The following is a 56,455-nucleotide window of genomic DNA, read 5'->3' on the forward strand; positions in this document are numbered from 1 at the left end:
TCGCCCCCAGCGCCGGCATGAACCGGGACGTCACGTAAACGAAGGCCGCGAGGCCGAAGGCCGATCCGGCGATGCTGGTCAGGCTCATCAGCGTGCTGCCGACACCGCCGGCCAGGGTCCCGATAATCGCCGACAGGACGCTGACCACCAGCGTCGCGGCGATCAGGACGCCGATCATGGCCCCAAGAGACATCAGCGCGATCAGCACATAGGCCGACAGATACCGCACCTCCGCGCCGCCCAGGGACAGCAGCGGAAACCGCCCGTCTTCCGGCGGGCCAAAGACGGTGAGGCGGATCCAGATGGTTATCGCAGGGACCAGCAGGACGAGTCTCACGATTTCATAGGCGAGAACTTCCAGCAGTCCGCCCGGCGCCGTCATGTACTCGATCAACTGCGCCAGATCGTTGCCTTCCGGCGGGGCGGGCGGCAGCGGCAGAATCGACGTCACTACCAGGCTGGCGGCGACGAAAGCGACCAGCGACAACCAGGCGGAGCGCAGATAAAGCCCGAAATGCGAGAACGGCAGCATGAAGCTGCCCAGCACGATATCCTTCGACGGGAAGGCCCCCGGCCCGGCCTCATCGGGTTTGCTCACGATACCCCCTGCGCGCGATCAACAAGTCGCGTTGGATATAGGGACTTCGGAAAGGTTTGACCACCATTCCGGGGGCAAAGCGCCTAGACTGATTGAGATCTCCTCAGGCCGGGTGACGGTCGCGCAGTGCCAACAGCCGCTCCCGCAGGCGTCCGTAGACCCCCGATTGGAAACAGCAATAGACCGCCAGCGATGGCAGGATGACGATGAATGCCAGAACGGCGTCCAATACCAACCGCCCGATGGTTTCGCCGAACGCACCAAACAGCGATGAGAAGATCACGATCACAAATCCGCCCCCCATGCCGGCGATGAAACCGATCAGGGCAAAGAGGAGCGCACTGCTGATAACTAGGACCAGGACACTGAAGAAAATGCGCCACCCCTGCCCCTGCGTGATCTGCCAGGACTCGGACACGGATACTTCGTCGCCGACCGCCGCCCCGACCAGCAGGGGGATCATGCGCCCGATGCAATAGACATACGCCACGATCGCGGAGAACCCCACGATGAACGCCAGCGCGCCGGTCGCGACGGTCGATAGAACGGCAAACAGAACTGCCACGAAGATCACGCAGCACAGGAACAGGAACAGCGACGCCATCAGCAACCGACGTTCCCGCGTGCCATATGGCCATTTCGACCCGCCCAACGCGAACTCCGGGCCCATCGCGGCCTGACGATACCAAACTGCGTAGAGCGGGATCACCAGAAGAACCTGAAGGACGGTTGCAAGGAGGAGGGCGACGATGAACTCGCTGGAGAAAAACTGCGAGAATGTATCGGCGACCTGATCCTGCGCCCCATCGTTCGAGAGCAAATGGGGCATCACATAGCTTGGCAATGTCATCACGGCCGCCGCGACGACCGCGGGCAGCCATGCGACCTTCAGATAGGTCGCGTATTTACCGATACCCTCGCGGTAGGCGAAACCGACGGACCCGAAAACCGGGACCTTTGACGGCACCGTCGTTTCATTCACATCACTCATCGCACTCCCCCACCGCAACCACCAAGACAGGTTTCCCAACGAGGGAACTATGCGGGGTTGCGCAGGGCAAGAAAACGAAAATATCCGCCGGGCGGTTTGCAGCGCCGGCTAGCCCTCAAACTGTGCGGCGGCCTTGACCCATTTTCGAATGCCAAGTTCGGCAGGGCGCCCTTAGGGGCGCCCTGCCGTGCTGACTTCGGCGCCCCCGAAGGTGCGGGCTAAAGAATGTTATGCTCCGGACCGAAGGGGTAACCGGTGATGTTCTCCGCGCCGTCTTCCGTGACGATCAAGATATCGTGCTCGCGATAACCGCCTGCGCCGGGCAGGCCTTCGGGCAGCATGATCATCGGTTCCATGGACACGACCATGCCGGGCAGCAGGGTGGTGTCGATATCCTCGCGCAGTTCGACGCCCGCCTCGCGGCCGTAATAGTGGCTCAGCACGCCGAAGCTGTGACCGTAGCCGAAGGATCGGTACTGCAGCAGATCCCATTCGCGATACATGTCGTTCAGTTCGGCCGCGATATCGCAGCACCGCGCGCCGGGTTTGATCAGGTCCAGCCCGCGCCGGTGAACGGCGACGTTCTTTTCCCACAGATCGAGATGCGCGTCGGAAGCATGTTCGCAGAACAGGGTGCGTTCCAAAGCCGTGTAATAGCCGAAGATCATCGGGAAGGTGTTCAGCGACAGGATGTCCCCCGCCTGCACGACCCGGTTCGTGACCGGATTATGGGCCCCGTCCGTGTTGATGCCCGACTGGAACCATGTCCAGGTATCCATCAACTCGACATAGGGATAGGACGTCGCGATCTCGCGGATCATCGCATTGGTGCCGGCGATGGCGACCTCATGCTCCGGCACGCCGGCCGCCACGGCCTCGGCCACTGCGGCCCCGCCGATATCCGCGACCTGGGCCCCTTTGCGGATCAGGACATGCTCCTCCGCCGATTTGATCGTGCGCATCCACATGGACGGCTGACCGACATCGACCAGTTCCACGCCGGGCAGCGCGTCTTGAAGCTGGCGTTGCGTGTCCAGCGTGATGTGGTCGAATTCCACACCCAGCCGCTTCACCCCCTTGGTCAGGGTTTGGACGGCGTGGAAGTAATTGTCCTTGCGCCAGTCGGTATAGGTGACGTTGTCCCCAAAGGTGCGCCGCCAGGGCTGCCCGCCGTCGATCCCGGCGGAGATGGAGGTGGCGCCGTCCCGGTCAATGACGAAACCGTATTTCCGCCCGAAATAGCAGTAAACGAAGCCCGCGTAATAGTTGATGCAGTGATAGGAGGTGAACAGGCAGGCATCGACATCGTTCTGCCCCATCCAGTCGCGCACGGCGTTCTGCCGCCGCGCCATTTCCGCTTCCGAGAAGGGGGAGAAGGATTTTTCGCCATTATGCCAGGTCACCAGACGCGCGAGATCGTCGGCCATATCTACTCTCCTGAATTTCAGGCGGCGTCTCAGGCGCCGCGAAGGATGGGGAAATCCGGGCCCGACAGCGGCGCGCCGCTGGTCAGGGTCACATTCGGGAAGGGCGGCGAGGTCACGCGGCCTTCGGGCCGAATGAAGGTCGCCGGCCCGCCGACCAGGCGCAGCGAGAAGGCGCGGCGGCTCTGATCGGGGCTGTTGTTGGCGGGCGCGCCATGGATCGTGCGGTAGTCGAAGGCGACCGCATCGCCCGGTTCCAGCGCCCAGCCGAGAATGTCGTAATCCTCGCGGTGGTCGTTGATGTTCGGAATGTCCTCCAGCCCGTCGCCGGGGTTCAGGGCCGATCCGTCGAACCGCTGCGGCCGAAAGAACTTGCCCCATTTATGCGACCCGCCGACGAATTCCAGCGTTCGGTCGCGCGGCACCGGGTCCAACGGCACCCAGATGCTGACCGTGCGCGGCGCCTGGACGCTGTAATAGGGCTGGTCCTGGTGCCAGGGCGTCGGGATACCGGTATTGGGCAGTTTGACGATGACATGCTCGTGAAAAAGCTGAACCCGATCACAACCCATCAGTTCGGCGCCGACATCGGCGGCGGGGGAATCGAAGATGAAGTCCCGGTACTGCGGGATACGCTGCCAGTTGCAATAGTCGCTGAGGAAGGTGCCGCCCTTTTCCTCGTCATGATAGATGCGGGCTTCCGGGGCGGGATCTTCGATGTTCCGGTCGACCCCGGCGCGCAGCGTGTCCATCCAGTCGCGGAAGACGCCGCGCAGCACGGTCGCGCCGTCGCGGTCGAACGCATCGATGGTGTCCTGGTCGAGATAGGCGGTCATGGTTTCGATCCTCCGGAAAGCGTGGGAGACCCCTTCGCTTTACACCCCCAGCGCCCATCCGTAGAAATAATACTTATGGATATACTTCATAAGAAAATCCGATCGCTTACCTTGAAGCAGATCGCCTATGCCGTGGCGACGGCGGATGCGGGGAACGTGTCGATGGCGGCGCGGCGGCTCAATGTCTCGCAGCCGGCGATCTCTGCCGCGATCCAGGCGCTGGAGGATCTGTTCGGGCATCGGATTTTCACCCGCCATCCCGGACAGGGGGTGGCGCCGACCTCTTTTGGGCTGACAGTGCTGGCCGAGGCACGGACCCTCTTGGCACAGGTGGAAAGTTTCTCCTCGCTGGGCGATCCGACCGCCGCACCGCGGGGTCAGGTCGTCCTATGCTGCTATCGCGGGCTTGCCCCCCATATCCTGCCTGGCCTGCTGCGCCATATGGAACGGCGGATCCCCGGCGTCGTCGTCCGCTTCCTGGAGGTCGACCTGGACGAGGTCCCGGCCCGCCTGCAACAGGACAATGCGGATATGGCGATCACCTATAATCTTGGCCTGGATGACGGCCTGGAAACGCAGACGCTTTATGCGGCGACGCCTTACCTCCTCTGTGCGGCGGATCATGATTTGGCCTTGCGCGGGGCGGCGTCCTTGCAGGACCTGCAGGACCAGCCGCTGATCCTCCTGGACCAGCCGACCAGTGCCCAGCATATGATCGGGCTGTTAAAGGGTCATGGCGTGGAACCCCGCATCGCCGCGCGGGTCAGTGATTACGAGTTGCAGCGGTCATTGGTCGCCCATGGGTTCGGCCTGGCATTGACCTATACCGTGCCGAATACGGGCACGTCCTATAACGGCCTGCCCTTGGTGGCGCTGCCGATCGACAATCCGCTGCCGTCGGAACGCGTGCTGCTGGTCCGCACCGTTCAGTCCCGCTATCACCCGGCGGTCGCCGCCGCCCATGACGCCGTTCTGGACTGGGCACGCACGGAGCGCCGGACGCAGGTCTGATTGCAGGGCCCTTGATCGCCGCCGCCCGGCGGTTTAACGCTATCGCCCGAACAGAGTTCCAAGCATTCGAGAGGGAGGCCGTTCCATGGCCCGCGGTTCGTTTTCCGGCGTGTTGTCGCCGGTCCTGTCGCCCAACAGTGCCGATGGCGGCGTCGACGCCGAACGCTTTCAGGCGATGTGCAAATGGCAATTGTCGGCGGGGATCGATGGACTGGCCATTTTCGGTACCACCAGCGAGGCGAACAGCATTTCCGTCTCGGAGCGTTTGAAGCAGACCGAAGCCCTCGTCGAGTCCGGCGTTCCCGGCGAGAAGCTGATGCCGGGCACTGGCACCTGCTCGCTTGCCGATACGGCGGCGCTGACCAAACAGGCGGTGGAGCTGGGGGCCGGCGGCGTCCTGCTGCTGCCGCCCTTCTACGATAAGGGCGTCAGCGAGGATGGGCTGTTCGCCTATGTCGCGGAATTGATCCGCATCGTCGCGGACGACCGGCTGCGTATCTACCTCTATCACATCCCGCCGCAGGCCGTGATCGGCTGGTCCCTGCCATTGATCCAGCGCTTGGTCGCGGCCTTCCCGGAGACGATTGTCGGCCTGAAGGACAGTACCGGCGACTGGGACAATACCAAGGCGATCCTGGACAATGTCCCGGATTTCGACGTCTTCCCCGGATCTGAACTGCTGCTACTCGACGGCCTCAAGAATGGGGGCGCCGGATGCATCAGTGCGACTGCCAACGTGAACCCGCCCGGTATCCGCGCCGTTCTGGATGCCTATGCCGCGGGCGATATGGACGCGGCAGAAAAAGCGAACGAAGCGATGAAGGCGGTTCGTCTGGTCTTCCAGGGCTACGCACCAATCCCCGCCTTGAAAGCGGCCGTTGCCAATTTCTGCGGCGACGACGGATGGGCGGCGGTCCGACCGCCGCTGCTGGGCCTGACTGCCGACAAGACCGCAACCCTGATGGAGCAGTTGCGGCAGTTGGAATTCTCCATCGATTTTGGCGGAAAGCTGGGCTGAGACCATGAGCGAAGATCGTTATCGCGAAGTCGTGCAACGCATCACCGCCCTGGCCGAGGGCGAGACGGACGCCATCGCGCTGATGGCAACGACCGTCTGCGAGCTGTACCAGGAGGACGAACGCTTCGACTGGGTCGGCTTCTACCGCAACATCGGCAACGACACGTTGAAGATCGGGCCCTATCAAGGCGGACATGGCTGCCTGACTATCCCGTTCTCGCGCGGCGTCTGCGGCGCCTGCGCCACGACGGGCGAGGTGCAATTGGTCCCCGATGTCGACGCCTTCCCGGATCACATCGCCTGCGCGTCCAGCACGCGATCCGAATTGGTCCTGCCGGTCCGGGATGCGAAAGGCAAACTGCTGGCGGTCCTGGATATCGACAGCGATCAGCCCGACGCCTTCGACCAGGAAGACGTCACCGCCCTGGAAAGCCTGATGCGGGACCTCTTCGCCAAGGCGCAGTGAGCGAGGCTATAGGTCCCCGTCCTCCAGGGCGCGCGCGTCATAGCGCATCCGCGCCTCGATGATATTGGCCTGGTGCGTCTCGGTCCAATCGACCAGCGCCTGCACCGTCATCAGCAATGAACAGCCCAGCGGCGTCAGCGCGTATTCGACCTTTGGCGGGACGGTCGGATAGACCGTCCGTTCGATAATCCCGTCCCGCTCCAAATGGCGCACGGTCGTGGTCAGCATCCGCTTGCTGATCCCGTCGATATTCCGGCGCAACTCCGAAAACCGCAGCGTCCGCTTCTCCAACAGGGCAATGACCAGCAGCGACCATTTGTCGGCGATCCGGTCCAGGATCTGCCGTACCTCGCACCCTTCCCGGCTGTCCCACTGCAACACATCGTAGTCGCAGGTGAGTTTGCAGTTACCCGGTGAATTTGAAGTGCCTTCTTCCATAGCGGCAGACCATGCCTTACCTAGGCTTTGGTTACAAGTTGGAACCGGGTGCGGATAAGTAACCGCCCACATCCGGTCCCGTTCAATCGCCCAAAGGAATCCACCCAATGACTGCGACCGCAACCGAGCCGGCGGACGGCCGGACCGTGCGAATGAGCGCCCGTGCAAAGGGCGCCCTGCTTGTTCTATGCAGCGCGATCTTTCTGGAAGGCATCGACATTGCGATGTTGAACGTCGCCCTGCCATCCATCCGGGCCGAGCTTGGCCTGTCGACGACCATGCTCAGCGCCGTCGTCAGCGCCTATGTCATCGGCTATGCCGGTTTTATGCTGTTGGGCGGGCGGATCGCCGATCTGTTCGGGCGCCGACGGGTCTTTCTAGCGGCACTCAGCGTCTTTCTCGTTTTCTCAGGTCTCGGCGGTTTCGCGACGGAGGGTTGGATGCTGCTCACCGCACGCTTCGTAACCGGCCTTGCCGCCGCCTTCATGACGCCGGCGGGCCTGTCGCTGATCACCACGAATTTCCCGGAGGGGCCGCTGCGGAACAAGGCGATCCTGATCTATGCCGGAACGGCCGCCGCTGGCTTCTCGCTGGGCCTGGTCGCGGGCGGGTTCCTGACGGCGATTAGCTGGCGCTGGGTCTTCTTCGCACCGGTCATCCTGACCGCCCTTATTCTGTGCCTCGCGCCCCGGCTGATCATCGATCGGGCACCAGCGCCGGAACGCCGAAAGTTCGACTTCCTGGGCGCCATCCTGATGACAAGTGCAATGTTGAGCGCAACCTTCGGCGTCACCCAGCTGGAACGCCCTGACGAAATCACCGTCGCCCTGTGGTCCTTCGCACTCAGCCTGGTGCTGTGGGCGGCCTTTCTGATCGTTGAGCGAAACACGGCAGTCCCTCTGCTTCGTCTGGGAATCTTCCGGTCGCCGGCACTGGTCCGGACAAACACTGCCACCCTGCTGTTCGCCGGTTCCTTTTTCGGCTTTCAGTTCCTGGTGACGCTGTACCTCCAGGAAGTGATGAACTGGACCCCGGTTGAGACCAGCTTTGCCCTGTTGCTGATGGGCGTCGACGCCATCCTGGCCCCGACCCTGACACCATGGTTGGTCAGCAAATGGGGCAATGTGAAAGTGATCTTCGGCGGCCTTGTCCTGGCGGTGGTCGGCTATGCGTTGTTCCTGGGCATGGGACTGGACTGGACCTATGCCGCGATGTTCCCGTCCATGCTGGCGCTGGGCATGGCGTTTGCCTTGGCCTATGGGCCGCTGACCATCGCCGCGACGGACGGCATTGAAGCGGAGGAACAGGGGCTTGCCAGCAGCTTGGTCAATACGGCGTTCCAGTTCGGTGCCGCACTGGGTCTGTCCGCGGTGAGTGCGCTGGTGGTCTACAATCTCGGGCTTGAGGACCATCCCGAAGCACGGATCGAGGCCCTGCGGACCGCATTGCTGATCCCGGTTGCCGCCGCCACGTTGGCCGCCTTGATCATGATGACCGGCTTCGGCCGCCGCGCCGCCTGAATCGGAGGCCCAAAAACGAAAACGCCGGCCACACGCTTGGGGCCGGCGTTTTCACATTCAGACTTCGGAACGGTCAGCCGTTCTTCTGCGCCTTGGCCCAGCTGTCACGCAGCCCGGTTGTGCGGTTGAAGACCATCTTGTCCGCGGTGCCGTCCGGATCGACGCAGTAATAGCCCTGCCGTTCGAACTGCACCGTCTCGCCGACCGGGATCTCGGACAGGCTCGGCTCCAGTTTCGCGTCGGCAATCACCGACAGCGAATCCGGGTTCAGATCGTCGATCGGATCGCCGTCCGCCCCCGGATCCGGGCGGGTATAGAGGTGGTCGTAGACACGCACCTCTGCCGAGACCGCGTGTTCCGCCGATACCCAGTGCAGCGTGCCCTTCACCTTGCGGCCGTCCGGCGCATCGCCGCCCTTGGTCGCCGGATCATAGGTGCACAGCAGCTCCACAACCTCGCCGGCATCATTCTTCACCACATCCTGGCAGGTGATGAAATAGGCCCAGCGCAGACGCACCTCCCGGCCCGGGGCCAGACGGAAGAACTTCTTCGGCGGGTCTTCCATGAAGTCCGCCTGTTCGATGTAGAGCGTGCGCGAGAACGGAACCTGCCGCGTCCCGCCATCCGGATCTTCCGGATTGTTCACGGCATCCAAGGTTTCCGATTGCCCTTCCGGATAGTTGGTGATTGTAACCTTAAGCGGCTCAAGAACGGCCATGCGGCGTTGGGCGGTCTTGTTCAATTCTTCCCGGATGCAATGTTCCAGCATCGGGTACTCGATGGTGTTGTCCGATTTCGTCAGGCCGATCCGCCCGCAGAAATCGCGCAGCGCCGCCGCCGGCACACCGCGCCGCCGCAACCCGCGCAGGGTTGGCATGCGGGGGTCGTCCCAGCCGCGCACATGGCCGTCCTTCACAAGCTGGATCAGCTTGCGCTTCGACAGTGCCAGATAGGTCATGTTCAGGCGCGAGAATTCCGTCTGGCGCGGCCTCGACGGCACCGGCAGGTTCTCGATGAACCAGTCATAGAGCGGCCGGTGATCCTCGAATTCCAGGGTGCACAGGGAATGGGTCACGCCTTCGATCGCGTCGCCCTGGCCATGCGCGAAATCATAGGTCGGATAGATGCACCAGGTGTCGCCCGTGCGCGGGTGGTGCGCATGCAGGATGCGGTACAGTACCGGGTCGCGCAGATTGATGTTGCCCGATGCCATGTCGATCTTGGCCCGCAGGCACTTTTCGCCGGCTTTGAACTCGCCGTTCCGCATCCGCGCCAGCAGGTCCAGATTCTCTGCCACCGTTCGGTTTCGGTATGGGCTTTCCCGGCCGGGCTGCGTCAGCGTTCCACGATATTCACGGATTTCGTCAGGCGACAGATCGTCGACATAGGCCTTGCCCGCTTCGATCAGATGGATGGCATAGCCATAGAAGGTCTCGAAATAATCCGACGCGAATTTCGGCTCGCCGTCCCAATCGAAGCCCAGCCAACGGACGTCTTCCTGGATCGCGTCGATATATTCCTGCTCTTCCTTGGTCGGGTTGGTGTCGTCGAAACGCAAGTTGCAGCGCCCGCCGAATTCCTGTGCCACGCCGAAATTCAGACAGATCGATTTGGCGTGCCCGATATGCAGATAGCCGTTCGGCTCCGGCGGGAACCGGGTCACCAGTTCGGCGACCTTGCCATTCGCCAGGTCGCTTTTGATCATGTCGCGAATGAAGTCGCGGCGTTCTTCGGGGGTCTCGCTCATGGGATCAATCCAGATCTTCGACGTCGCTCTGATTGCCGTCCAGCTTGGAGGCCAGCGACGCTTCCAGGAAGTCGTCCAGGTCGCCGTCCAGCACCGCGCCGGTATTGCTCGTTTCCACGCCCGTGCGCAGATCCTTCACCATCTGATAGGGCTGCAGGACATAGGACCGGATCTGCCGGCCCCAGCCGATTTCGGTCTCGGCCTCGAAATTCTCCTGGGCCGCCGCTTCGCGCTTTTTCAGTTCCATCTCATAGAGACGGGCCTGCAACATTTTCATCGCCGTCGCGCGGTTCTTGTGCTGTGACCGGTCGTTCTGACATTGCACCACGATGCCGGTCGGCTGGTGCGTGATGCGAACGGCTGAATCGGTCCGGTTGACGTGCTGACCGCCAGCCCCGGAGGCGCGATAGGTATCGACGCGCAGATCGCCGTCATTGATTTCGATTTCGATGGAATCGTCGATTTCCGGATAGACCTTCACCGACGAGAAGCTGGTATGCCGCCGCGCCGAGGAATCGTAAGGCGAGATCCGGACGAGGCGATGAACGCCGCCTTCGGTCTTCAGCCAGCCATAGGCATCCTGACCGACCACTTTCAGGGTCACGGATTTGATGCCGGCTTCTTCGCCGGGGCTTTCTTCCATCAGTTCGGTCTTATAGCCACGCTTGTCGCACCAACGCGAATACATGCGCGTCAGCATCTGCGCCCAATCCTGGCTTTCCGTACCGCCAGCGCCGGCATGCACTTCCAGGAAGCAGTTGTTGCCGTCGGCCTCGCCGGACAACAGGCTCTGCAATTGCAGCTTACCGGCGGTGTCGCGCAGTGCCGACAGGGCGGCTTCGGCATCGGCGATCATCGACTGATCGTCTTCCATCTCCGCCAGTTCGATCAGTTCGACATTGTCCTTCAGACCGTTCTGCAGCTCCAGAAAGCCGTTGATACGGCTTTCCAGCGACGCGCGTTCGCGCATCACCTTCTGGGCGGCTTCAGGGTCATTCCAAAGGCTGGGGTCTTCCGACCGGGCATTCAATTCTTCCAGGCGTTTCGTCGAAACATCCCAGTCAAAGATGCCTCCTCAGCAGTACCAGAGACTGCTTGAGTTCGTCGACCACCGCTTGCGTCTCGGCGCGCATTCAACCGCGTCCTTTCCAAATTCGGATTTTCGGTCCTGCACTTAGGCGATGCGGCGCAAACAGGCAAGCCCGGCGGCCAACGAAGGTGCAACACATCATGAAGGTATACATTGTCAACAATTGATATGTAACGTTGTGGGTCGCGGACCTGAACCGCCGGGCGGGCGGTTCACCAAAAGGGGGCATTTGCCATGAACTTGACCATCGGTACCCGCATTCTGCTGCTGACCGCCGTTACCGTTCTGGCGGTTTTCGTCGCCTTCATCGTCTATTTCACCTTCAAACAGCAGGTGGAGACGCGGAACACGCTGCAATCCCACGTATCCGAAACCGGAAGCCTCGCTTCCTTGAGCGTCGCCAATTGGGTTTCCGCGCGCAGGCTTCTGATCGAAAACCTTGCCGACAACATCGAAAAGCAGAGTGCCCCCGATCAGGTCCGCGAACTGGTCAATGCCAAGGTATTGGAGGACAATTTCCTCTATGCCTATTTCGGGTCGAACCAGGGCGAGATGATCATGTATCCGAATGAGGCCCTGCCCGCCGACTATGACCCGCGAAAGCGACCCTGGTATATCGACGCAACGGCGGCACGGGCCAGCACGCTGACGGAGCCCTATGCCGATGCCACGTCCGGCGCGTTGGTGGTGACGGTCACGACCCCCGCGGTGAAAGGCAGCGATGTCCTGGGCGTCGTCGGCGGCGACCTGACCCTCACCACTCTGTCCGAGGTCATTCGCGGTATCGATGTCGGCGGAATCGGCCACGCCTTCATGGTCAATGGCGAAGGCACTGTCCTGATCCACCCGGATCCCGAGCTGTCGTTGAAACCGATCGCCGAGGTCTATGAAGGCGAGAATCTGACCTTCGACGCCAATACCGGCCGCCTGATCGACGGATCGGGCGATCAGATGTTTGCCTTCTTCAAGGTCGAGGGCCTGCCGACGGTACAATGGTATCTGGGCTTCGCCATCGACCGGGACCTCGCCTTTGCCGAACTGGCGGAGTTTCAGAGGAACGCCGTTGTCGCGGCGGTCCTTGCGGTGCTGATCACCGTTGGCGTCCTGTTCCTGCTGGTGCGCGGATCCGTGTCACGGCCGATCGTTTCCATGACGGACGCCATGACGCGGCTGGCGGACGGCGACCTGCAAGTCTCGATACCGGGTGCAGACCGTCGGGACGAGATCGGATCGATGGCCAATGCCGTCACCGTGTTCCAGCGCAACGCCGTCGAGAACCAGCGTCTGCAGGAGGAAACCAAGCGCCTGGAGGAAGATGCCGAGAAAAAGCGCCAGAAAACCCTTCTGGAAACCGCCGACCGGTTCCAGAGCCAGGTCAGGGGATCGATCGACAAGGCCAGCACGGCGGCCAATGCCATTACCCTGACCAGTCGCGATGTCGAGGAAACCTGCGGCCACGCCCAGGGCCGCAGTCAGATCGCGGCGGAATCCGCGTCCGACGTCAACGAGAACGTCGCCATGGTGGCGGCGGCGGTCGAGCAACTTCGCGCTTCGATCCAGGAGATTAGCGGGCAGACCCAGTATTCGCGGGATGTGTGCCAGAATGCCGAGGATCGCGCGAACCAGGCAGTCGAACAGGTCGAAGGGCTGGTTCAGTCGGTCAGCCGGATCAACGAGATCGGGACATTGATTCAGGACATCGCCGCGCAGACCAATCTTCTGGCCCTGAATGCCACGATCGAGGCCGCCCGTGCCGGCGAGGCCGGCAAAGGTTTCGCCGTCGTCGCCAACGAGGTGAAAAGCCTGGCCAGCCAAACCGCGAAAGCGACCGAGGAAATCTCGCAGCAGGTGGCCGAGGTGCAAAGCAAGACGTCGGTCACCTCCGACGGGATCAGTCAGACCGTGGACGTCATCGCCAACATCTCCAATGTGATGATGACCATCGCCACGGCGGTTGAGGAGCAGAACGCCGCGACCGCAGAGATCAGCCGCGCCGTGACAGAGGCTTCGTCGCGTACCAGCAGCCTGAGCGAGGCGGTGCACGATTCCCTGGATTCGGCGGTAAAGAGCCAGAAGTCGGCACAGGAAGCGGGCCAGGCCGGTGCCGAACTGGCCGTGCGGTTCAAGGAATTGACCGCGGCGGTCGATGACTTCCTGGCCGGATTCCGGGCACAACAATAAGAAGGGTTACCGGCGCGTCCGGGACGCCAGATTGATCAGAACGACCCCGGCCAATGCCGTGGCGATCCCGCCCCAGACCGTCGGCTCTATCGTCTCGCCCAGAAGCACGACCCCCAGGACCACGCCGATTCCCGCGCGCAGATAGCTCTGGCTGGCGACGCCGGCCGGGCCCAGAGTGCGGATCAGGCGGAAGTAGATCGTCATGGCGAAGGCCGTGCTGAACAGCGCCAGTGCGACGGCGGCGCCGAGACTTTCCGCGCTGGGGTTCAACGTCCAGGGTCGGTCGACGATGACAGCCGCAGGGATCAGCCAGACCGACGCCCAGATCATGGTGCCCGCCGCCGTCACCCGCGCGGAAAGGTGGGACAGTTGCCGACCGTATAGGGCAGCACCGGCATAGAGCATGGCCCCCAGGATCACCGCGCCCTGTGCCAGGACATCGCGGCCCAAGCCGTTCAGCACATCCGGTCCGACGATCAAGACCACGCCGACCAATCCTGCCCCTGCCCCGGCGCAACGCAGAGCGGCCGACCGCATTCCGGACCAATGCCCCAGGGTCACGAGCACCACGAAGATCGGCGACGTCGAATTCAGAACGCCGGCCAGTCCGCTTTCGACATATTGCTGACCCCAGGCCAGGACGGTCCATGCCCCGATGCTGTTGAAGAAGGCCTGGATCAGCAACCGGCGCCAGGACATCGAATCGCGCGGCAGGCGCTCCCCATGCAGGTGGACCATCGCCGTTAGGAACAAGGCGGCGACCGAAACGCGAAGGGCGATCAGGGTCAGCGGCGGAATGGTTTCCACCGCGACCGAGATCAAGGGATAGGACCCGCCCCATAACAGGGCGAGCACCCCCAGCAGGGCGAATTCCCGCCCGTTCGAATTCTGCGTCATGCGCCGTGCGTCTCGCGCGAATCCGCCGGGGCCTGTTCGCGATCGGTCATGCCGTAATCGCGGATGACGCTGGCGATCCGCAGGCGATAATCCCGAAACACCCCGTCCCGGCCCGCGGATTGCGCGCCGCGATGGGCCGTCCGGTTGCGCCAGGCCGCCACCGCCTCCTCATCCCGGAAGAAGGACAAGGACAGCAGCTTCGACGGGTCGGACAGGCTCTGAAACCGCTCCACCGACAGGAAGCCGTCATGGTCCTTCAATTCCTCGAACAGGCGCGCGGCAATATCGAGATAGGCCGCCTTGCCGTCTGCGCTGGGCATTACTTCAAAGATGACCGCGATCATGACGACACCGTCCCGCCATGGGGCAGCGACACGCATTTCAGGAAAGTTCGGTCCTCGCGCAGAAGGAATTTCTCACGCTGCGCGAATTCATAGTTCTCGCGGCCCAGCGGATCGGAGGCCAAGCGTGCCCGATAGGCCTCATAGGCAGCCAGGCTTTCGATATTGTAAACGCCATAGGCCAGTGTGGACGACCCTTCATGCGGCGCGAAATAGCCGACCAGATCGGCGCCGCAGCGCGGGATGGCCTGGCCCCAATTGCGGGCGTATTCGGCGAAGGCGTCCTTCTTGGTCGGGTCGATATGATAACGGATGAAACAGGTCAGCATCGGTGCCTCCATCAAGTTGCGATGCCCCTGTTTGCCACGTTGCCGACCGACAATGCTTCGGCTAGCATCGAAGTATGAAAGAAGGCCCCGACATAGCCCTGATCGCGTCCCTGATCGGCGATCCCGCCCGCGCCAACATGCTGACCGCCATGATGGACGGGAAGGCTTATACCGCCACCGAGCTGGCGGCCGAGGCCGGGATCACCCAGCAGACCGCCAGTACGCATCTGAAGAAATTGGAAACCGGTGGCCTTATTCTGCAGCGCAAGCAGGGCCGCCATCGGTATTTCGCCCTGTCCGACGATCAGGTCGGCAATCTACTGGAATCCATGATGGGACTGGCGGCGGCTCGGGACATGTCCGCACCCGTACCGGCCCGAAAGATCCGGCCCTGCGCCGGGCGCGCGTCTGTTACGACCACATGGCCGGTGAACTGGCTGTGTCGCTGCTGGACAGCCTGATCGGGCGGGAGCTTATTGTTTCCGAAGGCGAAGATTTGTCGCTGACCGATTCGGGTGGCGCTTATTTCAGCCGGCTCGGAATCGACCTGGACAGCCTGAACACCAGCCGCCGCCCCGTCTGCAAATCCTGCCTGGATTGGAGCATGCGCCGCAGTCACCTGGCCGGCGGACTGGGTAAGGCGGTGCTGGACCATACCTATGCCGCCGGATGGGCCCGCCGGGTCGACGGCACGCGTATCGTCGAGTTCACCCGCACCGGCGAGACCGCGTTCCGAAAAGCCTTCGACCTGATCTGACACTCCAATAGACCTGACGCCCCGTATTGACGCAGCCCGGCGTTAGGGTACCTATATCCGCAATCAAAAATTTGATCATACAAATCGGAGGACGGCCCAATGGCGTCTGATCGCGGGGTTCAATTTCTGCTCAGTCCGGGCCCGACGCCCATTCCGGATCGCATCCTCCGGGCCATGCACCGTCAATCGGTGGACTTCTCCGGCCCCGATTTCATTGCCCTGTGCGACGAAGTCTTCCGGGATGTGAAAGAGATTTTCCGGACCAAGGGGGTCGTTCACCTCTATACCGCGAATGGCCACGGCGCCTGGGAAGCCGCCCTGACCAACGTCCTGTCGCCGGGCGACGCTGTCCTGATCCCGGAAGTCGGCGTCTTCTCCGAAGCCTGGCGCAGCATGGCCGAGGCCCTGGGCCTGAAATGCGAGACGGTGCCGAACGACTGGCGTCATGCCATCGACCCCAATCAGCTGGAAGAAAAGCTGCGGGCCGATACAGATCGGAAAATCAAGGCTGTGCTGTTCGTCCATGTCGACACGGCGACCAGTCTGAAGAGCGACGTTCCGGCAGCCCGCGCGGCCATCGACGCCGCCGGGCACCCTGCCCTGTTCTGCGTCGACACCATCGCCTCCCTGGGCACGACGCATTTCCCGATGGACGACTGGGGCGTCGACATCACCGTCGCCGCCTCTCAGAAGGGCCTGATGATGCCTCCCGGCCTCGCCATGGTCGCCGCCAATGACAAGGCAATGCGCATCGGCAAGGAAACCACGATGCCGCGCCGCTACTGGGATTGGCAGGAGCGGACCGCAGGAGAGCACTATCAACGTTTCTGTGGCACCGCGCCGGAACATCACATTTTCGGCCTGCGCGAAGCCCTGAACATGATCGCCGAAGAGACCCTGGACGGGGTCGTCGCCCGCCATGCGCGCCTCGCGCGGACCGTGCGCGCGGCGGTCGGCCGCTGGTGCGAAGGCGGTGCGCTGCAGTTCAACGCCGTGGACCCGGATCAACGTGCGGATTCCGTCACCTCGATCCTGATGCCCGAAGGCATGGACGCCGAGGCCGTACGCGCGACCGGCCGCGAGATGAACCTGCATATCGGTTCCGGCATCGGCCCCTTCCGGGGGCGCGCCTTCCGCATCGGCCATATGGGCGATATCAACGAACCGATGATCCTGGGCTCGCTGGCCGCCATCGAAACCGTGCTGCGCCGCCACGGCATACCGCTGGGCAACGGCGCCATGGATGCCGCCATCGCCGAGCTGAGCGCCGCCAACAACGACGCCACTCTGGCCGACAGGTCCATCAAGGCAGCGGAATAGGCGCTCGGCTCCCTGTGCCTTTCGCGCCTTACGGCCCGCCCCGTACGCCGAACCGGTTAAAGCCCGGCATCGCGGACAACCGCTCATAATAGGCATCGACATGCGGGCGGTGTTCGTGCGCCAGCGGTATCGACCGCCATCGGTGAATGGAGAGACCGATGGGGATGTCGGCGAGCGTAAAACACGGTCCGGCAACAAACCCGCCTGTTCCCTGTAACGCCCTTTCGACCACACTGACCATCTGATTGAAGGTGCGCATCGACATCTGAATCGCGGCCTCGTCATCATATCCTGGGCGTTTTCGAACGGTGGCCAGGAAGGCGTAGCGCCAAGAATTATTGAAGTCGGAGGCCTGCCAATCCATCCACATGTCGATCCGCGCGCGGGCGCCAGGTTCCGTCGGCCAGAGGCTGTCGCAACCGTGTTTTGTGGCCAGATACCGAAGAATGGCATTGGATTCGGCGATAACGACATCGCCGTCTTCAATAACAGGCACCATCCCGAATGGCGTGAGAGACTGGAAGGAAGGTTCATCGATCGGCGGGCCGCCGCCGCCGCGTTCGATTAGTTCGTAGGCGAGACCAATCTCGGCACACGCCCAAAGCACCTTCCGCACATTGATCGACGCGGCGTAGCCATGCAGCCTAAGCATATGGAAGAACCTTCCCCTTCTCCGCTGCCCATGTGCCGTTCCCGAAGCAGCGTTTGGGGCGGCTTGGCGCCTTGTTCATGATGTTTCTCACAACGTTTGGTCGCCTACATGCGAGCGTACGAGCCTGCGGCCGTAGCGTGGCATCACGTCAGGCATGAAACTTTCGCCCTCAGCCGGGCGCCCTACATTGAACACCGTTCCGGGAAAGTCGAGCGTCCGCTGTACCGCCCAGATCTGCTAGTGCGCTTCAGGGGGAAATATTTGCGCCGGCGCGCCGACCGCCACCCAGCCGATCGGGACCGTGGCGTCGAGTGGTAGACTGGAATTGACGTGAACCACGCCATTCACGCGTACTTCCGCGCGAGTGCCCACAGTCGCACGGTTGAATATCGCCGCGCCGGTGGCGATGAACGCCTCGCTCCCGATGTCACAACCGCTGAGATAGGCGCGCGGCCCGATCAGTACATTGTCGCCGATCTGCAGCGGCGCGCCCTGAACGCCGCGCAATACGGCGGTTTCCATGATCACGACATTGTTGCCAATGCGCACGGGTCCGCTTTCGGCAACAATGACCGCGCCAGAACCGACAGAGCAATTCTCCCCGATCTCGACATCGCCGCAGACAATTGCCCCCGGGACCACACGAGCGCTTGGGTGAAAGCGGGGCGCCTTGCCATCATGAGAGAGAATCACCTGAGGGGTCCTTCCAATTCCGTGGCACGCACGCCGACAGGGCAGTGCGGACCGCCGCAGATATTGTGCGCGCAGTTTCGGCCCGGAACCTAAGGTGACACCAAAAGGCCGCGCACCGCGTCGTCCACGGCCTGTCGGGCGGCGCGGTCCCACGCTTTTGCCGCCGCCTCCGCCTGTGGAGTCGCCATGATTGGATCATAGGCGGCGCGCAGGACCGGGTCGTGGGCATAGGCGGCAATTGCCATCAACCCAAGGCGCGGATGCAGGGCATATCCTGCGAGACCGACGCCGTAATGCATCGTTCCGGTCTTTGCCCAGACGGCCAGCGCCGTCGGCGGGCCGGTCAGGCGGTTGCGCAAGCCGCCGTCCCACCCGGCGGGGGTCAGAATCGCAGGCAGTAGCGCCTCCCCGACCGGCCTGGCCGCCTCCCGCGCCAGCAGCTGCGCCATAGACCGGGCGGTGACACGGGAGCGGTCGCTCAACCCGGAGAAATTTTCCAGGTCGATCGCCGTCAAATCGGGATGCGCGCCGGCAAGCCAACGATCGGGACTTTCCGACACGGTTCCGAACCGCCCCAGCATCTCCGCCATCAAATTGCTCGAGGTCCACAGCATCTCGCGGATCAAAGCGGAGACCGGACGGCTACTGTGCCGCGCCAGTTCGCGCCCGCATGTCTCGCTGCCGGGGGTCGGTTGCGGCAGGACGATGCCAATCCCATGCGCATAGTGTTGAAACAGATCGGCGGCCTGACGCGGCGGGTCGGGATGAGCGAACCATCCCTCGCCTTCGGCGGCAGGCGGTGGAGACCCCGCCGGAGTGGTCCAGGCGCGCGTGCCCGTTGCGCCGCCGCGATACGCGCCCTCGGCAACGATCAATCCGGCAAGCACGGGATTATAGGCCGCCTCCGCCGGTTGGTCCGGATTGATGGGTCCGCCCGTGCGCGCCGGGGCATATCGGAACCCGGTCGCGCCGCGCAATCCCGGCCCCGCCGACAGCGCGAGCGCCAGCAGATCTTCGACATCCAGCGACGGATCGCCGCCGCCGATCAAGGTAACCGTGTCCTCCGCCCGGCACACCCGTGTGACGAAGCGGTGATCCAGCCCTGCCCCATCGGCGAGCGCGATCGCCGTTACCAGCTTGGCGGTCGACGCGGGCAGTACCGACCGGTCCGCGTCGGCCTCGTGCATCGTCTCCCCCGTCTCCACGACGATTGCCGCCACGGATACGGATATCTCGGGAACCGCCGGACCGGCGGCGCAGCCGGCGAGCAACAGGGCGAGGATCGGCAGGAAACGCATGGCGAAACGCTAGAGGGATAGGCGCTAAAATGGAAGCGCCTGAGACGCCGTCTTCGGTTTCCTGGCTAGGAGCGGCGCGCGTGGCGATGCGGGGCATCGGAAGCGTGCCGCGACGCGGTCCAGGGAGCCGAATACGGCGCCGAAGGTCGGCATGGCGGGCCGTCGGTGTCGTCGCGACGGCCCGCCATGCCGATCTCAGGTGATCCCATTTTAACGCCTACCCCTCTCACGCCTTATCCCGCCGCTTGAAAGCACGGGACAACGCGTCCGCTTGCCTGCCCCGCAAGCGCAGTCTAAATCTGAGGCCATGACGGAGATGCCCTACACACCGACACCGGAGGAGCAGGACGCCCTGCGCCGGATTCGCGACCGACTAGGCCCGAAGGGCTGGGTCGACGATCCTGAGACGCTGGCCCCGTGGCTGATCGATTCCCGCAACGTTTATGAAGGCCGATGCCTGGGCATGGCCAAACCGGCGACCACGCAGGAAGTCTCCGACATCCTCGCCATCGCCTATGAGGCGGGCATTCAGATCGTCCCCCAGGGCGGCAACACCAGCCGCGTCGGCGGCGCGACGCCGGATCCGAGCGGCCGGCAGTTGCTGATTAATCTGGGCCGGATGAACGCGGTGCGCGATATCGACGCCGCCAATTACACGATGACGGTGGAGGCCGGCTGCATCCTGAAGGACCTGCAGGACAAGGCGGAATCAGCCGACCGGCTGTTTCCGCTGAGCCTGGGCGCCGAAGGATCGTGTCAGATCGGCGGCAACCTCGCCTCCAATGCGGGCGGGATCAACGTTCTGCGTTACGGCAATGCCCGCGACCTTGTCCTGGGTCTGGAAGCGGTGCTGCCCGACGGCCGCGTCTGGAACGGCCTGCGGCGGCTGCGCAAGGACAATACCGGCTACGATCTGAAGCAGTTGTTCCTGGGGTCGGAAGGCACGCTGTGCATTATCACCGCGGCGGTGCTGAAACTGTTCCCGTTGCCAAAGGAACGCGCGGCGGCCCTGGTCGCCCTATCGGATCTGGACGCGGCGGTGACCTTGCTGGAACAGGCCCGCACGGCCAGCGCCGACGCGCTGATGTCCTTCGAACTGATGCCCGGCTTCGCCCTGGATTGGGCGGAACGCCATGTCGAGGGCGCCAAACAGCCTTTCGACACGACCTATGACTGGACCGTGCTGTTGGAAATCGGCGGCACCCGCGCCGACGGATCGGCCGGCCAGGCGCTGGAAGGGTTGCTGGAACGCGCCTATGAGGACGGCCATATCGTCGATGCGGTCCTGCCCCAGTCGGAGGAGCAGCGCAGCCAGATCTGGTTCCTGCGCGAGGCCATTGTCGACGCCCAGGTGCGGGAAGGCGCGCAGGTGAAACACGATGTCTCCGTCCCGGTCAGCCGCGTGCCCGACTTCATTCGTCAGGCGAATGCCGCCGTGATCGAGATGATGCCGGGCATACGCCCCTACCCGTTCGGTCATGTCGGCGACGGCAACATCCATTATAACCTGTCCCAACCGGTCGACATGGCCGCCGCCGATTTCGCGACGCATCGTGAGGCGCTGCAGCGGCGCGTGCACGATGTGGCCCTGTCGCTGGACGGATCGATCTCGGCCGAACACGGCATCGGCCTGTCGAAACGCGAAGAGATGTTACGGTGTAAATCGGACGTCGAATTGGAAACCATGCGCGCCCTCAAGAACCTGTTCGATCCGAAAGGATTGATGAATCCGGGCAAGACCATTCCGGCGGCGCGGGCGGAGACAAAGTAGGGGGAGATCCCGATGAGCGCTTACACGGCCCCAGTGCGGGATATGCAGTTCGTCCTGAAGGATATGGGCGTTCTGGAACAAGTGATGCAGCTTCCCGGCTGCGAAGAGATTACGCCCGACCTGGTCGACGCCATTCTGGACGAGGCCGCGAAATTCGCGGCGGAACAACTGGCCCCGATCAACCATTCCGGCGACCGTCAGGGCGCGCGTTACGAGAACGGTGTCGTACGTGTGCCGGACGGTTTCGGCGAAGCCTATAAGGCCTTTGTCGACGGCGGCTGGAACGCGGTTCCTTTCGAGGCGGAGTTCGGCGGCCAGGAACTGCCCTGGACGGTGTCGACCGCAATTGCCGAGATGTGGCAATCCGCCAATCTGGCCTGGGCGCTGTGCCCGTTGCTGAACCAGGGCGCGGTGGAAGCGCTGCAAGCCCATGGGTCGCCGGCACAGAAGGAAACCTATCTGCCGAAGATGGTGTCCGGGGAATGGTCCGGGACCATGAACCTGACCGAACCGCAGGCCGGGTCGGACCTGTCGCAGGTGAAGACCAAGGCGGAGCGGCGCGGCGACCATTACCGCATTCGCGGCAGCAAGATCTTTATCACCTATGGCGAACACGAGATGGCGGAGAACATCATCCATCTCGTCCTCGCCCGCTGCGAAGACGCTCCGGCGGGAACGCGGGGCATTTCGTTGTTCATCGTGCCGAAATATCTGCCGAAGGACGACGGCACGCCGGGTGAACGGAATGACCTGCGCTGCGTCTCGATCGAGCATAAGCTGGGCATCATGGGGTCGCCGACCTGCGTCATGTCCTATGGCGACAATGACGGGGCGATCGGTTATCTGGTCGGCGAAGAAAACCGCGGCCTGGAATACATGTTCACCATGATGAACAACGCTCGGCTGGCTGTCGGGCTGCAGGGCCTCAGCATCGTCGAACGCGCCTATCAGCAGGCGCGCGGCTATGCGCTGGACCGCAAGCAGGGGCGCGCCGGCGACAAGGCCCTGGCCCCCATCGTCGATCACGCCGATGTGCGCCGCATGCTGATGACGATGCGCAGCCATGCCGAAGCAATGCGCGGCCTGGTGCTGGAAGCCATGGTCGCCTTGGATCAGCAGAAGCGGCACCCGGACGAGTCCTGGCGCAAATGGGGCGAACGCCGCGTCGGCCTGCTGACGCCGGTCATCAAGGGCTGGTTCACGGATATGGCCGTCGAATTGTCGTCGATGGGCGTTCAAGTCCATGGCGGGATGGGTTTCATCGAGGAAACCGGCGCCGCCCAGCATTTCCGCGACAGCCGCATCCTGCCGATCTATGAAGGCACCAACGGCATTCAGGCTCTGGACCTCGTCGGACGCAAGCTGTTGCGGGACGAAGGCAGGGCGGCCGGGGAGTATCTGGACGAGTTGCATGTCCAGATCACCGGATTGAACAGTGTCGAGGGCGACGACATGGCGGCGATTCGCAAGCGCTTCGCCAAGGCGGTCGACGTTTTGGAAGACGCAACGGAATGGCTGTTGGAGAACGCCGCGAACGACCCGGATGTCGCGGGCGGCACCGCCGCCTATTATCTGCGCGCCTTCGGGATCACCGCCGGCGGAGCGTCCCTGGCCCAGGCCGCCCGGATTGCGATCGAAAAGCTGGAGACCGACCCCCAGGCGGACCGGGATTTCCTGCGCGCCAAGATCGCCACCGCGCGGTTCTATGCCGACAATGTCCTGACGCAGGTACCGGGCCTCGCGAAGTCCATGGAGAACGGCTGGGAAACCCTGCGCGCGATTCCCGACGAGGCACTCTGACCGGTCCGAAAATTTTATCGCGGCGATCTGGCGGAAGCGCGCTTCGCACCACATGTGATTGGGGACAGCGAATTCTCGCTGCCGGCGGTTCGTGAGAACCGACCCTTCTCTGCTCTGGGTCGCGTCGGAAAACTCCGCGCGGGCGATATGAGTAGCGCGACGATCTTCCTCCGCTTAGTGGCGGATTGGCGGCCTTTGGCGCCGCCGTTCTGGGCATGTTCGTCGCATCGCCGCCGAACGGCGCTCCGAGCCTCCATCGGAGACATTCCATGACTGATTTGCTGATGGCCGCGGCCCTGCTCTGCGGCGGGCTCGCTTTCGCCTGGATTTGGTTGCGTCTTCAACCGGCCAACGGCGCCCCGGTTTCCGAATGGGCGGAAATGGGCACGATCCTGTTCGGCGTTCTGTTGACGGGAATGGTGTCGATCGGCACGGCCTATTCGTTCAGCGGCGCCCTTGCGTTCGGCCTGGACGGGTGGCAAGGCAATGCCTTGCAGGCAAGCGTGTTCGTCCTTCCGGTAGTTTGGCTGGTTCTACTGGGCCGGATCGTCCGATTCTTCGACCATGATGCGGTGCCTGAGACCCCGACCGCGCCGGTGAACGACAATCGCAACCCGGCACGCGATCAGACCGCCCGCCGCCCGGCGCGCCGCAAGGCCGCCTAGGCGAACCGCGCGTGCCCTTCATGGAACGACCGTCGGGTTTCCATTTGGGCGAATACCGCTTTAGTCTGCTCCCGGACCAGCCGGACCGGGAGCCCGCCTTGACCGCCGCGACACGTATCAGGATCGCCGAATCCGACACCCCTTTCCTGATCGGGGCGGCCATCGGATCGGGCAGTACCGGCCTGGCGGCGGCGCGCGGCGGGGCAGACTTCCTGCTGGCCATCAATGCCGGCCGGTTGCGCAGCATGGGCGCGCCGTCCATCGCATGTATGCTGCCGATCTTCGACGCGACGAGCCTGACGGAGGCCTTCGCACGCGACGAGTTGCTGCCGCAATGCGATATTCCGGTTCTGCTGGGTGTCGATGTCTGGGGCGGCGCGCTGGATCCCGCCCGACGTGCCTCGGAAATCGCAGCGGCTGGCTTTGCCGGGGCGGTCAATTTCCCAAGCTGCATGCATTATCCCCGTCCCATGCAGCAGCTTCTCAGCCGCACCGGGCGCGGCATCGAACGGGAAGTGGCGCAGTTGCGCGCGGTTCAGGACGCCGGGCTGACCTCCATGTTCTACTGCGCCACCCGTACCCAGGCCCGTCTCGCGGCGGATGCCGGCATCGACATGGTCTGCTTGAATTTGGGGTGGAATGTGGGCGGGGCCGTCGGCCATCGGCGCCGCGCCTCCATCGAGGAAGTCGCGACGGCCGTCCGGGAAATCGGGCGCCTGATCAAACGGATTAACCCCCGCATCCGATTTCTGTTGGAAGGCGGCCCCATCGCCACCGCGGAGGACCTGGGCCAATTGCTGCGCCTGGCCCCCATCGACGGTTATGTCGGCGGGTCGACATTTGAAAGGATGCCGCTTGAGGCCTCCGTCGCGGATCAGATCGACCGGTTCCGGCATGCCGGAAGGCGAATCGAAACCCTGAATGACGAAAGCGCCGGACTGCTGGCCTGGGGGCGGCGTTTCGGCCTGACCGGCCGCGCCAAGGCACAGCTTGCCTATCTGGAACGCCTGCGCCCGCTGTCGTCGGTATCGGCACCGGTACTGATCCATATCGGCCAGGGTCAGGACCCGATGCCCACGCTGCGCGCCTTGGCTTCCCGAACGGCCGGGACGCCGGTGCTGTTTCAGATCGATCTGGCGGGGGAAGACTTTCCAGCCCGCGCCAGGGCGATGATGTTCGGCCATGCCGATCCGGCGACCCGCCGCCGTGCTGCGTTGGGCGATCCGGAAATCGACCTTCTTATCATTCACGCCCCGGAGCGGCTGCCGAACGGGGCACAGCGTCGACTGGCCAGGGCGCTTTCGGACGGCGTTTTCCGCGCGACGGGCCAAAGACGGCCCAATTCGGTCGCGCCCCGCGTCGCCCTGGTGCGTGACGGGGCCCACGCCGACAGCCGCGATTCCGACGCGCTGGATGGTCTGGACCCGGCCCTCAGCACTCTCTTCGCCGGCACCGTTCTGCGACCGCCGCCCTTGGCGGCCCGGATCGACGATCTGATGGGACTGATCGAGGGACTATCCGAAGACCGGTTGGGGCGGCCGCTGCATCGCGAAGCCTTCTCCGCGGACGCGATGCAGGCCTTGGAGGCCCATCCCTGGCCCGGCAACGAGGCGGAACTCCAATCGGTTCTGGGCCAATTGCGTCATCCCGGCAGCGGCCAGCCGATTCAACGCGCCGAGCTGGTGCCGCTGCTGCGCGGAAACGCCGACCGACCGACCACCGGCCGCAGCGAAAAGGACCGGATTGTCGACGCGCTGTGGCGGCATGGATTCAGTCGCGGCAAGACCGCCGAGGCACTCGGGATTTCACGCAAGACGCTCTACAACAAAATCCGGAAATTCGGGCTGGCCGACTAATCACTGGAGTTGGCGGCGCGAGGCCGGACAAGAAGCCCGTCCACGCCTTCGGGCCAGAGACCGGGATGCGACGCCTCGGTCTCGTCGCCGAGCCCCAGTATCGGTCCATGCCATGCCGTTTCGGATAGGGCGGCACGGATATCCTGAATCGCCGCGCCGCGCTGTCGGGAAGACGGGAAACCGACGGCAAAGTCGGACACGCGGGGCAGAACGATCAGGCATTCCACCCCCATTTCCGCGACACGGCATGCCCCGGCGCCGTCGGTCGCAACCGCCGCAACCCGAAGCCCCGCCGCACGCAGGGCACCCAGCCGCTTCAACTCGCCGCCGAGATCCAGCCCGACATCTTCCAATTGTTGCGCAAATTCCGGCTCCTGTTGCGCCACGCTGGGCAGGTTCGCGACCCAATCGATCCCTGCGGCACGGCAAGCCTCCACCACGGGGCCGATACGCAGAAACGGATTGGCCAGAAAAAGGCCCAGCGCCACACCGGGCTCCGTCAATCGCCCCACCACCTGCGGCAAAGCAAGTTCCGCGGCTTGGGAATCACGGTTGGGCAGCAACAGACCGACCTCCGCCGGCAAACCGTCGGCGATCAGCATCGGTACCGGCGTGGCCAATGCCCGGAAAGCATCCGGAAAGGCAGCGGCATCCCGCCAAGTCACCGTCCAAATGAGGTGGGGCAAACTTCTTCTCTACACCAGTTTCTACCCAATATTACCCATAAATGAATAGGTTTGGCTATTACCCTTCCAGAAGGGCGCGCCGGACCTCTTCCAGATGCAGCATCATTGCCTCGCGGGCGGCCTTCGGGGAACGGCGGCGGACGGCATCGATGATGGCCGCGTGCTGCGCGACATAGCGGGCTTTCAACTCGCTGGAATAGGCGTTCCGTTTCGCGGCCAGCCAATCGGCATTGTCCCGCATCGACCGCAACATCTCGTCGATTCGTTGAACAAGCTGGTTATGAGTCATGGCGAATATCAACTGGTGGATCTCGGCGTCATAACGTTCGAACTCCTCCATGACGCTGGTATCCTCGGACGCCGCCTGGGCCTTCATCAGCAATTCGATATCGGCATCCGTAGCGTTCGCGGCGGCTGCGGCCGCGGCGGCGGGCTCAATCATCATCCTTGCTTCGATCAAGTCGCGCGGACTGATGTCCGCCGGGACAACTCCCAAGGCGGCGGCCAGGGCGGCATTCTCACCGGATGAGGTGTTGGTCACGAAGGTGCCCCGACCAACCTGTCGGGTGATATGACCATCGGTTTCCAACGAATCCATCGCCCGTCGCACGGTGTTCCGAGCGACACCGAACCTCTCCGCCAGATCCCGTTCCGTCGGGAACCGGCCATCCGGACCGAAGGCGCCGGATTCGATGTCCCGGCGCAGAAGTTCGCTGATCCTTGTCGAAACCGTATTGCGCACGCGTTTCCCCTTAACCGCTCTTACCTTCGCAGGATAGGCTCAATTGGATCAAAAATACAAGATGTTGGTTTCCATTGGTACAAATCAATTGACATAGGATCTATTGGTACATCACAATCACATCAATTGGTTCATTTAATGGATCAAAAAAATGCTGCTTCGGTACAGAAAGCAGCTCGGAACATCGGTTTCCTTGCCGTTGAGCCGGAATAAGACAGGGAGTTGAAGCGCGTGTTCTCCTTAGCATTCCCGGTTTTCCTGAACCGGTCGGGCAATCGCATGGATGCATGCGAGTCCGATGAATCAAAATTATTGCCCCCTTTGTTACCCATTTTTTCCCAAAGTTTTTGGAATCTTCGTTGCAGCGATTTCAAGAGACGATCAAGCTTGTCCTCAACCGCCGGATACAGGCGGCGCGATGAAACATCGCAATTGAGAGCCACCAGGGGCGCAAGCGCGCCAACCCGGTCGGCCAAATGGGAGGAAACGGATCGCATGTCGCACCGAACCGGTGAGCGACTGCTATGAGGCAGTTCGTCGAACGTCATACCTTCTGGGCGATCGTGATCTTCCTGATCGCGGCGGCCTTCCTGTGGATGATCTTTTCGGTCTGGCCGGATTGGCTGGAAGACGCGATCGGCCGCAAGAAGACCTTCGTGAACACCTTTTTGAACGGCATTACGCTGGGCGGCCTATACTTTCTGGTGGCCAGCGGGTTCACCCTGGTCTTCGGCCTGATGCGCAACGTGAATCTGGCCCATGGGTCGATGTACTTGCTGGGCGCCTATATCGGCTATGAGGTCGCCGAGGCGAGCGGCTCCTGGTTCCTGGGTCTGGCCGTCGCCTTCCTGGCCATCGCCGCCAGCGGCATCCTGTTGCAGGTTCTGATCTTCCGCCGCATGGAAGGCGACGATCTGCGCCAGACCCTTGTTACCATAGGCATCTCCATCATTGCCGCCGATCTGATGCTGGCGGTCTGGACCGGGACGACCTATCAGTTCGCGCCGCCGGAATGGCTGTTCGGTGCGGCCACCCTGCCCGTCGTCTCGACCCTTAAATCCTCCGGCGATGCCGTCTTCATCAAGTATCCCGTCTACCGGCTTGCGGTGCTGGCGGTTGCGGTGGCGGTCGGCATTGCACTCTGGCTGTTCCTCAACCGCACCCGGATCGGCATGATGATCCGGGCTGGCGTGAACGATCGCGAGATGCTGGCCGCGTCCGGCGTGAACGTGCAGTTGGTCTTTGCCCTGGTTTTCGCCATCGGCGCCGGGCTGGCCGGGTTCGCCGGCGTCATCGGGGGGACGGCGCTGTCCATCGCGCCCGGCGAGGATATCCGCTATCTGCTGGCCTCGCTGATCGTCGTCATCGTCGGCGGGCTGGGTTCCGTTACCGGCGCGGCCATCGGCGCGCTGCTGATCGGTCTCGCGGAACAGTTCGGCCTCGCCTATTTCCCGACCTACGGCGTCGTCCTGACCTTCCTGATCATGGTCGTCACCCTGGCGGTGCGTCCGCAAGGCATCATGGGGGGACGCTGAGGCCATGGACACGCGGCGTCTGTTTTCCGGCGACTTCTCCTTCAAGGATATCCATCCGGCCAAACTGGCCCTGGCTGCCTTCCTGATCGCCTATCCGACCTTCGCAACCGACTTCTTCACCTATCAGATCGGCGCCTATTCCCTGATCCTGGGCACCATCGCCCTGTCGCTGGTCATGCTGGCCGGCTATGGCGGCATGGTCAGTCTGGCGCAGCTGACGGTGGCCGGATTTGCCGGTTACATGATGGCGATCTTCGGTCACAACAGCGTCGAGGTAATGGGGCTGGGCTGGCCCTGGTGGATCTGCGCGCCCTTCGCGATTTTCACCGCGGCGGTCTTCAGCGCCTTTATCGGGGCAATCTCGGTTCGCACCGAGGGCATCTATACGATCATGATCACGCTGGCGATCGCCGTCGCCTTCTTCTACTTCGTGCGTCAGAACTATGTCCTGTTCAACGGCTTCACCGGTTATGCCGGGATCGAGCCCCCGACCTTTCTGGGCGTCTATTGGCGCGATCCGATTCCGTTCTATTACCTGACCCTCGCCATCGCAGCCGCCTTCTACGGCGCGATCGTCTACGCCGCGCGGGCGCCATTCGGGCTCAGCCTGCAGGCGATCCGGGACAATCCGCGCCGCATGCGGGCCCTGGGATACGACGTCACACTGCATCGCATCACCGCGTACTTCTTCTCCGGCATCATCGCCGGGACGGCGGGCGTGCTGATGGTCTGGTTCAACGGTCGGGTGTCCCCCGGTTCCGTCGGGGTGGATGTCGCCATCGACATTCTGGTGATCGCGGTGGTCGGCGGCCTGCGCCATCCGATCGGTCCATTCCTCGGCGCGATTGCCTTTGTCCTGCTGGAAAACTTCGCCATCGACCTGATCGACCGCGAACGCTTCAACACCGTGATCGGGTTGGCGTTCCTGCTGGTCGTCCTGTTCTCGCCCGATGGCCTCTTAGGAATTTGGAACCGCCTGCGCGAGCGGGTTCGGTTCTCACGAAATGCGCAGCGATCGGCTGAACGCATGGCAAGAGACGACCGGCAATCCGCCGGATCTCTCGAATAAACCTAGAAATAGGGAGGAAGGAAGAGATGTTCGGTATAGGAAAGAAGGCTCTAATTGCCGCGGCGGCCCTGTCCATCGCCGGTCCGGCAATGGCGCAGGACACGATCAAGATGGGGGCGCTCGCTACGCTGGAAGGGGCCTTCACGGTTCTTGGCGAAGACGGCATGCGCGGTGTCAAACTGGCACTTGAGGAATTCGGCTATGAGGCCGGCGGCAAGAAGATCGAACTGATTACCGGTTCGTCGGACGCCTCGCCGGACAGCGCGGTTCGTGCCGCCCGTAAGCTGGTGGAACAGGACGGGGTGCCGATCCTGGTCGGTCCGCTGTCGGGGTCTGAAGGTCTGGCCGTCAAAGACTATGCCAAGACGCAGCCGGATGTGACCTTCCTGAACGGTTCGTCGGCGGCGCAGGATACGACGCTGCGCAACCCGTCGGACAATTTCTTCCGCTTCGGCACCGAAGGTGCTCAGTGGATGGCCGGTCTCGGCGAGTATGTCTATGAGGAAAAGGGCTACCGCAAGGTTGCGGTCCTGGCGGAAGACTATTCCTTCCCCTACACGCAGGTTTTCGGCTTCCTGGAGCCGTTCTGCCGTCTGGGCGGCGAGGCCCCGGTCGACGCGCGCTTCTGGGTTCCGATCGGCAACAAGGACTATTCCTCGGTCATCGCCGCGCTGCCGGACGATGTCGACGCCATCTATGTCGCCCTGGGCGGTGCGGATGCCGTCAACTTCCTGACGCAGTACGAGCAGGCCGGCGGCGAATTGCCCCTGATCGGCGGTTCGATCACGGTCGACCAGTCGGTGCTCGGTTCCAAGGGCCGCACCCGGGATTTCATCATCGGCACGCCGTCGGCGGGTCCGATCTCCGACACCTGGGACGATCCGCGCTGGAGCGCCTTCGTTGATGCCTACAAGGCCCAGTTCCCGGACGGCTTCCCGTCGCCGTCGCTGTTCGCGCATGCCTATTACATCAACACCAAAGCGGCTCTGCTGGCGCTTGATGAAGTCGGCGGCGATCTGTCGGACGGCGGCAAGAAGTACCGCGAGGCCCTGTCCAACCTGTCCTTCGAAACGCCGACGGGCATGGTGTCGCTGGACGAACGCCGCAACGCGGTTGCCGATATTTTCCTGACCGAAGTCATCGAAGGTCCGGAAGGCAACCTCGTCAACAAGACCATCAAGGTCATTCCGCAGGTCAGCCAGACCCTGGGCCTCTCCTACGAGAAGTTCCTGGAATACGGTCAGGTCGGCCGCGACAACCCGAGCTGCGAATAAGCGCGTAGTCGGGGACGGATACGATGCCGATGGCCAAGACCGATGCCCTTTCCCGCCTTCAAAGCGCCGGACGCTATGCGCTGGAGCTTGAAGCCGTCAGCCGCCATTTCGGCGCGCTGGTAGCCCTTGCCGACATCAACATGACGGTCAGGGCCGGGGAGCGACGTGCGGTGCTGGGATCGAACGGGGCCGGCAAGACCACCCTGTTCAATGCGATCACGGGGGATTTTCCCCCGACCACCGGCCGTGTCCGCCTGTTTGGCGAGGACGTGACGGATCTGCCTGCCCATGAGCGGATCCGTCGCGGCCTGCGCCGCACCTATCAGATTTCCCTGCTGTTTCATGGGCTCAGCGTCATAGACAACATTTATCTCGCCTGTCGCGGGGTCGGCCGAGGCCGTTTCTCCCTGTGGCGGCCCAAGCGGGACGACGCGACGATGCAGATGGCCGAAACCCTGTTGGCGGCGGTCCATCTGGAGGCGGTGCGCGAGACGCAGGTGGCGACCCTCAGCTATGGCCAGCAGCGCCAGTTGGAGATCGCTCTTGCGCTCGCGGGCGCCCCGCGCCTGATCCTTTTCGACGAGCCGGCGGCCGGCCTGTCCCCGACCGAGCGGACGGAGTTGATCGAGATCCTCCAGTCGCTGCCGGACCATATCGGTTACATCATCATCGAGCATGACATGGACGTCGCCCTGCGGGTGTCCGAAAGCGTGACCATGATGCATAACGGCCGCATCTTCAAAGAAGGCACCCCGACCGAGATCGAAAACGATCCCGAGGTGCAGGAACTCTATCTGGGGCAGGGCCATGGCGGATAGACGCAACAATCGCCCCGCCACCTCGGCCGTCCTGCAGATCCGCGACCTGCATGTCTATTACGGCCAGTCCCACGCCCTGCAAGGCGTCGACCTGACCCTGGAACACGGCGTCCATGCAGTCGTCGGGCGCAATGGGATGGGCAAGACCACCCTGTGCAACGCGATCATGGGCCTGCAGCCGGCGCGGCGCGGTTCCATTCGGTTCAAGGGTGAGGAACTGACCGGCCAGCAGCCCTACAAGATCGCCGGCAAGGGTGTCGGCTACACGCCGCAGGGCCGTCGGCTTTGGCCGTCCCTGAGCGTCGATGAGCACTTGCGTCTTGCCGATACCGGCAGCGGCGCCTGGACCATCGATCGGATTTACGACACCTTCCCGCGTCTGGCCGAAAGACGCCGCAATGGCGGCGGTCAGCTGTCCGGCGGCGAACAGCAGATGCTGGCGATCTCCCGCGCGTTACTGCAAGACCCGCAACTGCTGGTCCTGGACGAGCCGACTGAGGGCCTCGCCCCCGTCATTGTCGATCATGTTCAGGAATTGTTGGCCTCGCTGGCGGCGGAAAGCGATGTCGCCATCCTGCTGATCGAACAGAACATCTCGGTCGCGACCTCGATTTCCGAGGATGTGGCGATCATGGTCAACGGCCGGATCAGCCGCGTCATGCCGGCGAAGCAATTGGCCAATGATCGCGCGCTTCAGGAACGCCTGCTTGGTGTCGGGCGCCATTCCCACGACGATATGGAAGTCGACGTTCCGGCCTACGAACCGGTGGCGGAAGTGCCCACCGAGCCGGAACAAGCGACAGAAGCGACAGAAGCGAAAAGCGAGGCGGCGGAGAAACCGAAAGGCCTCGTCTATGTGCCGCCGACCCGGTGGTCCAGCGCCGCATGGAAAGAAGACAAGGCCGCGACCGCGCCGGTTTCGAAACCGGCCGATCCGCCAACCCGCCCCTTCGATGCCGCGCCCGAACCGATCTATCGCGAGAAGCCGACCGCGCTCGATGCCCTGCGCGGCAATGATGTGCTGGTCGTCGGGACCTTCGACACCAAGGGTGCGGAACTGCGATACATCCGGGACTGCATTGCCGAACAGGGGTTGCGCATTCGTACAGTCGACCTTTCCACATCCGGAAAGCCGTCATCCGCGGACATTCCCCCACACGTGATCGCGGCCTATCACCCGCGCGGAACAACCGGTGTCTTCTCCGGCGACCGGGGCGCCTCGGTTCGGGCCATGGCCGAAGCCTTTGAGAGATGGATCGTCCGGCAGCACGGAATAGGCGGCATCATATCGGCGGCCGGATCCGGCGGCACCGCCCTTGCCACACCGGCGATGCGGCGTCTGCCGATCGGCATTCCGAAGGTGATGATCTCCACCATCGCATCCGGCGATGTCGGCCAGTATGTCGGCCCGTCCGACATCATGATGATGTACCCGGTGACCGACGTGCAGGGCCTGAACCGAATTTCCAGGCAGGTTCTGCGTAACGGGGCGACGGCTCTGGCCGGAATGGTCCGCAATGCGCAGATCAAACAGGCTCAGAAGACCGACAAGCCGGGTCTGGGCCTGACCATGTTCGGCGTCACGACGACAGCCATCCAGCAGATTTCCGCGCAATTGGAGGACAGCTATGACTGCCTCATCTTCCACGCCACCGGCGTCGGGGGACGGTCGATGGAGAAACTGGCCGACAGCGGGCTTCTTTCTGCGGCGGTCGATCTGACCACGACCGAAATTTGCGACATGATGTTCGACGGCGTCTTCGCGGCGGACGAAGACCGGTTCGGCGCCTTCATCCGGAGCAGAATTCCCTATATCGGCTCGGTCGGGGCCCTGGACATGGTGAACTTCCGCGCGCGCGAAACGGTGCCGGAGAAATACGCGTCCCGAACCTTCGTCGAACACAATCCGCAGGTGACGCTGATGCGCACCACGGCGGAGGAAAACGCCAAGATGGGCGTCTGGATTGCCGAGCGGCTGAACCAGATGACCGGGCCGGTTCGTTTCCTGATCCCGGAAGGGGGCGTGTCGGCTCTGGATGCGCCAGGGCAGCCGTTCCACGACCCGGCCGCCAATCGGGCGCTATTCGATGCCATTACCCGAACCTTCCGGGAAGACGGGAACCGGCGCCTGATCCGCCTGCCCCATCACATCAACGACCCGGCCTTCGCCAAGGCCACGGTCGATGCCCTGAACGAGATCAACCCGATACGGAATGCAACGGAGAGGACGGCCCGCCATGCCGCGATTTGAACGAAAAGACCTTCTGGCGAAGTTCCACGACATGAAGACCCGGGGCGAACCCATCGTCGGTGGCGGTGCGGGCACCGGTCTGTCGGCGAAATGTGAGGAAGCCGGCGGCATCGACCTGATCGTCATCTACAATTCCGGCCGTTACCGCATGGCGGGACGCGGCTCGCTGTCCGGCCTGATGGCCTATGGCAATGCCAACGAGGTCGTCATGGAAATGGCGCATGAGGTCCTGCCGGTCACCAAGAAGACCCCGGTTCTGGCGGGGGTCAACGGCACCGACCCGTTCTGCATCTTCGATCACTATCTGGATCAGGTGAAGGCGATCGGTTTTTCCGGCGTCCAGAACTTCCCGACGGTCGGCCTGATCGACGGGACCTTCCGGGCGAATCTGGAAGAAACCGGCATGTCCTATGGCCAGGAGGTCGACATGATCCGGATGGCGCATGACAAGGACATGTTCACCACGCCCTATGTCTTCAACGAGGACGACGCCAAAGCAATGGCAGCGGCCGGCGCGGATATAGTTGTCTGCCATATGGGCCTGACCACCGGCGGTTCCATCGGCGCGGAAACGGCGCTGAAACTGGAAGACTGCCCGGCCCTGGTAAATTCCTGGGCCGAGGCCGCGTTGTCGGTAAACCCGGACGTGCTGGTCCTGGTCCATGGCGGTCCTGTCGCGATGCCGGCGGATGCGGAATACGTTCTGAAGAACACCGACAATTGCCACGGTTTCTACGGCGCCTCCTCCATGGAGCGGCTGCCGACGGAAAAGGCACTGACCGAACAAACAAAAGCGTTCAAAGCGCTGCGAACGGGCTGATAGGGAGGATTGAGACCATGACGACCGGCCTGATCGGATCCATCATTCTCTGGCTGATCATCGCAATCATCGCGATCGTGGTGATCGTTTATCTGTTGAACTGGCTCTACCACCGTTCGACGAAGGAAGTCGCCTTTGTGCGCACCGGCTTCGGCGGCGAGACCGTGGTGATAAACGGCGGGGCGTTGGTCTTGCCGATCATCCACGAGGTGACGCCGGTCAACCTGAACGTCGTGCGCATTCCCGTCGCCCGGAAGGAAGGCAGCGCGGTCATCACCCGCGATCGGATGCGCGTCGATATCGAGGCGGAATTCTTCGTCCGCGTCATCCAGAAGCCCGACGCCGTCGCGGCCGCCGCCTCCACCCTGGGCCGGCGCACGATGGATCAGGAAAGCCTGGCGGACCTGCTGAACGGGAAGTTCGTCGGTGCCCTGCGTTCCGTCGCCGCGGAAATGTCCCTGGATGAAATGCATGAGAAGCGCGGCGACTTCGTCTCCATCGTCGAAGCCCGTGCCGCCGAGGCCCTGGCCCGAAACGGGTTGGAGCTGGAATCCGTCGCGATCACCGACCTGGACCAGACCGATCTGGAATACTTCAACCCAGCCAACCGCTTCGACGCGGAAGGTCTGACCCAGTTGATCGAGACCATCGAGTCGCGCCGCAAGCTGCGCAACGACATCGAACAATCGTCGATGCTGGCCATCCGCAGCCGCAATCTGGAGGCGGAAAAGGAAACCCTGAAACTGGAGCAGGAAAGCGAAAGCTCCCGCCTGGATCAGGAACGGGCGCTGGAATCCCTGCGTGCCGCCCAGCGGATGGAGGTTGTCCGCGACCGCGTCGCCCGTGAGGCGGAGGCCGAGAAATCCCGGATCGCCAGCGAACGGGAGACCCGGGAGTTCGACATCGAACGCCGCCGCGCGCTGGAAGAAATCGAAATCCGCGCCCAGCAGCAGATCGAATCCGCCCGCATCGCCCAGGAAGAGGCGCTGGAACAGGCGCGCATCGACCGGGAGAAGCAGATCCGCACCCTGCAGATCAAACAGCGCCACGAGGTGGAGACGGCGGAAATCGCATCCTCCGAAGATGTCGAACGGGCCAAGATCGTGTCCGAACGGCAATTGCGCGAAGCCCGTATCGCGGCCGAGGAGGAAACCGAATCCCGCGAAATCGCGCGTGGCCAGCAATTGGAGACGGCCCGCATCTCCGCGACCAAGACCGTGGAATCGGCCCGCATCGCGCAGGAGCAAATCCTCGACAAGGCCCGGATCGAACGCGACCGACTGTTGCGTGCCCAGCAAATCGCCCAGCGCCAGTCGCTGGAGGAAACCGAGATTTCCGCAAATGAGGAAATCGAACGTGCCCGCATCGCATCCAATCGCGGCCTGGAGGAGGCCCGAATCCTTCAGGATCGGGACCTGAAGCGCCTGGAAATCGAACGCGCCATGGCCCTGGAACTGGCCGATATCGAACGCGAGATCGCCCGGCTGCGCAAACAGTCGGAAGAGGCCGACGTCCGAACCAGCACCGAAGCCGCCCGCGCCGAGGCCGTCGCGGCAACGGAGAAGGTCACGACAATCCGCGAACGCGAAATCGCCGAACGGGTCGCCGCCGTCGACAAGCTGCTGGCCCAGAAGAATGCCGACGCGGCGGTCATCGCGGCCGAGGCCGAGAAGATTTCCGCGGCCGTCGCGGCGGAAGCCGAGCGTCTGCGCAACGAGGCCGAGAACGTGTTGAGCGACGACGCCCGTGCCGCCCGCATCCGGTCCAAGATGATCGACCGACTGGAAGGCATCGTGCGCGAGAGCGTCAAGCCGATGGAAAAGATCGAAGGCATCAAGATCCTGCATGTCGACGGTCTGACCGGTCATGGCGGAGACGGCGGCCACCGCTCCCCCACCGACGAGGTGATCGAGAGCGCGCTGCGCTATCGTGCCCAGGCCCCGCTGATCGACGAAATGATGAAGGAAATCGGTGTCGAGAATGCGGGTGTGGCCAAGATGGGCGACATCTTCCGGTCGGCCAAGGACGCGCAATCCCTGGCCAAGGACGCCCAGGCCGCCAAGAAAAAGAAGGATGACGAGGCATGACCGAGGTCTATGCGTCCTCCGTCATCGGGGCCCCGGCGGATCAGGTCTGGGCGGCAATCCGGGACTTCAACGGTCTGCCCTCCTGGCATCCGGCCATTGCGGAGAGCCGCATCGAAGGCGGCGCCCCGGCGGACCAGGTCGGCTGCGTCCGGGCGTTCCGGCTGAAAGACGGCGGGTTTATCCGGGAAAAGCTTCTGGCCCTGTCCGATTACGACTTCGCCTGCACCTATTCGATCCTGGAAAGCCCGATGGGCGTCGAAAACTATATCGCGACCCTGAAATTGTCGCCGATCACCGATGGCGGCCGGACCTTCGCGGAATGGTCGGCGGAATTTGACTGCGCGCCTGAACGTGCGGGCGAGCTGACGGACCTGATCGGCAACGATGTATTCCAGGGCGGGTTCGACGCGCTGAAAGGCCGTTTCGGAGGCTGATGACATGGTCGCCGTCCGTCGCAGCACCGTAATCGACGCGCCGATATCGGCGGTCTGGAATGTACTGCGCGATTTCAACGGTCACGAAAGCTGGCACCCGGCCGTCCGCCGCAGCGATCTGGAAGACGGGCGCCGCACCGATCAGATCGGCGCGGTCCGAAATTTCAGCCTGGAATCCGGCGACCGCATCCGCGAACGGCTGCTGTCCCTGTCCGACAAGGACAAGCGATTGCGCTACTGCATCGTCGATTCCGATGTACCGCTGCAGAACTATGTCGCCGAAATCGCCTTGAAACCGGTCACGGACGGCAACCGTACCTTCTGGTCCTGGACGTCTACTTTCGGCACGCCGACGGGCCGCGAGAACGAATTGGCAAAGCTGGTCGCCGAAGGCGTTTATGAGGCCGGGTTCGATGCCGTCCGGCAACGGGTCGAGAGGGTCGGACGCCCCGCCGCGCCCGCCATCCGGAACGGCGCGTCCCTGCCCGGCACGGCCATGGTCATTGACCGGCACGGCGGACCGGAAGAACTGCATGCCCGGCCCGTCGACGCCCCGCCACCCGGCCCCGGTCAGGTCCGCCTGCGCCAGACGGCCATTGGGGTGAACTTCATCGACGTCTATTGCCGCAGCGGCTATTTCGACCTGCTGAAACCGCCCGGCGGGCCGGGCATGGAGGCAGCCGGAGTGGTGGAAAGTATCGGACCCGATGTCCGGCATTTGAAGCCGGGCCAGCGTGTCGGATATGCCTGCCCGCCGGTCGGGGCCTATGCCAGCGTGCGGACGATGGATGCCCGCCTGGTTTTCCCGCTGCCCGATTTTCTGGATGACCGGCAGGCGGCTGCAATCCTGCTGAAGGGGATCAGCGCCGAATTCCTGCTCCACCGCGTCCATCCTGTTCGGGAGGGCGAGACCGTCCTGGTCTATGCCCCGGCGGGTGGCGTCGGGCAATTGCTCTGCCGTTGGGCCAATCGCTTGGGCGCGACCGTAATCGGCGCGACCAGCAGTGAGGACAAGGCACGGATCGCCCGTGCAGCCGGCGCACACCATGTCATCCTGCCGGGCCGCGACAGTCTGGAGAAGCAGGTGCGCGACCTGACGCAAGGGCGTGGCGCAGATGTCATCTATGACGCTGTCGGGCGCGACACATTCGATCATTCCGTCGCCGCCTTGGCGAATTGCGGGCATCTGGTCAGCTTCGGTCAGGCATCCGGCGATATCGGCCCGCGCGATATCGGCGCGCTGGCAAGCCGGTCCGTCACCCTGTCCCGCCCCAATTACGGCCACTACACCGACACGCCGCAGAAACTGTCTGCGATCACGGGCCGCCTGTTCGACGCGCTGCGCAACGGCGTTCTGCGCGTCGATATCGGCCGCACCATGCCCCTCAGCGCCGCCGCAACGGCTCACCGGGCTCTCGAAGACCGGGAAACCACCGGCGCCACAATTCTGATCCCCGACGATCTGTACGAGAAAGGATAAGACGCATGAAATTGGCCACCTTCGATTGGAACGGGGAACGCCATGTCGGCCGCGTATCGGACGATGGCAGCACGGTGACACGGTTGACCCTTCCCGCAGGCGCCGCCGACAGAGACGGCGTTGCGGCGCTGATCGGATCGGACCTGCCCGCCGAAGCGGAACAACTGTCCGTCTCGGACATCAAACTGGTCGCGCCGGTGCCGCGCCCCCACCGCAACATCTTCTGCGTCGGGAAGAATTATTTCGAACACGCCCATGAATTCGCCTCTTCCGGCTTTGACAGCAGCGCCGCCAAGGGCGCGGTGCCGGAAGCACCCATTGTCTTCTCCAAACTGCCGGAAAGCGTGATCCCGCACGAAGCCGCGGTGAAGGTGGATGCCGGCGTCACCACAGCGGTCGATTACGAGGCCGAACTGGCCGTCATCATCGGCAAGGGCGGACGCAATATTTCCAAGGAAGACGCCCTGTCCCATGTCTGGGGCTACACCATCGTCAACGACGTGACCGCCCGCGATCTGCAGGGCATTCACAGCCAGTGGCTGATCGGCAAGTCCCAGGACACCTTCTGTCCGATGGGCCCGGTGGCGGTCACCGCCGACGAGATCGACCTGGAAGACACGACGGTCCGGTGCTGGGTCAATGGCGAGCTTCGCCAGGATTCCAACACGAAACTGCTGATCTTCGATGTGCCGACAATCATTGCGGCGATTTCGAACGGGATCACCTTGATGCCGGGCGATGTGATCGCCACCGGCACGCCCGCCGGGGTCGGCATCGGCTTCAAGCCGCCGAAATATCTGACGCCCGGCGACACGGTGCGTGTCGAGATCGCGGGTATCGGTATCCTGGAAAACCCGGTGGAGGCCTATTGATCATGGCCGAACTCCGCATGGGCAGCATGATTGCGGAACGCAGCGGCGAGGGCCCGGCCGTGGTGATGATCCACGGTCTGGGCGGCACGTCGAACACGTTCCAGCCGCAAATGGCGGCCCTCAACGGATTTGACGTCTTGCGCCCGGACCTGCCCGGTGCGGGCCGGTCGGCACTGCGCCCCGGCAAGCCTGGCCTGAAGGCGATGGCGCAGGACGTGAAGGACATGATGCGTGCCGCCGGAATTTCCCGGGCCCATCTGGTCGGGCATTCCATGGGCACGTTGATCTGTCAGTATCTCGCGGCCGACCGCGACTTTCAGGCCCTCAGCCTGACCCTATACGGCGCCATTCTGGAACCGCCGGAAGCGGCGCGGGCGGGATTGAAGGACCGGGCCGCGGCAGCGCGGGAAAAGGGCATGACCGGCATTGCCGACGCCGTTTCCCAGGCAAGCGTCTCCGCCGCATCCCGCAAGGCGAACCCGGTTGTACCGGCCTTCGTTCGCGAAAGCCTTATGCGTCAGGACCCCGCCGGTTACGCCGCCCATTGCGAGGCGTTGAGCGGCGCCCAGGCGGCGGACCACGCCGCGATCGCCTGCCCGACACTGATGATCGCGGGCAGCGACGACCCGGTTGCGCCGGTTGCGATGGCGCAGGAGTTGAAACGCCGCATCACCGGCGCAACGGTCGAGATCCTTTCCGGGATCGGTCACTGGATGACAATGGAAGACCCGCAACGGTCGGCGGACCTGCTGCGGCAACATTTGGACGCGGCCGCATAAAAGAACGGCCGCCACGAAGGGAGAGATATCATGGCTGACAATGGCTTCGGCGGTTGGGGCGGATCCGGCGGCGGTGCACCACGCGCGCCCGAAATCGTCTTCAGCAATGTCCGAGTTCTGGATGGAACGGGCGAGAAACCCTATTCGGGCGAAGTCACCGTTTCCGGCAACCGTATCAAGTCGATCTCTCGATCCGGCTCCGGCGGTTTCGGCTGGAACAGCCAGAGCAACGGCGGCTCGCAACGCATCGACGGGCGCGGCATGACCCTGATGCCCGGCCTGATCGACGCGCATTTGCACCTCAGCTGGAACAACGCGCCCGGGATCAATCCCATCCAAATGATGCCGGTCGAAGAGCATATGCTGAACTGCGTCTATATGGCGAAGCTGCTGCTGGATGCCGGGTTCACCGCCGGATATGGCGCGGCAGCCGCAAAACCGCGCCTGGACGTGGTGATCCGCGACGCCATCCGGTCGGGCAAGGTGCCCGGTCCGCGATACACCGCCGCCGGGCCGGAGCTGACCTCGGTCGGCGGGCTGGGCGATGCGTCCCTGCCGCATATCCCGCATGAGGGTCTCAATCTCGGTATTGTCGTCTCCGGTGCGGAGGACATGCGCCGCAAGGTGCGCGAGTTGATGAAATGGGGCGTCGACACGATCAAGCTCAACCTGTCCGGTGAGGAAATCACGGGCATGGGTGCCGAGGAAAATCAGTTCACGGATGAGGAAGTCCGGGTCGCCTGCGAAGAAGCCAAGGGGCGTCACCGCCGTTTGGCCGCCCATGCGCGGTCCAAGGAATCGATCCAACGCTGCGTGAAGTTCGGCATCGACATCATCTACCATGCGTCCTTCACCGACGAGCAGACGCTGGACATGCTGGAGGCCAACAAGGACAAGCATTTCGTAGCGCCCGGCCTCGCCTGGCTGATCAACACGGCGCGCAACGCGGCCGAATATGGCATCAAGCCCGGCACACCGATGACCGAAGCTTACGAACGGGAATTGGAACACGCGGTCGAATCCATGCGCCAGATGCACAAGCGTGGCATCCGCGTCCTGATCGGCGGCGATTACGGCTTCGCCTGGACCCCGCATGGGACGAACGCGAAGGACCTGCAGTATTTTGTCGAAATGGTCGGCATGTCACCGATGGAAGCGATCCAGGCCGGCACCAAACTGGGCGGCGAGATCATGGGCATGGGCCACGAACTGGGCATGATCAAGGAAGGCTATCTGGCGGACATGCTGTTGGTCGACGGCGATCCCAGCACGGATGTCCGCGTCCTGCAGGACCACAAGCGCATTGTGGCCATCATGCAGGACGGCGCCTTTCACAAGGCGCCGTCTGCACAAACCGTTGGTATGCGACTATAGGCTTTACGGCAGGGCGGCGACGATGATGACCTCATAGAGGTAATCCGACGTCGCCAGCTTTGCTTCGCCGCACGCACGGGTCGGGGGATTGCCGGGTTCGACCCAGGCATCCCAGACTTCGTTCGCCGCCGCGAAATCCTTCATATCGGCCAGCCACACCGTGGCTTGCAGCAGGCGCGACTTGTCGGTGCCTGCCTCGGCCAACAAGGCATCAACGCTTTGCAACGCCGTGCGGGCCTGGGTCTGAATGTCGGCACCGGGCGTGCCGACCTGGCCGGCCAGATAGACGATGCCGTTATGGATGACGGCCTGGCTCATCCGGGTGCCGGGTTTGATGCGTTTGATATCGCTCATCGGGGTTTCCTCATTTTGGGTCAGTTGGCTCGGAACCGGCGGGGCGACAGGGCCGCGACCGTTTCTGCGGCCAGGGAAGGTGTTCGTCCATTGCACAGATCCGCCGCCAGTTGCGACAGCGCGGGCGCGGTCTGGATACCATATCCGCCCTGCCCCGCGAGCCAGAAAAATCCGTCGGCTTCCGGGGCGTAGCCGACGACCGGCGTCCGATCCGGCGCAAAAGTCCGCAGTCCTGCCCAGTTGCGCACGACCCTGGTCACTTCCATCGTGACAGCTTGTTCGAAGCGGAACAGACCTTCCGCCAGAACCATCTCGTCGGCCCAGGCGTCATGCGGTTCCACCGGATCCTCTTCGGCGGGGGAGACCATCAGCATCCCGGCCTCCGGCTTGGCGTACCATTGTTCCGACGCACTGGCGATCAGCGGCCAGCGGGTAATGTCCATACCGTCCGGCGGCGGCAGAATGGCAGCCGACCGACGGAACGGCGTCAGACCGACCGGTGTCACACCGGCCAACGCGGCGACCTTGTCCGCCCAGGCCCCGGCGGCGTTGATCAGAATAGGCGCTTCGAAATCGCCCTTGGCCGTCGTGACGCGCCAGGTGCCGTTGGACCGTTCGACCGCGCCGACCCCGGCATCGCAATGAACGCTGCCGCCCCGTGCCTTCAGCAAGCGGGCATACCCCTGAAACAGACGGTCGACATCGATGTCCCGCGCGTCGCGTTCGATGGCCGCGCCGGCAATCAGCTCCGGGCGCAGAATGGGGCACAGGTCGACCGCCTCCTGGGCCGTCAGCCGCTCAATCGCCTCGGCGCCGTCCAGATAGGCTTCCAGGTCGGGCAGTTCCTCATGGGTCGCCACCAGCATCTCGCCGCGCGGGGTCAGAACCGTGCTGTCGGCGATCCCGTCCGGATTCTCAAAGACCGGTTCCGACGCGGCATTCAAGGCGCGCAGGGTCGCATTGCCGTAATTCAGGATGAAGATCGCGGCGGACCGGCCCGTCGCATGGCGCCCGATCGCATCCTCGCTTTCCAGCACCCGCACCGACGCATCCGCGGCGATCATCGCCCCGGCGCCGATCCCGGCAATCCCGCCGCCGATCACCAAGACATCGCTGCGTTCCGTCATCCGTTGGTGTATCCGTCCAGAAAGCTTTCCAGGTTCAGGCCCAATTCATCGCACAGATAGCCGCCTTCCTGAACCAGAACGGTGGGTTTGCCCAGCGTTGCGACCTTTGCCCCGATCTTCGCGAAACCGTCCGTGGAGATGCTCAATCCGCCGAACGGGTCGCCTTCGTAGCCGTCGAGGCCCAGCGCCACGACAATGGCGTCCGGCGCGAAAGCTTCGATCCGCGCGACGGCCTGGTCGAGCACCGGCATGTATTCCGCATCCGCTGTGCCACGCGGGATCGGCAGGTTCAGATTGTAGCCGAGCCCCAGCCCCGTGCCGCGCTCGTCCGCATGGCCCCAGAAGAACGGATAGAACCGCACCGGGTCGGCATGGATCGACACGGTCAGCACATCGGCGCGGTCATAGAAGACACCCTGCGTGCCATTGCCGTGGTGCAGATCGACATCCAGGATCGCGACCCGCTCCATCCGGGTCAGCAGTTCAGCCGCCGCTACGGCGGAGTTGTTCACGAAGCAGAAGCCACCGGCCAGATCCTTGAAGGCATGGTGTCCGGGCGGGCGGCACAGGGCATAGGCCGCGCCCTCCCCGTCCTTCACGGCGCGCGCCGCGCCGACGGCGCTGTTCGCGCTCCAATAGATCGACTGCCAGCTCTTCGGCCCGATGGGACAGGCGGTATCCGCCTGATGATAGCCCGCCTGCCCGACGGCGGAGGCCGGGTAGGACCCGTCCCGGCGATCGGGATGGATGTTCGGGATAACTTCTGGCGACGCCCCGTCGATCCGCTGCCAGCGGTCATAGATTCCGGACAGGAAGGAAACATACTCCGGGGTATGGATTCGCGCGATCGGGCCCAGCCCGTAATCGTCTGGCGAAACCTGGGTCAGTCCGGCATTCTTCGCGCTCTGCAGCAACCGCGTCGCGCGTTCCGGCTTCTCCGGACTGGGCTGCGGTGCGCCGCTGACCAGAAACGTCTGGGGGTCATGAAGGGTTTGGTCGTCGTGATAGAAGACTTTCATGGCGATACGAACTTTCGCTTAAGTGACTGGTTTCAGAAGGCGACCCGGTCGCCGCCCTTCAGATCTAGGCGGCGGCGCGCCTCCTCGGGCGTTGCGATGTCCAGCGACAATCCCTCTGCGATCTTGCGGACTTGGCGCACCTGATCCGCGTTTGTTTCGGCCAGTTTGCCCGGCCCGATGGTCAGACTGTCCTCCAGTCCGACACGGACATTCCCGCCCATGGACAGCGAGACGGCGGCAAGCGGCATCTGGTGACGCCCGGCGCCGAGAACCGAAAACTCGTATTCCGACCCGAACAGGCGGTCGGCGGTCTGCTTCATGAAAACCAGGTTCTCGCGTTCCGGCCCGATCCCGCCCAGAACGCCCAGCACGAACTGGATGAAGAATGGCGCCCGAACCAGCCCCCGGTCCACGAAATGTTTCAGCGTGTAGAGATGGCCGACATCATAGCATTCGAATTCGAAGCGGACGCCCAGTCCGGTGCCGAGGCGGTCCAGGGCCGTTTCGATGTCGCGGAACGTGTTCTTGAAGATGAAATCGCGGGTCGATTCCAGAAAGGGTTCTTCCCAGTCGTGGCGGAAGTCCCGCATCCGGTCCAGGGCGGGAAACAAACCAAAATTCATCGTCCCCATGTTCAGGGAACACATTTCCGGCGCGTGGGTCAGGGCAGCCGCCATGCGCTCTTCCACCGTCATGGTCGCGCCGCCGCCGGTCGTGACGTTCACCACCGCATCGCAGGCCTGCTTGATACGCGGCAGGAAGACGCCGAACAGATCGGGGTCCGGACTGGGCCTGCCGTCCGCAGGATCGCGGGCATGCAGGTGCAGGATGGATGCGCCGGCCTCTGCCGCGCCGATGGCGTGCTCCGCGATCTCGTCCGGGGTGACGGGCAGATGGGGCGACATGCTTGGCGTATGAACCGAACCGGTGACCGCGCAGGTAATGATAACGGAACGGGCCATTACGCGCCGCCGTCCAGTCCGGCCTTCGCCGCGAAAGCCGCGATGGATTCGTCCAGCTTGGACAGGATTTCCGCGATATGACCGTCGTCGACAATCATCGGCGGACAGACCAGGAAATGATCCCCCGCAATGCCGCCCCGCGTGCGACGGGAATAGACGATCAGGCCGCGCTTGTAGGCTTCCTCGACCAACTCGACATGGGCGTTCAGCCCCTTGGGCAGCGGCTCCATCGTCGACCGGTCCGCGACCAGTTCGAAGGCCAGCAGCAACCCCTTGCCCCGGACATCGCCGATGAAGGAATAACGCTGCATCAGGCTTTCAAGGCCCTCCTTCAATTTGCCGCCCATGGCTTCCGCGTTGTGGACGAGGCCCTGCCGTTCGATCTCGTCCAGAACAGCCAGTCCGGCGGCGCAAGCCAGCGGGTTTCCGGCATAGGTATAGCCGTGGATGAAGCCGCCCGCGTCCAGGACCGGTTCGACCAGCCTTCGGGCCGCGACCATCGCCCCCAGCGGCGCATAGCCCGCCGCGAAGCCCTTCGACAGCGCGACGATATCCGGTCTGGCGTCGGGCCAGTGATCGCCCCCCAGGAACCGGCCCGTCCGACCTGCCCCCGTCATGACCTCGTCATAGATCAGCAGAATACCGAACTCGTCGCAGATCTCGCGGATGCGCGGCAGGTAGTTGTCCGGTGCCACCAGCGCCCCGGTCGACGCGCCGCCGATGGGTTCGACGATGAAGGTCAGGACCGTTTCCGGCCCTTCCTGCAGGATGCGGTCGCGCAGCATGTTGGCATAGCGCAGCCCGCGTTCTTCGTCCGACAGGCCATCCCGGTCGAGGTAACACGTCGGCGCGGGGATTTTCGGCATTTCCCGCATCATCGGCGCGAAGGGGGCCGACATGGTCGCCATGCCGGTCAGCGACAATGCCCCCAATGTGGAGCCGTGATAGGAGGGGAATCGGGAAATCACCTTCCAGCGCTGCGGCTCGCCGACGGCAATCGTGTACTGCCGGGCCAGCTTGATACAGCTTTCCACGGCTTCCGACCCGCCGGATACGAAGAAGACCCGGTCCAGCCCGTCCGGCATATATTGCGCGGTGCGGGCGGCCAGTTTCTCCGCCGGTTCGTTTTCGAAATGCAGGCGATACCCGAAAGTCGCCTTCTCCATCTGGCGGCGCATGGCCTCCAGGACATTCGGGTTGGAATGGCCGATATTCGCGACCATGGCCCCGCTGGACCCGTCCAGATAGGCCCTGCCGTCGGTATCGTACAGATAAACGCCCTCGCCCCGGTCCAACATCGGACGGCGCTGGCGGGTCTGATAAAACAGATGCGACGGCGGTCGCGCCAGGGGTTCGCTCATTTAATGCCTCGACCTAAGCCGGCAGGACGACGCAATCGCGCGCCCGGATCCGGACCGAAACCTGTTTGCCTTCACTCAAGGGGTGCTCGTCGATCGGATTGATCGCCTGAAGCTGCCGCCCGCCCGCGTCCAGGAAATAGCGCGCGACCTGTCCCTGATAATCCACCGTGGTGACGCGGGCGTCCAGAACCGTCGCATCTGCCCCGGCTTCGGCCGTATCGCTCAACGCCAGTTTCTCGGCGCGGATCGACAGCTTGACCTTCTGTCCCGCGCTCAGGGTCTGTCCCCCCGTCACGCTGGCCAGAATGGGCCCCAGCCCGTCGACTTCCAGTTTCGCCACACCGCCGTCGACGCCGGTCACGGAGGCGGCGACAATGTTGGAATTGCCCAGGAAACTGGCGACGAATTCGGAGGCCGGCCGGTTATAGACTTCCTCCGGCGTGCCGACCTGCTCCACATGACCGGCGCTCATCACGACGATCTGATCCGACATGGCCAGCGCCTCGGATTGGTCGTGGGTGACGAAGACCGTCGTGATGCCCAGCGTGTCCTGGATGCGCTTCAATTCGATCCGCATGTCCTCACGCAGATTGGCATCCAGCGCCGACAGGGGTTCGTCCAGCAGCAGCACATCCGGCTGCACGACGATGGCCCGGGCCAGCGCGATCCGCTGCTGTTGCCCGCCGGAAAGCTGACTGGGCATGCGGTCCGCCATCTGCGGCAGTTGCACCAGTTCCAGCGCCTCCTTGACCCGTTTCGCCGCTTCGGCTTTCGCGACGCCGCGGTACTTCAGACCGAAGGCGACATTCTCGAAAACCGTCTTGTGCGGGAACAGGGCGTAGTTCTGAAAGACGATGCCCAGATTGCGTTTGTGGATGGGCAGATCGTTGACCCGCCGTCCTTTGATGCGGATTTCGCCCTCGGTGATCGAGGTCAGGCCCGCGATCATGCGCAGGGTCGTTGTCTTGCCGCAGCCCGACGGCCCCAGAAGGGTCAGAAACGATCCTTCCGGTATTTCCAAGTCCGTCTCATGCACCGCCGTGAACGTGCCATAGCGTTTGACCACGCTTTGCAGATCCACCGCCGTTTGCGTTCCGTCGCCCACGGTACCCTCCTGATATTGTCATCCGTTCGGGATGGGGGCCGGCGCACCGGCCCCCGCCCGTTCGGGATCAATAGCCCTTCTGGACCCGACCGAAGGTCTTGGACCATTCGGCTTCGTTGGAATTCCAGTAAGGCGGATCGAAGAAATTCAGACCCGACAGCGTGCCCGTCGGATCGAAGGCCGGCAGCGCGGCGACCTTGTCGCTGAGCTTCACCTTCGTCGGGTCGAGCGCCGGCGGATAGTTCTGGCCCTCGGCCACGGCGATCGCGACTTCCGGTTCCAGCATGAAGTTCAGCAGCTCTTCGCAGGCTTCCATCGGGCTGCCCTTCAGCACGAACAGGCATTCCTGCCAGCCCAGACCGCCCGGCGGATCGTAATAGCCGATGTCGTGGCCTTCGTCCTGCAGCGCCTTGATGCGGCCGGACCAGCCTTCGGTGACGTAGATTTCCTCTTCCGCCAGCAGGCTCATCAGCTCCGCGCCCGACGCCCAGTATTTCAGGGCCAGATCGCGGTGTTCGCGAATCGCGTCCCAGACGGCATCCATGTTTTCGATGGCATTCGGGTTCTGATCGGTCTGCAGCGCGCCGTACCAGATGCGCGTCTTCCATTCGCCCCAGCCGCCGATCTTGCCCTTATAGGCCGGATCGATCAGCAGCTTTGCGCCCTTTTCCTTCATCTCGTCGTCGGAGATGTATTTGCGGTTATAGGCCAGGCTGGTCGTGCCGTAATCGTAAGGCACCGCCGACAGCGTGCCGCCGGTGACATTGCGCAGGACATCCTGCAGCGCCGTGATGACGTTCTTCAGGTTCGGAATGTTGTCTTCGTTCAGTTCCGACGACAGTTCCAGATTGTGATAGCGCACATAGTCGAAAACACCGGACAGGTGGGCGATGTTGAATTCGCCCGGCTGGCTGGCCTTGACGCGCGAAATGTATTCGTCGGCACCGCCGAAGGTACCGTCGACGACCTCAATGCCGGTCTTCGCGGTATAGGCCTTGAAGGCATGTTCCCGGAAGGCCTCGGAAACGACGCCGCCCCAACCGTCGAAGCGGACCTGGTCCGGCTTCGCGGCCATGGCGTGGCGCGTCAGTTTCGAAACCGGCAGGCCGGTGACGCCGGCGGTCACCGCCGCGGCACCCAGCAGGCCCAGGAAAGTGCGGCGTTCCAGGTCGCCGTTGCGATACCGCTCCAGCAAACGTTCGTAACGTTTTGTCGTATCCATTGTGCTCAAAGCCTCCTCTGCTCCATGTCGATCGCGTGTTTCGCAGTACGGTCTGTCAATGCCGCCGGAGGGTGCGATCGGATCCCGTTCCGGCGTGTCTCTTATGTGCGGGTCAGCCCCTTTGCTTCCGCCCGAGGCGGCGTGCGGCCGCGGCGCCCAGCAGCGGCAGGGCAACGGTGACAATGATCATCACGGTCCCCAGGGCGTTGATTTCCGGCGAGATCGAATTCCGCAGCATGGCAAAGATCTGCGTCGGTACCGTCTCCACCCCGCCCGGTTTCCAGAACAGCGTCCCGGTGATGTCGTCGAAAGAAATGGTGAAGGCGAACAGGCCGCCCGCCAGAACCGCCGGCAGAATCAGCGGCAGGGTGATCTGGAAGAAGGTTTCGATCGGCCCGGCGCCCAGGCTCATCGCCGCCTCTTCATAGTCGCGGCGCACGGAAACCAGCCGCGCCTGAACGACCAGGATGACGAAGGGCAGCGTGAAGATGACATGCCCGGCCAGCAACAGCGGGAAGCTCTTCGGAACGCCCATAGCGCCGAGGAAGAGCAGCAGCGCGACGGCCAGCACCACTTCCGGCACCAGGATCGGCGCGATCAGCGCGGTGGCGATCAACGTCTTGCCCGGAAAGTCGTACCGAACCATGGCGAGCGACGCGAGGACTCCGAGCGTGGTCGAAATGACCGCCGTCAGCGCCCCCAGCAGCAGCGAGGTCTGGAAGGCCCGGACGATGGCCTGGTTTTCCCACAGCGCCTCAAACCAGCGCAAGCTGACGCCTTCCATCGGGAAGGAGCCGAACTGGCTGGAGTTGAAGGACAGCAGGACAACGACGGCGACCGGTGCGAACATGAACAGATAGATCAGCACGGTGCCAAGGCGGATCAGGTTCCAGCTTGTGAACATGGCGCCCTCCCCCTAACCGAAGCTCTTGGCGATCTGGCCCATGCCGGCGAAGCGGTTATAGACCGCGACGACACAGCCGAGCAGGATCAGCAGGACAAGTGACAGGGCCGAGCCGAGCGGCCAGTTCAACTGGGTGATGATCGCGTCGAAGACCAGATTGGCGAACATCGCATCCGTCGGTCCGCCCAGGACCAGCGGGGTGATGTAGGTGCCGGCGCCGAGCACGAAGCACAACAGCGAACCGGCGGCCAGCCCGGGCAGCGAAAGCGGCAAGGTGACCTCCCGGAACGCCTGCCAACCCGTGCAGCCGAGGGAGCGGGCCGCGTCGACAAGGTTCCGGTCGATACCATAAAGGCTGACATAGATGTTCAGGATCATGAAGGGCAGCAGGAAATGCACCAGCCCGACGATCACGGTCCATTGATTGTAGAGCATCTGGATCGGCTCGTCGGTCAGGCCGATCCACATCAGCGCCGCGTTCACGATACCGCTGGAACCCAGGATGTTGATCCAGGACATGGTCCGGATGATGTAGCTGATCCAGAAAGGCAGCATCAGCAGCAGCAGCAGGAAAGCCTTATGCTTGAACTGGGTCGTCGCGATGAAATAGGCGGGGATGTAACCGGCGACGGCGCAGACCACGGTCGTCGCAAAGGCGATCCAGATCGTGAAGCCCATGATGTCGCGATAGAAGGGATCGGTCAGAACCTCGATCCAATTGTCCAGATGGAAGCCCGCGATATCCGCGCCGGTCGCCGTGCGCAGCCAGAAGGAATAGACGACGATGAAGGCGACCGGAACCACCAGCAGCAGAAAGATGGCACTGAGCGCCGGCGCCAACAGCCGCCAGGGCCGCCAAGCATTGTCCATCGGATCGAGCGAAGCCATCGAACCAGTCCCCTGTCCGCCGCCGGGTCATGCGGCGGTCGTTTGTTCTTCAGGACAGGTTTCGGCAAGCCCATTCATTTTTCAAATAGATAATGGAAATCCTGATCATAGTTTGAAAGAATGACTGAATGAACGATCTTGCACCGGATGAGGGCGAACGGCTCGCCCGGCAATTGGACTGGAACCTGCTGCGCACCTTCGTTGCGATCGTGCAGGAAGGCGGAATAACGCCCGCCGCCAACCGCCTGCTGCTGAAGCAGCCGACCGTCAGCAACGCCCTGAAACGGCTGGAGGACCGGATCGGAAAACGTCTGATCGACCGTGGCCCCGGGCATTTCAGAGTGACCGACGCGGGCGAAACGCTCTATCGCGAGGCGATAGAAATCTATGGATCGATCTCCCGACTGACCATCGCGGTCCGGGATATCGAAGAAGCCGTACGCGGCCATATCGCCATCGGCATGGCCAGCCACGTCATTTTCCCGCCCTTCGATGAGAGCCTGCGGGATTTCAGCGCCAAGCATCCCCAGGTCACCTATGACATCACCGTGGCGACCAGCGCGGAGGTGGTCGGATGGGTGCTGGAAAAGCGCGCCAGTTTCGGTGTCTGCCTGGTCCACAAGCAGCATCCGAAACTGGATTATTTCCATCTCTACCGTCAGCATTTCGGCTTCTTCTGCGGGCCGGGGCACCGGTATTTCGGGCGGACCGATCTGACGCTAGAGGATCTGACCGGGGAACCGTCGGTTTCCTTCAGCACGGACCAGTTGCATGATGCATTGCGACCGGTCGCACTGCTGCGCGCCAGCATCGGACTGGACGATACGATTCGCGCCATGTCCCCGCATCTGGAGGAGGTGCGCCGGCTGATCATCGCAGGGGTCGGGATCGGCCCCTTGCCGGTCCATGTCGTGCAGAGGGATGTGCGCGACGGGCTGCTCTGGCAATTGCCGCCCTATGACGATCCGCCGGAAATCGATATCTTTCTGGCGACCAATCCCGCGTCCCGGCTGAACCGTGCCGAGACGCAGTTCATCGAAGACCTGAGGCAGCGGGTTACAGCGCTGCCGCCGGCCGCGCGGCATTTCCCTCAGCGGTAGGAGAACGAGCATGATCCAGGACGGCGAGCGGGAGGCATCTATCGACATCGACGGCACCCGCGCATTCGGCGAGACGATCGATTTCGGGAGAACCGCAAAGGAATACGGCCGCCATCGCGCCGGCTTCCCGGACGCGTTCTTCGAGGAACTGATCCGCCTTGGAGTCCTGAAGCGCGGCCTCGCGGCCCTGGATATCGGGACCGGAACCGGCACGGTCGCCCGCGGGATGGCACTGGCCGGTGCGCAGGTTCGCGCGTTGGACCCTGCCCCTCACCTGATCGAACAGGCAAGCGCCCTGGACGCAGAGGCGGGTATCGCGGTGGAGTACACCGTCGGTGCCGCCGAGAAGCTGAGCTTCGATGCGGCCACATTCGACCTCGTCACCGCCGGGCAATGCTGGCATTGGTTCGACCGCCCCAAGGCCGCTGGCGAATGCTACCGGGTCTTGAAATCGGGCGGCCATCTGGTCATCGCCCATTTCGACTGGATCCCGGTCGACGGCAATGTCGTCGCGGCGACCGAGGCCTTGATCCGGCGCTATAACCCGGCCTGGACGATGCATGGCGGAACCGGCCTCTACCCCCGCTGGACGGTGGACATGACGCAGGCCGGGTTCGACGGGTTGCGCAGCTTTTCCTTCGACATGCCCGTCCGCTACAGCCACGAGGACTGGCGGGGTCGCATTCAGGCCAGCGCCGGGGTGCGCGCCAGCCTGGACGAAGAGACCTGCCGCAAGTTCGACACCGAACTGGCCGGCATTCTGGCCGAAGACTACCCCGACGATCCGCTGGACATCCCGCATCGCTGCTGGGCGCTGATCGGACGCAAAGTCTAAAGAAAACGGCCCCGGACCTTTCGGTTCGGGGCCGCTCTCGACACGATTGCCGGACAGATCAGGCGGAAGTATCCGCCGCCTCGCCGATATTGTCGACGCCGCGTTCGTCCACGACGCGGGTCAGCCAATCCGGATCCATTTCAGGGACCGACGACAGCAACAGGTCGGTATAGGGGTGGTGCGGCGGGGTGAACATTTCGTTCTTCGGCCCTTGCTCCACCACCTGGCCTTGCTTCATCACGACGACCTCGTCGGCGATGGAACGCACCGTCGCCAGATCGTGGGTGATGAACATATAGGCCAGGTTCAATTCCTTCTGAAGCCGGTCGAGCAGCTTCAGGATACCTTCCGCCACCAATTGGTCGAGCGCACTCGTCACCTCGTCGCAGATGATGAAGGTCGGGTTCGCCGCCAGCGCCCGGGCGATGCCGATACGCTGTTTCTGGCCTCCCGACAGCTCCGTCGGATACCGGTAATAGTATTTCGACGGCTCCAGCTCGATCATATCCAGCAACTCGTCGACGCGGCTCTTCAACTCACCGCCCTTCAGACCGCTGTAGAACTGGGCCGGACGGCCGATGATGTCGCAGATCCGGACTTTCGGGTTCAGCGCCGTGTCCGCCATCTGATAGATCATCTGGGCCTGGCGGAGCTGTTCCTTGCTGCGGCTCTTATAGCTCGCGGGCAATTCCTCGCCCTTGAACAGAACCTTGCCCTTGGTCGGCGGCAGCAGGCCGGTAATGCAACGCGCCGTCGTCGACTTGCCCGATCCGGATTCGCCCACGACCGCGACCGTCATTCCCGCATGAATGTCGAAGGACACATTGTCCAGGACCTTCGTCTTGCCATAGGCGGCATCGACATTCTGAACCGATACGACCGGCGCGACATCGCCGGTCGGGCGGGTCTTCTGATCCCGCTGGAAGCTGCGCACCGCCCAGAGGGATTTGGTGTAATCCTCCCTGGGATTGGCCAGCATCGAACGGGTGTCGGCTTCTTCGACCTCATTGCCTTTCAGCAGCACCTTGATCGTATCCGCCATCTGCGCCACGACGGCGAGGTCGTGGGTGATGTAGATCGCCGCGGTGTTGAACTGTTCGACAATGTCGCGGATCGCCAGCAGCACCTCGATCTGGGTCGTCACGTCGAGCGCGGTGGTCGGCTCGTCGAAGATGATCAGATCGGGACGGCAGGCCATGGCCATCGCGGTCATGGCACGCTGAAGCTGACCGCCCGACACCTGGTGCGGATAGCGGAAGCCGATTTCCTGCGGGTTCGGAAGCCGCAGCCGCTCATAGAGCTGCATCGCGTCTTCCTGGCTCTCCATCCGCTTCATGATGCGGTAATGGGTCGGCGTTTCGGTATGCTGGTCGATCAGCCGGTGCGCCGGGTTGAACGACGCCGCCGCCGACTGGGCGACATAGGCGATGCGCGATCCGCGCAACGCCCGCCGGTCCCGTTCGGGAGTCGTCGTCAGTTCCATCCCGTCGAACTCGACCGACCCGCCGGAAATCCGACAGCCGTCCCGGGCGAAGCCCATCGCGGCCAATCCGATCGTGGACTTGCCCGCCCCGGATTCGCCGATCAGGCCCATGACCTCACCGCGATGCAGCGTCAGGTCGACGCCATGCACGATTTCGGTCCATTTATCGTCCGAATAGCCTTCGATGCGCAGACCCTTGATCTGAAGCAGCACCTCTTTCTTCTTCTCAGTCATGTCATTACTCCTTCAGGCCGGACGACCGGTACAGCATCCAGTCGACGACGAAGTTCACGGCGACGGTCAACAGCGCGATCGCGGCCGCCGGAATCAGCGGTGTGATCTCGCCGAACGAGATCAGGGTGGCGTTGTCGCGCACCATCGATCCCCAATCCGCCGTGGGAGGTTGAATGCCGAGACCCAGGAAGGACAGGCCGGCGATCAGCAGGAAGACGAAGCAGAATTCCAGGCCGAATTCCGCGATCAGCGGTGCCGTGGAATTCGGCAGGATCTCCTTGCGGACCAGATACCACATGCCTTCGCCGCGCAGCCGCGCCGCCTCGATATAATCCATCACCACGATATTCCCGGCGACCGCCCGCGTAAGGCGGAAGACACGCGGCGAATAGATGATGGCGACGATGATGACCAGGACCGACAAGTTCGTGCCGAAGATGCTGAGCATCAGCAGCGCGAAGATCAGCGACGGGATCGACATGATCACATCCGCCAAACGACCCATGGCCTGATCGAACCAACCGCCCCGCGTCGCCGCCAGCAGTCCGGCAATGGTACCGGCCAGGAAGGCGAGCGTGGTGGCGATGAAGGCCAGACCGACCGTGTTCCGCGCACCATAGACAAGGCGGCTGAACAGGTCGCGGCCCAGCTGGTCCGCCCCCATCAGCATGTTCTCGTCCGCCGGGGCATAGGATTGCGAAATGACTTCCGCTTCGCCGAAGGGCGCGATCACGGGCGCGAAGACGCCGGCGATCACATAGGTCATGATCACGAACAGCCCGAAAGACGCCGTCAACGGCGCCTTCGCCAGGGCCTTCGACGTTTCATAGGGCGTGACGATCACCAGGAATTCGCGGAAGGCATAGGCCGTGCCGGCGCACAGTGCGATGACGCCCGCCGCGATCGTGATGTTCCACAGCCAGGTCTCGCCGCCGATGATGCCGACGATGAAGGACACCAGGGTCAGCGAGAACAGCAGCAGGAACGCGCTCTTCTTTCCGTAGAACGCTGCGAGGCAGGATGCGCCGATCAACAGCGCATAATAGCCGATTACGAAATAGTTCATCCTTCCCCCCTCACTTCTTATGACGCAGACGCGGATTCGTCAGAATCGAAAGCACGTCGGCCGCCAGGTTCAACAGGATGAACGTTGCGGCAAATATCAGACAGCACGCCTGGACAATCGGGAAATCGCGCTTGGTGACACTGTCGACCAGCAGCTGCCCGATGCCCGGATAGACGAACACGAATTCGACCAGCACCACCCCGGTGATCAGGTAGGCGAGGTTCAGCGCGATCACGTTGATGATCGGCGCCCAGGCGTTCGGCAGGGCGTGTTTCACGATGACTTTCCAGGCGGGCATCCCTTTGACCCGGGCCATCTCGATATACGGGCTGGCCAGCAGGTTGATGATCGCCGCCCGGGTCATCCGCATCATATGCGCGACCACGACCAGAACCATGGTCAGCGCCGGCAGGAAGGTTCGATGCAACAGATCCAGGAAGGTCATGTCGGAACTGAGCTTCGCGATCGCCGGGAAATAGCCCGTCTTAACGGACAGATACAGGATCAGGATGTAGCCCAGGAAGAATTCCGGCGACGAGATCGCGGTCAGCGTGGCGACGTTGGCAACGCGGTCGAAGATCGTGTTGCGCAGCAGCGCGACGATGACCCCCAGCGTGATCGCCAGCGGCACGGCGATGACCGCCGCGTAACAGGCCAGGAAAAGCGTATTGGCGAAACGCGGTCCGATCAAATCCCCGACCGGCGTATCGGTCACCGCCGAGCGGCCGAAATCGCCCAATACGGCCCCCCCGAGCCAATCGAAATATCGAACGATCGCGGGATCGCCCAATCCAAGCCGCGCCCGAAGCGCCGCCAGGTTTTCCGCCGTCGCACCCTGCCCCAGAATGGCTTGCGCCACATCCCCCGGCAGCAGT

54 protein-coding genes (2 of these 54 running past the window's edge) are annotated in these 56,455 nt (G+C 63.3%); 26 read left to right on the top strand and 28 right to left on the bottom strand.

Annotation, left to right across the window (positions count from 1 at the left end; genetic code table 11):
- From ACO06O_RS00340 to ACO06O_RS00355, 4 genes are all read right to left on the bottom strand, one after another.
- On the bottom strand, window positions 1-598 hold the 5' portion of the coding sequence (locus tag ACO06O_RS00340; protein WP_421875118.1) for a hypothetical protein. Its footprint begins 257 nt before the window's first position; the window shows 598 of its 855 coding nt (coding positions 1-598); the start codon lies at window positions 596-598; its stop codon lies beyond the left edge, outside the window.
- 103 nt (window positions 599-701) lie between these two features.
- Window positions 702-1,589 carry a hypothetical protein gene (locus ACO06O_RS00345; RefSeq protein WP_421875120.1) on the bottom strand — a complete coding sequence of 296 codons (888 nt, stop codon included), beginning with the start codon at window positions 1,587-1,589 and terminating at the stop codon, window positions 702-704.
- 218 nt (window positions 1,590-1,807) lie between these two features.
- Complete coding sequence (locus ACO06O_RS00350; RefSeq protein ID WP_421875122.1) at window positions 1,808-3,016, bottom strand: M24 family metallopeptidase; 1,209 nt, start codon at window positions 3,014-3,016, stop codon at window positions 1,808-1,810.
- Between the two features lie 29 nt (window positions 3,017-3,045).
- Window positions 3,046-3,849 carry a phytanoyl-CoA dioxygenase family protein gene (locus ACO06O_RS00355; RefSeq protein ID WP_421875124.1) on the bottom strand — a complete coding sequence of 268 codons (804 nt, stop codon included), beginning with the start codon at window positions 3,847-3,849 and terminating at the stop codon, window positions 3,046-3,048.
- Window positions 3,850-3,924: 75 nt separating this feature from the next.
- On the opposite strand from ACO06O_RS00355, the gene ACO06O_RS00360 reads away from it, so the two are divergent.
- The 3 genes from ACO06O_RS00360 (at window position 3,925) to ACO06O_RS00370 (ending at window position 6,344) form a co-directional block, all read left to right on the top strand.
- On the top strand, window positions 3,925-4,860 hold the full coding sequence (locus tag ACO06O_RS00360) for a LysR family transcriptional regulator (protein WP_421875126.1): 936 nt from the start codon (window positions 3,925-3,927) through the stop codon (window positions 4,858-4,860).
- A gap of 85 nt (window positions 4,861-4,945) precedes the next feature.
- Window positions 4,946-5,878, top strand: coding sequence for a dihydrodipicolinate synthase family protein (locus ACO06O_RS00365; protein ID WP_421875128.1), 933 nt, complete (start codon window positions 4,946-4,948; stop codon window positions 5,876-5,878).
- Window positions 5,879-5,882: 4 nt separating this feature from the next.
- Window positions 5,883-6,344, top strand: a complete 462-nt coding sequence (locus ACO06O_RS00370; protein WP_421875130.1) for a GAF domain-containing protein — start codon at window positions 5,883-5,885, stop codon at window positions 6,342-6,344.
- 6 nt (window positions 6,345-6,350) lie between these two features.
- Here the strand turns inward: ACO06O_RS00370 and ACO06O_RS00375 are convergent, their stop codons facing one another.
- Window positions 6,351-6,782: a winged helix-turn-helix transcriptional regulator gene (locus ACO06O_RS00375; protein ID WP_421875132.1), complete on the bottom strand. Its 432-nt coding sequence runs from the start codon at window positions 6,780-6,782 to the stop codon at window positions 6,351-6,353.
- A 107-nt stretch (window positions 6,783-6,889) separates the two neighbouring features.
- Here ACO06O_RS00375 and ACO06O_RS00380 point away from each other — a divergent pair, with 107 nt between their 5' ends.
- Entirely contained in the window at window positions 6,890-8,302 is a 1,413-nt protein-coding gene (locus ACO06O_RS00380; protein WP_421875134.1) for an MFS transporter, read from the top strand.
- Between the two features lie 73 nt (window positions 8,303-8,375).
- On the opposite strand, the gene ACO06O_RS00385 is transcribed toward ACO06O_RS00380, so the two are convergent.
- Window positions 8,376-10,049: a glutamine--tRNA ligase/YqeY domain fusion protein gene (locus tag ACO06O_RS00385; protein WP_421875136.1), complete on the bottom strand. Its 1,674-nt coding sequence runs from the start codon at window positions 10,047-10,049 to the stop codon at window positions 8,376-8,378.
- Window positions 10,050-10,053: 4 nt separating this feature from the next.
- Window positions 10,054-11,182 (bottom strand): peptide chain release factor 2 gene (prfB, locus tag ACO06O_RS00390; RefSeq protein ID WP_421875138.1). Its coding sequence is split into 2 segments (ribosomal slippage): window positions 10,054-11,112 and window positions 11,114-11,182, totalling 1,128 coding nucleotides; the frame shifts between segments, so codons are not numbered across the junction.
- A 191-nt stretch (window positions 11,183-11,373) separates the two neighbouring features.
- On the opposite strand from prfB, the gene ACO06O_RS00395 reads away from it, so the two are divergent.
- A complete protein-coding gene (locus tag ACO06O_RS00395) occupies window positions 11,374-13,320 on the top strand; it encodes a methyl-accepting chemotaxis protein (RefSeq protein WP_421875140.1) in 1,947 nt (648 codons plus the stop codon).
- Between the two features lie 6 nt (window positions 13,321-13,326).
- Here the strand turns inward: ACO06O_RS00395 and ACO06O_RS00400 are convergent, their stop codons facing one another.
- From ACO06O_RS00400 to ACO06O_RS00410, 3 genes are read right to left on the bottom strand one after another with little or no spacing between them, the layout of a single operon-like run.
- The gene (locus ACO06O_RS00400; protein WP_421875142.1) at window positions 13,327-14,217 is read right to left on the bottom strand and encodes a DMT family transporter; all 891 of its coding nucleotides are present in this window, start codon (window positions 14,215-14,217) and stop codon (window positions 13,327-13,329) included.
- Entirely contained in the window at window positions 14,214-14,561 is a 348-nt protein-coding gene (locus ACO06O_RS00405) for an antibiotic biosynthesis monooxygenase family protein (RefSeq protein WP_421875144.1), read from the bottom strand. Before ACO06O_RS00405 ends, ACO06O_RS00400 begins: the two co-directional genes overlap by 4 nt.
- Entirely contained in the window at window positions 14,558-14,887 is a 330-nt protein-coding gene (locus ACO06O_RS00410; protein WP_421875146.1) for an NIPSNAP family protein, read from the bottom strand. The genes ACO06O_RS00405 and ACO06O_RS00410 overlap by 4 nt, the downstream gene beginning before the upstream one ends.
- Window positions 14,888-14,961: 74 nt before the next feature.
- Here ACO06O_RS00410 and ACO06O_RS00415 point away from each other — a divergent pair, with 74 nt between their 5' ends.
- From ACO06O_RS00415 to ACO06O_RS00425, 3 genes are all read left to right on the top strand, one after another.
- Window positions 14,962-15,348 carry an ArsR/SmtB family transcription factor gene (locus ACO06O_RS00415; protein ID WP_421875148.1) on the top strand — a complete coding sequence of 129 codons (387 nt, stop codon included), beginning with the start codon at window positions 14,962-14,964 and terminating at the stop codon, window positions 15,346-15,348.
- Window positions 15,309-15,644 (top strand): hypothetical protein, encoded by a 336-nt coding sequence (locus ACO06O_RS00420; protein WP_421875150.1) that lies wholly within the window; start codon window positions 15,309-15,311, stop codon window positions 15,642-15,644. Before ACO06O_RS00415 ends, ACO06O_RS00420 begins: the two co-directional genes overlap by 40 nt.
- Before the next feature lie 99 nt (window positions 15,645-15,743).
- Window positions 15,744-16,964 (top strand): pyridoxal-phosphate-dependent aminotransferase family protein, encoded by a 1,221-nt coding sequence (locus tag ACO06O_RS00425; RefSeq protein WP_421875152.1) that lies wholly within the window; start codon window positions 15,744-15,746, stop codon window positions 16,962-16,964.
- A gap of 28 nt (window positions 16,965-16,992) precedes the next feature.
- Here the strand turns inward: ACO06O_RS00425 and ACO06O_RS00430 are convergent, their stop codons facing one another.
- The 3 genes from ACO06O_RS00430 to ACO06O_RS00440 all read right to left on the bottom strand — a co-directional run bounded on the left by ACO06O_RS00430 (window position 16,993) and on the right by ACO06O_RS00440 (window position 19,607).
- Window positions 16,993-17,616, bottom strand: coding sequence for a glutathione S-transferase family protein (locus ACO06O_RS00430; protein WP_421875154.1), 624 nt, complete (start codon window positions 17,614-17,616; stop codon window positions 16,993-16,995).
- A gap of 237 nt (window positions 17,617-17,853) precedes the next feature.
- Window positions 17,854-18,309, bottom strand: a complete 456-nt coding sequence (locus ACO06O_RS00435) for a gamma carbonic anhydrase family protein (protein WP_421875156.1) — start codon at window positions 18,307-18,309, stop codon at window positions 17,854-17,856.
- An 89-nt stretch (window positions 18,310-18,398) separates the two neighbouring features.
- Window positions 18,399-19,607, bottom strand: coding sequence for a D-alanyl-D-alanine carboxypeptidase (locus tag ACO06O_RS00440; protein WP_421875158.1), 1,209 nt, complete (start codon window positions 19,605-19,607; stop codon window positions 18,399-18,401).
- 307 nt (window positions 19,608-19,914) lie between these two features.
- On the opposite strand from ACO06O_RS00440, the gene ACO06O_RS00445 reads away from it, so the two are divergent.
- From ACO06O_RS00445 to ACO06O_RS00460, 4 genes are all read left to right on the top strand, one after another.
- On the top strand, window positions 19,915-21,378 hold the full coding sequence (locus ACO06O_RS00445) for an FAD-binding oxidoreductase (protein ID WP_421875160.1): 1,464 nt from the start codon (window positions 19,915-19,917) through the stop codon (window positions 21,376-21,378).
- A 12-nt stretch (window positions 21,379-21,390) separates the two neighbouring features.
- On the top strand, window positions 21,391-23,178 hold the full coding sequence (locus tag ACO06O_RS00450) for an acyl-CoA dehydrogenase (RefSeq protein WP_421875162.1): 1,788 nt from the start codon (window positions 21,391-21,393) through the stop codon (window positions 23,176-23,178).
- A 269-nt stretch (window positions 23,179-23,447) separates the two neighbouring features.
- A complete protein-coding gene (locus tag ACO06O_RS00455; protein ID WP_421875164.1) occupies window positions 23,448-23,843 on the top strand; it encodes a hypothetical protein in 396 nt (131 codons plus the stop codon).
- Between the two features lie 98 nt (window positions 23,844-23,941).
- The gene (locus tag ACO06O_RS00460) at window positions 23,942-25,699 is read left to right on the top strand and encodes a phosphoenolpyruvate hydrolase family protein (protein ID WP_421875166.1); all 1,758 of its coding nucleotides are present in this window, start codon (window positions 23,942-23,944) and stop codon (window positions 25,697-25,699) included.
- Here the strand turns inward: ACO06O_RS00460 and ACO06O_RS00465 are convergent.
- From ACO06O_RS00465 to ACO06O_RS00475, 3 genes are all read right to left on the bottom strand, one after another.
- Window positions 25,696-26,385, bottom strand: coding sequence for a hypothetical protein (locus ACO06O_RS00465; RefSeq protein WP_421875168.1), 690 nt, complete (start codon window positions 26,383-26,385; stop codon window positions 25,696-25,698). The two genes, ACO06O_RS00460 and ACO06O_RS00465, sit on opposite strands and share 4 nt — an antisense overlap.
- Window positions 26,386-26,443: 58 nt before the next feature.
- Window positions 26,444-27,127 (bottom strand): FadR/GntR family transcriptional regulator, encoded by a 684-nt coding sequence (locus ACO06O_RS00470; RefSeq protein WP_421875170.1) that lies wholly within the window; start codon window positions 27,125-27,127, stop codon window positions 26,444-26,446.
- Between the two features lie 143 nt (window positions 27,128-27,270).
- Window positions 27,271-27,624, bottom strand: coding sequence for a hypothetical protein (locus tag ACO06O_RS00475; RefSeq protein WP_421875172.1), 354 nt, complete (start codon window positions 27,622-27,624; stop codon window positions 27,271-27,273).
- 27 nt (window positions 27,625-27,651) lie between these two features.
- Between ACO06O_RS00475 and ACO06O_RS00480 the strand changes: the two genes are divergently transcribed.
- The 12 genes from ACO06O_RS00480 to ACO06O_RS00535 are packed head-to-tail and all read left to right on the top strand — an operon-like array spanning window position 27,652 to window position 41,920.
- Entirely contained in the window at window positions 27,652-28,662 is a 1,011-nt protein-coding gene (locus ACO06O_RS00480) for a branched-chain amino acid ABC transporter permease (protein ID WP_421875174.1), read from the top strand.
- A gap of 4 nt (window positions 28,663-28,666) precedes the next feature.
- Window positions 28,667-29,731 carry a branched-chain amino acid ABC transporter permease gene (locus ACO06O_RS00485; protein ID WP_421875176.1) on the top strand — a complete coding sequence of 355 codons (1,065 nt, stop codon included), beginning with the start codon at window positions 28,667-28,669 and terminating at the stop codon, window positions 29,729-29,731.
- A gap of 26 nt (window positions 29,732-29,757) precedes the next feature.
- Window positions 29,758-31,005 (top strand): ABC transporter substrate-binding protein, encoded by a 1,248-nt coding sequence (locus tag ACO06O_RS00490; protein ID WP_421875178.1) that lies wholly within the window; start codon window positions 29,758-29,760, stop codon window positions 31,003-31,005.
- A gap of 29 nt (window positions 31,006-31,034) precedes the next feature.
- Window positions 31,035-31,823 carry an ABC transporter ATP-binding protein gene (locus ACO06O_RS00495; protein ID WP_421875180.1) on the top strand — a complete coding sequence of 263 codons (789 nt, stop codon included), beginning with the start codon at window positions 31,035-31,037 and terminating at the stop codon, window positions 31,821-31,823.
- Window positions 31,813-34,074 carry an ABC transporter permease gene (locus ACO06O_RS00500; protein WP_421875182.1) on the top strand — a complete coding sequence of 754 codons (2,262 nt, stop codon included), beginning with the start codon at window positions 31,813-31,815 and terminating at the stop codon, window positions 34,072-34,074. Before ACO06O_RS00495 ends, ACO06O_RS00500 begins: the two co-directional genes overlap by 11 nt.
- On the top strand, window positions 34,061-34,894 hold the full coding sequence (locus tag ACO06O_RS00505; RefSeq protein WP_421875184.1) for a phosphoenolpyruvate hydrolase family protein: 834 nt from the start codon (window positions 34,061-34,063) through the stop codon (window positions 34,892-34,894). The genes ACO06O_RS00500 and ACO06O_RS00505 overlap by 14 nt, the downstream gene beginning before the upstream one ends.
- A 17-nt stretch (window positions 34,895-34,911) precedes the next feature.
- Window positions 34,912-36,981 carry a flotillin domain-containing protein gene (locus ACO06O_RS00510; protein ID WP_421875186.1) on the top strand — a complete coding sequence of 690 codons (2,070 nt, stop codon included), beginning with the start codon at window positions 34,912-34,914 and terminating at the stop codon, window positions 36,979-36,981.
- Window positions 36,978-37,415: an SRPBCC family protein gene (locus ACO06O_RS00515; protein WP_421875188.1), complete on the top strand. Its 438-nt coding sequence runs from the start codon at window positions 36,978-36,980 to the stop codon at window positions 37,413-37,415. The genes ACO06O_RS00510 and ACO06O_RS00515 overlap by 4 nt, the downstream gene beginning before the upstream one ends.
- A gap of 4 nt (window positions 37,416-37,419) precedes the next feature.
- Window positions 37,420-38,895, top strand: a complete 1,476-nt coding sequence (locus ACO06O_RS00520) for an SRPBCC family protein (RefSeq protein ID WP_421875190.1) — start codon at window positions 37,420-37,422, stop codon at window positions 38,893-38,895.
- A 5-nt stretch (window positions 38,896-38,900) separates the two neighbouring features.
- Entirely contained in the window at window positions 38,901-39,767 is an 867-nt protein-coding gene (locus ACO06O_RS00525) for a fumarylacetoacetate hydrolase family protein (RefSeq protein ID WP_421875192.1), read from the top strand.
- Between the two features lie 2 nt (window positions 39,768-39,769).
- On the top strand, window positions 39,770-40,546 hold the full coding sequence (locus ACO06O_RS00530; RefSeq protein ID WP_421875194.1) for an alpha/beta fold hydrolase: 777 nt from the start codon (window positions 39,770-39,772) through the stop codon (window positions 40,544-40,546).
- A 30-nt stretch (window positions 40,547-40,576) separates the two neighbouring features.
- Window positions 40,577-41,920 carry an amidohydrolase family protein gene (locus tag ACO06O_RS00535; RefSeq protein WP_421875196.1) on the top strand — a complete coding sequence of 448 codons (1,344 nt, stop codon included), beginning with the start codon at window positions 40,577-40,579 and terminating at the stop codon, window positions 41,918-41,920.
- A 3-nt stretch (window positions 41,921-41,923) separates the two neighbouring features.
- On the opposite strand, the gene ACO06O_RS00540 is transcribed toward ACO06O_RS00535, so the two are convergent.
- The 9 genes from ACO06O_RS00540 to ACO06O_RS00580 form a co-directional block, all read right to left on the bottom strand.
- Entirely contained in the window at window positions 41,924-42,274 is a 351-nt protein-coding gene (locus ACO06O_RS00540; protein WP_421875198.1) for a RidA family protein, read from the bottom strand.
- 20 nt (window positions 42,275-42,294) lie between these two features.
- The gene (locus ACO06O_RS00545) at window positions 42,295-43,401 is read right to left on the bottom strand and encodes an NAD(P)/FAD-dependent oxidoreductase (RefSeq protein ID WP_421875200.1); all 1,107 of its coding nucleotides are present in this window, start codon (window positions 43,399-43,401) and stop codon (window positions 42,295-42,297) included.
- Entirely contained in the window at window positions 43,398-44,420 is a 1,023-nt protein-coding gene (locus ACO06O_RS00550; protein WP_421875202.1) for a histone deacetylase family protein, read from the bottom strand. Before ACO06O_RS00550 ends, ACO06O_RS00545 begins: the two co-directional genes overlap by 4 nt.
- A gap of 32 nt (window positions 44,421-44,452) precedes the next feature.
- The gene (locus ACO06O_RS00555; RefSeq protein WP_421875204.1) at window positions 44,453-45,382 is read right to left on the bottom strand and encodes a 3-keto-5-aminohexanoate cleavage protein; all 930 of its coding nucleotides are present in this window, start codon (window positions 45,380-45,382) and stop codon (window positions 44,453-44,455) included.
- Window positions 45,382-46,743 (bottom strand): aspartate aminotransferase family protein, encoded by a 1,362-nt coding sequence (locus ACO06O_RS00560; protein ID WP_421875206.1) that lies wholly within the window; start codon window positions 46,741-46,743, stop codon window positions 45,382-45,384. The genes ACO06O_RS00555 and ACO06O_RS00560 overlap by 1 nt, the downstream gene beginning before the upstream one ends.
- A gap of 13 nt (window positions 46,744-46,756) precedes the next feature.
- On the bottom strand, window positions 46,757-47,848 hold the full coding sequence (locus ACO06O_RS00565) for an ABC transporter ATP-binding protein (protein ID WP_421875208.1): 1,092 nt from the start codon (window positions 47,846-47,848) through the stop codon (window positions 46,757-46,759).
- 67 nt (window positions 47,849-47,915) lie between these two features.
- The gene (locus ACO06O_RS00570) at window positions 47,916-49,070 is read right to left on the bottom strand and encodes an extracellular solute-binding protein (RefSeq protein ID WP_421875212.1); all 1,155 of its coding nucleotides are present in this window, start codon (window positions 49,068-49,070) and stop codon (window positions 47,916-47,918) included.
- Between the two features lie 112 nt (window positions 49,071-49,182).
- On the bottom strand, window positions 49,183-49,974 hold the full coding sequence (locus tag ACO06O_RS00575; RefSeq protein ID WP_420416051.1) for an ABC transporter permease: 792 nt from the start codon (window positions 49,972-49,974) through the stop codon (window positions 49,183-49,185).
- A gap of 12 nt (window positions 49,975-49,986) precedes the next feature.
- Window positions 49,987-50,862, bottom strand: a complete 876-nt coding sequence (locus tag ACO06O_RS00580; RefSeq protein ID WP_421875214.1) for an ABC transporter permease — start codon at window positions 50,860-50,862, stop codon at window positions 49,987-49,989.
- A gap of 128 nt (window positions 50,863-50,990) precedes the next feature.
- Between ACO06O_RS00580 and ACO06O_RS00585 the strand changes: the two genes are divergently transcribed.
- Entirely contained in the window at window positions 50,991-51,962 is a 972-nt protein-coding gene (locus ACO06O_RS00585; RefSeq protein ID WP_421875216.1) for a LysR family transcriptional regulator, read from the top strand.
- A 10-nt stretch (window positions 51,963-51,972) separates the two neighbouring features.
- The gene (locus ACO06O_RS00590) at window positions 51,973-52,797 is read left to right on the top strand and encodes a methyltransferase domain-containing protein (RefSeq protein WP_421875218.1); all 825 of its coding nucleotides are present in this window, start codon (window positions 51,973-51,975) and stop codon (window positions 52,795-52,797) included.
- 58 nt (window positions 52,798-52,855) lie between these two features.
- On the opposite strand, the gene ACO06O_RS00595 is transcribed toward ACO06O_RS00590, so the two are convergent.
- The 3 genes in view from ACO06O_RS00595 to ACO06O_RS00605 are tightly spaced (at most 10 nt apart) and all read right to left on the bottom strand, a layout consistent with a single transcriptional unit that may run on beyond the window.
- On the bottom strand, window positions 52,856-54,514 hold the full coding sequence (locus ACO06O_RS00595) for an ABC transporter ATP-binding protein (protein WP_421875221.1): 1,659 nt from the start codon (window positions 54,512-54,514) through the stop codon (window positions 52,856-52,858).
- A 4-nt stretch (window positions 54,515-54,518) separates the two neighbouring features.
- Window positions 54,519-55,580, bottom strand: coding sequence for an ABC transporter permease (locus ACO06O_RS00600; RefSeq protein WP_420416046.1), 1,062 nt, complete (start codon window positions 55,578-55,580; stop codon window positions 54,519-54,521).
- Between the two features lie 10 nt (window positions 55,581-55,590).
- Window positions 55,591-56,455, bottom strand: partial view of an ABC transporter permease gene (locus ACO06O_RS00605; RefSeq protein ID WP_421875223.1) — the 3' portion only. Its footprint extends 92 nt past the window's final position; the window shows 865 of its 957 coding nt (coding positions 93-957); its start codon lies off the right edge, out of view; it ends in the stop codon at window positions 55,591-55,593.

The sequence above is a fragment of the Pacificispira sp. genome (genome assembly GCF_965228185.1).
Lineage (GTDB): Bacteria > Pseudomonadota > Alphaproteobacteria > UBA8366 > Aestuariispiraceae > Pacificispira.

Bases quoted from the DNA above. Each gene is read 5' to 3' on its own strand.
- ACO06O_RS00450 (WP_421875162.1), top strand. From the start codon at position 21,391: ATGAGCGCTTACACGGCCCCAGTGCGGGATATGCAGTTCGTCCTGAAG.
- ACO06O_RS00600 (WP_420416046.1), bottom strand. From the start codon at position 55,580: ATGAACTATTTCGTAATCGGCTATTATGCGCTGTTGATCGGCGCATCC.
- ACO06O_RS00510 (WP_421875186.1), top strand. From the start codon at position 34,912: ATGACGACCGGCCTGATCGGATCCATCATTCTCTGGCTGATCATCGCA.
- ACO06O_RS00415 (WP_421875148.1), top strand. From the start codon at position 14,962: ATGAAAGAAGGCCCCGACATAGCCCTGATCGCGTCCCTGATCGGCGAT.
- ACO06O_RS00375 (WP_421875132.1), bottom strand. From the start codon at position 6,782: ATGGAAGAAGGCACTTCAAATTCACCGGGTAACTGCAAACTCACCTGC.
- ACO06O_RS00360 (WP_421875126.1), top strand. From the start codon at position 3,925: ATGGATATACTTCATAAGAAAATCCGATCGCTTACCTTGAAGCAGATC.
- ACO06O_RS00545 (WP_421875200.1), bottom strand. From the start codon at position 43,401: ATGACGGAACGCAGCGATGTCTTGGTGATCGGCGGCGGGATTGCCGGG.
- ACO06O_RS00490 (WP_421875178.1), top strand. From the start codon at position 29,758: ATGTTCGGTATAGGAAAGAAGGCTCTAATTGCCGCGGCGGCCCTGTCC.
- ACO06O_RS00420 (WP_421875150.1), top strand. From the start codon at position 15,309: ATGGCCGGTGAACTGGCTGTGTCGCTGCTGGACAGCCTGATCGGGCGG.
- ACO06O_RS00385 (WP_421875136.1), bottom strand. From the start codon at position 10,049: ATGAGCGAGACCCCCGAAGAACGCCGCGACTTCATTCGCGACATGATC.
- ACO06O_RS00485 (WP_421875176.1), top strand. From the start codon at position 28,667: ATGGACACGCGGCGTCTGTTTTCCGGCGACTTCTCCTTCAAGGATATC.
- ACO06O_RS00560 (WP_421875206.1), bottom strand. From the start codon at position 46,743: ATGAGCGAACCCCTGGCGCGACCGCCGTCGCATCTGTTTTATCAGACC.
- ACO06O_RS00515 (WP_421875188.1), top strand. From the start codon at position 36,978: ATGACCGAGGTCTATGCGTCCTCCGTCATCGGGGCCCCGGCGGATCAG.
- ACO06O_RS00370 (WP_421875130.1), top strand. From the start codon at position 5,883: ATGAGCGAAGATCGTTATCGCGAAGTCGTGCAACGCATCACCGCCCTG.
- ACO06O_RS00525 (WP_421875192.1), top strand. From the start codon at position 38,901: ATGAAATTGGCCACCTTCGATTGGAACGGGGAACGCCATGTCGGCCGC.
- ACO06O_RS00555 (WP_421875204.1), bottom strand. From the start codon at position 45,382: ATGGCCCGTTCCGTTATCATTACCTGCGCGGTCACCGGTTCGGTTCAT.
- ACO06O_RS00480 (WP_421875174.1), top strand. From the start codon at position 27,652: ATGAGGCAGTTCGTCGAACGTCATACCTTCTGGGCGATCGTGATCTTC.
- ACO06O_RS00395 (WP_421875140.1), top strand. From the start codon at position 11,374: ATGAACTTGACCATCGGTACCCGCATTCTGCTGCTGACCGCCGTTACC.
- ACO06O_RS00500 (WP_421875182.1), top strand. From the start codon at position 31,813: ATGGCGGATAGACGCAACAATCGCCCCGCCACCTCGGCCGTCCTGCAG.
- ACO06O_RS00585 (WP_421875216.1), top strand. From the start codon at position 50,991: ATGAACGATCTTGCACCGGATGAGGGCGAACGGCTCGCCCGGCAATTG.
- ACO06O_RS00355 (WP_421875124.1), bottom strand. From the start codon at position 3,849: ATGACCGCCTATCTCGACCAGGACACCATCGATGCGTTCGACCGCGAC.
- ACO06O_RS00475 (WP_421875172.1), bottom strand. From the start codon at position 27,624: ATGCGATCCGTTTCCTCCCATTTGGCCGACCGGGTTGGCGCGCTTGCG.
- ACO06O_RS00580 (WP_421875214.1), bottom strand. From the start codon at position 50,862: ATGGCTTCGCTCGATCCGATGGACAATGCTTGGCGGCCCTGGCGGCTG.
- ACO06O_RS00495 (WP_421875180.1), top strand. From the start codon at position 31,035: ATGGCCAAGACCGATGCCCTTTCCCGCCTTCAAAGCGCCGGACGCTAT.
- ACO06O_RS00350 (WP_421875122.1), bottom strand. From the start codon at position 3,016: ATGGCCGACGATCTCGCGCGTCTGGTGACCTGGCATAATGGCGAAAAA.
- ACO06O_RS00425 (WP_421875152.1), top strand. From the start codon at position 15,744: ATGGCGTCTGATCGCGGGGTTCAATTTCTGCTCAGTCCGGGCCCGACG.
- ACO06O_RS00445 (WP_421875160.1), top strand. From the start codon at position 19,915: ATGACGGAGATGCCCTACACACCGACACCGGAGGAGCAGGACGCCCTG.
- ACO06O_RS00365 (WP_421875128.1), top strand. From the start codon at position 4,946: ATGGCCCGCGGTTCGTTTTCCGGCGTGTTGTCGCCGGTCCTGTCGCCC.
- ACO06O_RS00440 (WP_421875158.1), bottom strand. From the start codon at position 19,607: ATGCGTTTCCTGCCGATCCTCGCCCTGTTGCTCGCCGGCTGCGCCGCC.
- ACO06O_RS00400 (WP_421875142.1), bottom strand. From the start codon at position 14,217: ATGACGCAGAATTCGAACGGGCGGGAATTCGCCCTGCTGGGGGTGCTC.
- ACO06O_RS00550 (WP_421875202.1), bottom strand. From the start codon at position 44,420: ATGAAAGTCTTCTATCACGACGACCAAACCCTTCATGACCCCCAGACG.
- ACO06O_RS00410 (WP_421875146.1), bottom strand. From the start codon at position 14,887: ATGCTGACCTGTTTCATCCGTTATCATATCGACCCGACCAAGAAGGAC.
- ACO06O_RS00505 (WP_421875184.1), top strand. From the start codon at position 34,061: ATGCCGCGATTTGAACGAAAAGACCTTCTGGCGAAGTTCCACGACATG.
- ACO06O_RS00595 (WP_421875221.1), bottom strand. From the start codon at position 54,514: ATGACTGAGAAGAAGAAAGAGGTGCTGCTTCAGATCAAGGGTCTGCGC.
- ACO06O_RS00380 (WP_421875134.1), top strand. From the start codon at position 6,890: ATGACTGCGACCGCAACCGAGCCGGCGGACGGCCGGACCGTGCGAATG.
- ACO06O_RS00535 (WP_421875196.1), top strand. From the start codon at position 40,577: ATGGCTGACAATGGCTTCGGCGGTTGGGGCGGATCCGGCGGCGGTGCA.
- ACO06O_RS00590 (WP_421875218.1), top strand. From the start codon at position 51,973: ATGATCCAGGACGGCGAGCGGGAGGCATCTATCGACATCGACGGCACC.
- ACO06O_RS00570 (WP_421875212.1), bottom strand. From the start codon at position 49,070: ATGGATACGACAAAACGTTACGAACGTTTGCTGGAGCGGTATCGCAAC.
- ACO06O_RS00575 (WP_420416051.1), bottom strand. From the start codon at position 49,974: ATGTTCACAAGCTGGAACCTGATCCGCCTTGGCACCGTGCTGATCTAT.
- ACO06O_RS00430 (WP_421875154.1), bottom strand. From the start codon at position 17,616: ATGCTTAGGCTGCATGGCTACGCCGCGTCGATCAATGTGCGGAAGGTG.
- ACO06O_RS00520 (WP_421875190.1), top strand. From the start codon at position 37,420: ATGGTCGCCGTCCGTCGCAGCACCGTAATCGACGCGCCGATATCGGCG.
- ACO06O_RS00540 (WP_421875198.1), bottom strand. From the start codon at position 42,274: ATGAGCGATATCAAACGCATCAAACCCGGCACCCGGATGAGCCAGGCC.
- ACO06O_RS00345 (WP_421875120.1), bottom strand. From the start codon at position 1,589: ATGAGTGATGTGAATGAAACGACGGTGCCGTCAAAGGTCCCGGTTTTC.
- ACO06O_RS00405 (WP_421875144.1), bottom strand. From the start codon at position 14,561: ATGATCGCGGTCATCTTTGAAGTAATGCCCAGCGCAGACGGCAAGGCG.
- ACO06O_RS00530 (WP_421875194.1), top strand. From the start codon at position 39,770: ATGGCCGAACTCCGCATGGGCAGCATGATTGCGGAACGCAGCGGCGAG.
- ACO06O_RS00455 (WP_421875164.1), top strand. From the start codon at position 23,448: ATGACTGATTTGCTGATGGCCGCGGCCCTGCTCTGCGGCGGGCTCGCT.